The sequence below is a fragment of the Paenibacillus athensensis genome (assembly GCF_004514475.2).
GTDB lineage: Bacteria > Bacillota > Bacilli > Paenibacillales > NBRC-103111 > Paenibacillus_AL > Paenibacillus_AL athensensis.
Genome location: NZ_MYFO02000001.1, coordinates 576,051 through 633,721 on the forward strand (window position 1 = coordinate 576,051; position 57,671 = coordinate 633,721).

52 protein-coding genes (1 of these 52 only partly in view) are annotated in these 57,671 nt (G+C 54.6%); all 52 read right to left on the reverse strand.

The genetic code is table 11. From position 1 onward, the window contains the following. Nucleotides 1-771: the 5' portion of a 2-oxoacid:ferredoxin oxidoreductase subunit beta gene (locus B5M42_RS02630; RefSeq protein ID WP_134748574.1), read on the reverse strand. It extends 96 nt beyond the left edge of the window; the window shows 771 of its 867 coding nt (coding positions 1-771); the start codon lies at nt 769-771; its stop codon lies off the left edge, out of view. After that, nucleotides 759-2,513 (reverse strand): 2-oxoacid:acceptor oxidoreductase subunit alpha, encoded by a 1,755-nt coding sequence (locus tag B5M42_RS02635; RefSeq protein ID WP_134748572.1) that lies wholly within the window; start codon nt 2,511-2,513, stop codon nt 759-761. Before B5M42_RS02635 ends, B5M42_RS02630 begins: the two co-directional genes overlap by 13 nt. 198 nt (nt 2,514-2,711) lie before the next feature. Further along, nucleotides 2,712-3,659, reverse strand: a complete 948-nt coding sequence (locus B5M42_RS02640; protein WP_134748570.1) for a dipeptidase — start codon at nt 3,657-3,659, stop codon at nt 2,712-2,714. A 90-nt stretch (nt 3,660-3,749) separates the two neighbouring features. Next, a complete protein-coding gene (locus B5M42_RS02645) occupies nt 3,750-4,010 on the reverse strand; it encodes a stage V sporulation protein S (RefSeq protein WP_005550495.1) in 261 nt (86 codons plus the stop codon). Nucleotides 4,011-4,123: 113 nt separating this feature from the next. Beyond that, nucleotides 4,124-4,915, reverse strand: coding sequence for a TIGR00282 family metallophosphoesterase (locus tag B5M42_RS02650; RefSeq protein ID WP_134748568.1), 792 nt, complete (start codon nt 4,913-4,915; stop codon nt 4,124-4,126). Between the two features lie 74 nt (nt 4,916-4,989). Beyond that, complete coding sequence (rny, locus tag B5M42_RS02655; protein ID WP_134748566.1) at nt 4,990-6,531, reverse strand: ribonuclease Y; 1,542 nt, start codon at nt 6,529-6,531, stop codon at nt 4,990-4,992. 387 nt (nt 6,532-6,918) lie between these two features. After that, nucleotides 6,919-7,620, reverse strand: coding sequence for a regulatory protein RecX (locus tag B5M42_RS02660; RefSeq protein ID WP_134748565.1), 702 nt, complete (start codon nt 7,618-7,620; stop codon nt 6,919-6,921). 71 nt (nt 7,621-7,691) lie between these two features. Next, complete coding sequence (gene recA / locus B5M42_RS02665) at nt 7,692-8,738, reverse strand: recombinase RecA (protein ID WP_134748563.1); 1,047 nt, start codon at nt 8,736-8,738, stop codon at nt 7,692-7,694. Nucleotides 8,739-8,900: 162 nt separating this feature from the next. Further along, nucleotides 8,901-10,157, reverse strand: a complete 1,257-nt coding sequence (locus B5M42_RS02670; RefSeq protein WP_134748561.1) for a competence/damage-inducible protein A — start codon at nt 10,155-10,157, stop codon at nt 8,901-8,903. Nucleotides 10,158-10,213: 56 nt separating this feature from the next. Then, a complete protein-coding gene (gene pgsA, locus B5M42_RS02675) occupies nt 10,214-10,801 on the reverse strand; it encodes a CDP-diacylglycerol--glycerol-3-phosphate 3-phosphatidyltransferase (RefSeq protein WP_134748559.1) in 588 nt (195 codons plus the stop codon). After that, a complete protein-coding gene (gene rimO / locus B5M42_RS02680; RefSeq protein WP_134748557.1) occupies nt 10,798-12,126 on the reverse strand; it encodes a 30S ribosomal protein S12 methylthiotransferase RimO in 1,329 nt (442 codons plus the stop codon). Before rimO ends, pgsA begins: the two co-directional genes overlap by 4 nt. Nucleotides 12,127-12,252: 126 nt before the next feature. Next, entirely contained in the window at nt 12,253-12,744 is a 492-nt protein-coding gene (locus B5M42_RS02685; protein ID WP_134748555.1) for a YajQ family cyclic di-GMP-binding protein, read from the reverse strand. A 136-nt stretch (nt 12,745-12,880) separates the two neighbouring features. Beyond that, nucleotides 12,881-13,771: a helix-turn-helix domain-containing protein gene (locus B5M42_RS02690; protein ID WP_134748553.1), complete on the reverse strand. Its 891-nt coding sequence runs from the start codon at nt 13,769-13,771 to the stop codon at nt 12,881-12,883. Between the two features lie 44 nt (nt 13,772-13,815). Further along, nucleotides 13,816-14,559, reverse strand: a complete 744-nt coding sequence (locus B5M42_RS02695) for a DUF3388 domain-containing protein (protein WP_268999060.1) — start codon at nt 14,557-14,559, stop codon at nt 13,816-13,818. 145 nt (nt 14,560-14,704) lie between these two features. Beyond that, a complete protein-coding gene (locus B5M42_RS02700) occupies nt 14,705-15,562 on the reverse strand; it encodes a hypothetical protein (RefSeq protein ID WP_134748549.1) in 858 nt (285 codons plus the stop codon). 84 nt (nt 15,563-15,646) lie between these two features. After that, nucleotides 15,647-15,898, reverse strand: a complete 252-nt coding sequence (locus B5M42_RS02705) for a DUF3243 domain-containing protein (RefSeq protein WP_134748547.1) — start codon at nt 15,896-15,898, stop codon at nt 15,647-15,649. A 135-nt stretch (nt 15,899-16,033) separates the two neighbouring features. After that, the gene (ymfI, locus tag B5M42_RS02710) at nt 16,034-16,789 is read right to left on the reverse strand and encodes an elongation factor P 5-aminopentanone reductase (RefSeq protein ID WP_134748544.1); all 756 of its coding nucleotides are present in this window, start codon (nt 16,787-16,789) and stop codon (nt 16,034-16,036) included. Continuing rightward, entirely contained in the window at nt 16,786-18,075 is a 1,290-nt protein-coding gene (gene yfmH, locus B5M42_RS02715; protein WP_134748542.1) for an EF-P 5-aminopentanol modification-associated protein YfmH, read from the reverse strand. Before yfmH ends, ymfI begins: the two co-directional genes overlap by 4 nt. A 3-nt stretch (nt 18,076-18,078) precedes the next feature. Further along, nucleotides 18,079-19,362, reverse strand: coding sequence for an EF-P 5-aminopentanol modification-associated protein YfmF (gene yfmF, locus B5M42_RS02720; RefSeq protein ID WP_134748540.1), 1,284 nt, complete (start codon nt 19,360-19,362; stop codon nt 18,079-18,081). 100 nt (nt 19,363-19,462) lie between these two features. Beyond that, nucleotides 19,463-20,248, reverse strand: coding sequence for a spore cortex-lytic enzyme (sleB, locus tag B5M42_RS02725; RefSeq protein WP_134748538.1), 786 nt, complete (start codon nt 20,246-20,248; stop codon nt 19,463-19,465). 307 nt (nt 20,249-20,555) lie between these two features. Then, complete coding sequence (locus B5M42_RS02730; RefSeq protein WP_134748536.1) at nt 20,556-23,168, reverse strand: FtsK/SpoIIIE family DNA translocase; 2,613 nt, start codon at nt 23,166-23,168, stop codon at nt 20,556-20,558. Nucleotides 23,169-23,251: 83 nt separating this feature from the next. Further along, complete coding sequence (locus tag B5M42_RS02735; RefSeq protein ID WP_134748534.1) at nt 23,252-23,473, reverse strand: YlzJ-like family protein; 222 nt, start codon at nt 23,471-23,473, stop codon at nt 23,252-23,254. Then, on the reverse strand, nt 23,470-24,156 hold the full coding sequence (locus B5M42_RS02740; RefSeq protein WP_230632644.1) for a ClpP family protease: 687 nt from the start codon (nt 24,154-24,156) through the stop codon (nt 23,470-23,472). Before B5M42_RS02740 ends, B5M42_RS02735 begins: the two co-directional genes overlap by 4 nt. 227 nt (nt 24,157-24,383) lie before the next feature. Next, nucleotides 24,384-26,060, reverse strand: coding sequence for a ribonuclease J (locus B5M42_RS02745; protein WP_134748530.1), 1,677 nt, complete (start codon nt 26,058-26,060; stop codon nt 24,384-24,386). Nucleotides 26,061-26,232: 172 nt separating this feature from the next. Further along, complete coding sequence (dapA, locus tag B5M42_RS02750; RefSeq protein WP_134748528.1) at nt 26,233-27,096, reverse strand: 4-hydroxy-tetrahydrodipicolinate synthase; 864 nt, start codon at nt 27,094-27,096, stop codon at nt 26,233-26,235. A 29-nt stretch (nt 27,097-27,125) separates the two neighbouring features. Then, nucleotides 27,126-28,340, reverse strand: a complete 1,215-nt coding sequence (gene dapG, locus B5M42_RS02755) for an aspartate kinase (protein WP_134748526.1) — start codon at nt 28,338-28,340, stop codon at nt 27,126-27,128. A 51-nt stretch (nt 28,341-28,391) separates the two neighbouring features. Then, nucleotides 28,392-29,429, reverse strand: a complete 1,038-nt coding sequence (locus tag B5M42_RS02760) for an aspartate-semialdehyde dehydrogenase (protein ID WP_134748524.1) — start codon at nt 29,427-29,429, stop codon at nt 28,392-28,394. A 39-nt stretch (nt 29,430-29,468) separates the two neighbouring features. Continuing rightward, nucleotides 29,469-30,062 carry a dipicolinate synthase subunit B gene (locus B5M42_RS02765; RefSeq protein WP_134748522.1) on the reverse strand — a complete coding sequence of 198 codons (594 nt, stop codon included), beginning with the start codon at nt 30,060-30,062 and terminating at the stop codon, nt 29,469-29,471. Next, nucleotides 30,059-30,958, reverse strand: a complete 900-nt coding sequence (gene dpsA / locus B5M42_RS02770; protein ID WP_134748520.1) for a dipicolinate synthase subunit DpsA — start codon at nt 30,956-30,958, stop codon at nt 30,059-30,061. The genes B5M42_RS02765 and dpsA overlap by 4 nt, the downstream gene beginning before the upstream one ends. Before the next feature lie 208 nt (nt 30,959-31,166). After that, on the reverse strand, nt 31,167-31,622 hold the full coding sequence (gene dut, locus B5M42_RS02775) for a dUTP diphosphatase (protein WP_167689498.1): 456 nt from the start codon (nt 31,620-31,622) through the stop codon (nt 31,167-31,169). Next, nucleotides 31,609-32,865: a M16 family metallopeptidase gene (locus B5M42_RS02780; RefSeq protein WP_134748518.1), complete on the reverse strand. Its 1,257-nt coding sequence runs from the start codon at nt 32,863-32,865 to the stop codon at nt 31,609-31,611. The genes dut and B5M42_RS02780 overlap by 14 nt, the downstream gene beginning before the upstream one ends. A gap of 81 nt (nt 32,866-32,946) precedes the next feature. Further along, on the reverse strand, nt 32,947-33,990 hold the full coding sequence (locus B5M42_RS02785; protein ID WP_134748516.1) for a polysaccharide deacetylase family protein: 1,044 nt from the start codon (nt 33,988-33,990) through the stop codon (nt 32,947-32,949). Between the two features lie 151 nt (nt 33,991-34,141). After that, a complete protein-coding gene (pnp, locus tag B5M42_RS02790) occupies nt 34,142-36,244 on the reverse strand; it encodes a polyribonucleotide nucleotidyltransferase (protein ID WP_134748514.1) in 2,103 nt (700 codons plus the stop codon). A 208-nt stretch (nt 36,245-36,452) separates the two neighbouring features. Next, entirely contained in the window at nt 36,453-36,722 is a 270-nt protein-coding gene (rpsO, locus tag B5M42_RS02795; RefSeq protein ID WP_134748512.1) for a 30S ribosomal protein S15, read from the reverse strand. Between the two features lie 179 nt (nt 36,723-36,901). Beyond that, nucleotides 36,902-37,837, reverse strand: a complete 936-nt coding sequence (locus B5M42_RS02800) for a bifunctional riboflavin kinase/FAD synthetase (protein ID WP_134748510.1) — start codon at nt 37,835-37,837, stop codon at nt 36,902-36,904. A 41-nt stretch (nt 37,838-37,878) separates the two neighbouring features. Next, nucleotides 37,879-38,799 carry a tRNA pseudouridine(55) synthase TruB gene (gene truB / locus B5M42_RS02805; protein WP_134748508.1) on the reverse strand — a complete coding sequence of 307 codons (921 nt, stop codon included), beginning with the start codon at nt 38,797-38,799 and terminating at the stop codon, nt 37,879-37,881. Next, nucleotides 38,796-39,785 carry a DHH family phosphoesterase gene (locus B5M42_RS02810; protein WP_134748506.1) on the reverse strand — a complete coding sequence of 330 codons (990 nt, stop codon included), beginning with the start codon at nt 39,783-39,785 and terminating at the stop codon, nt 38,796-38,798. Before B5M42_RS02810 ends, truB begins: the two co-directional genes overlap by 4 nt. Further along, on the reverse strand, nt 39,782-40,141 hold the full coding sequence (rbfA, locus tag B5M42_RS02815) for a 30S ribosome-binding factor RbfA (protein ID WP_134748504.1): 360 nt from the start codon (nt 40,139-40,141) through the stop codon (nt 39,782-39,784). Before rbfA ends, B5M42_RS02810 begins: the two co-directional genes overlap by 4 nt. 6 nt (nt 40,142-40,147) lie before the next feature. Beyond that, nucleotides 40,148-42,970 (reverse strand): translation initiation factor IF-2, encoded by a 2,823-nt coding sequence (infB, locus tag B5M42_RS02820; RefSeq protein ID WP_134748502.1) that lies wholly within the window; start codon nt 42,968-42,970, stop codon nt 40,148-40,150. Next, nucleotides 42,960-43,283, reverse strand: a complete 324-nt coding sequence (locus tag B5M42_RS02825) for a L7Ae/L30e/S12e/Gadd45 family ribosomal protein (protein ID WP_134748499.1) — start codon at nt 43,281-43,283, stop codon at nt 42,960-42,962. Before B5M42_RS02825 ends, infB begins: the two co-directional genes overlap by 11 nt. Then, a complete protein-coding gene (gene rnpM / locus B5M42_RS02830) occupies nt 43,273-43,587 on the reverse strand; it encodes an RNase P modulator RnpM (RefSeq protein WP_134748497.1) in 315 nt (104 codons plus the stop codon). Before rnpM ends, B5M42_RS02825 begins: the two co-directional genes overlap by 11 nt. 33 nt (nt 43,588-43,620) lie before the next feature. Next, nucleotides 43,621-44,718, reverse strand: coding sequence for a transcription termination factor NusA (gene nusA, locus B5M42_RS02835; protein ID WP_134748495.1), 1,098 nt, complete (start codon nt 44,716-44,718; stop codon nt 43,621-43,623). Nucleotides 44,719-44,753: 35 nt separating this feature from the next. Continuing rightward, nucleotides 44,754-45,218: a ribosome maturation factor RimP gene (gene rimP, locus B5M42_RS02840; RefSeq protein WP_329959237.1), complete on the reverse strand. Its 465-nt coding sequence runs from the start codon at nt 45,216-45,218 to the stop codon at nt 44,754-44,756. A gap of 190 nt (nt 45,219-45,408) precedes the next feature. Then, the gene (locus B5M42_RS02845) at nt 45,409-49,719 is read right to left on the reverse strand and encodes a PolC-type DNA polymerase III (protein WP_134748491.1); all 4,311 of its coding nucleotides are present in this window, start codon (nt 49,717-49,719) and stop codon (nt 45,409-45,411) included. A 72-nt stretch (nt 49,720-49,791) separates the two neighbouring features. Next, nucleotides 49,792-51,240, reverse strand: a complete 1,449-nt coding sequence (proS, locus tag B5M42_RS02850) for a proline--tRNA ligase (RefSeq protein WP_134748489.1) — start codon at nt 51,238-51,240, stop codon at nt 49,792-49,794. 19 nt (nt 51,241-51,259) lie between these two features. Then, nucleotides 51,260-52,519, reverse strand: a complete 1,260-nt coding sequence (gene rseP, locus B5M42_RS02855; RefSeq protein WP_134748487.1) for an RIP metalloprotease RseP — start codon at nt 52,517-52,519, stop codon at nt 51,260-51,262. A gap of 174 nt (nt 52,520-52,693) precedes the next feature. Then, a complete protein-coding gene (locus B5M42_RS02860) occupies nt 52,694-53,851 on the reverse strand; it encodes a 1-deoxy-D-xylulose-5-phosphate reductoisomerase (protein ID WP_134748485.1) in 1,158 nt (385 codons plus the stop codon). Between the two features lie 36 nt (nt 53,852-53,887). Next, nucleotides 53,888-54,685 carry a phosphatidate cytidylyltransferase gene (locus B5M42_RS02865; RefSeq protein ID WP_134748483.1) on the reverse strand — a complete coding sequence of 266 codons (798 nt, stop codon included), beginning with the start codon at nt 54,683-54,685 and terminating at the stop codon, nt 53,888-53,890. 16 nt (nt 54,686-54,701) lie between these two features. Continuing rightward, the gene (locus tag B5M42_RS02870) at nt 54,702-55,478 is read right to left on the reverse strand and encodes an isoprenyl transferase (protein WP_134748481.1); all 777 of its coding nucleotides are present in this window, start codon (nt 55,476-55,478) and stop codon (nt 54,702-54,704) included. 66 nt (nt 55,479-55,544) lie between these two features. Next, nucleotides 55,545-56,099: a ribosome recycling factor gene (frr, locus tag B5M42_RS02875; RefSeq protein WP_134748479.1), complete on the reverse strand. Its 555-nt coding sequence runs from the start codon at nt 56,097-56,099 to the stop codon at nt 55,545-55,547. A 3-nt stretch (nt 56,100-56,102) separates the two neighbouring features. Further along, nucleotides 56,103-56,831, reverse strand: coding sequence for a UMP kinase (gene pyrH / locus B5M42_RS02880; protein ID WP_134748477.1), 729 nt, complete (start codon nt 56,829-56,831; stop codon nt 56,103-56,105). 96 nt (nt 56,832-56,927) lie between these two features. Further along, nucleotides 56,928-57,578, reverse strand: a complete 651-nt coding sequence (tsf, locus tag B5M42_RS02885; RefSeq protein WP_134748475.1) for a translation elongation factor Ts — start codon at nt 57,576-57,578, stop codon at nt 56,928-56,930. Between the last annotated feature and the right edge of the window lie 93 nt (nt 57,579-57,671).

Below are 57,671 nucleotides of genomic sequence, written 5' to 3' on the forward strand. Positions count from 1 at the left end.
TTCGTAGCTTTTTTTGTTCTGATCCTGATAAATAATGCCAGTCAGCATGCTGTGCGTTTCCATGATTTTCGTCATCGCCATCACGCGGTTGGTCGAATCGTAATCGGCGATCTCATCCAGATCGACGATATTTTCTTTAAACCAGTCATACGTATTGACTTTGTTGAAGGTCACGCACGGGCTGAACACGTTAATCAGCGAGAAGCCTTCATGCTTGATGCCTTCTTCGATCACATGCGTCAGCTGCTTCAGGTTGCTGGAGAACGATTGCGCCACGAATGTAGCGCCGGCAGCCATTGCGACCTCAAGCGGCGACAGCGCCGATTCAATCGAGCCTTGCGGCGTACTCTTCGTTTTGAAGCCCTCAGCACTGCGCGGGGACGTCTGCCCTTTCGTCAAGCCGTAAATCTGGTTATCCATGACGATGTACGTGATGTTGATGTTGCGGCGGATCGCATGCACCGTGTGGCCCATGCCGATCGCGAAGCCGTCGCCGTCGCCGCCCGCTGCGATGACGGTCAGATCGCGGTTGGCCATTTTGAGCCCTTGGGCAATCGGCAGCGAACGTCCGTGAACGCCGTGGAAGCCGTAGGCGTTAATGTAGCCCGAAATCCGGCCGGAGCAACCGATCCCGGAGACGACAGCCAGACCTTCCGGCTCCAGACCGACGTTGGCAGCCGCTCTTTGAATCGCCGCTTGGACGGAGAAGTCACCGCATCCCGGACACCAGTTAGGTTTTACGTTGTTGCGGAAATCTTTTAATGTTGCCATGCCAGGGTCAGCTCCTTACATTTTTGTTCGATCTCGGCCGGCAAGAACGGATTGCCGTTGTATTTGAGCACGTTTTTAATTTTGTCGGCGAATCCGACATGCAGCTTGATTTGATCGGCCAATTGGCCTGTGGCGTTGTTTTCCACAACGACAACGACTTTGGCTTTCTCAACGTAAGGCTTGAGCTGCTCAGCCGGGAACGGATGGATCAAGCGAACCGTAGCGTGATTTGTTTTGATGCCTTCCTTGGCAATACGGCTTCTGGCTTCGTCAATCGTGCCGCCCGTGGAGCCCATGCCGATGATCAGCAGATCCGGCGCTTCGTGTGGCGCGTCAACTTTGATTGCGTCAGTCACAGTCGCAGCGACGCTGTTCATTTTTTGCATCCGCTTATCCATCATCTTCTGACGGTTATCGGTGCTTTCCGAAGGACGGCCCGTTTGATCGTGCTCAACACCCGTAACGTGGTGAATGCCGTGTTTCACGCCCGGAACGACGCGCGGCGAAATGCCGTCCGCCGTAAATTCGTAGCGCTTGAACAGCTGGTTCTCGCCCGGAGCCGCAGGCTCATTCACCAGCGCGCCGCGATCGATCACGATGCGGTTGTAATCCAGCTGCTCGGCGGATTGCTTGCCGAGGGAAAGCTGCAGGTCGGTCATCAGAATAACCGGACATTGATATTTTTCAGCGAGGTTAAACGACTCAATCGTGTCGTAGAAGCACTCTTCGATCGTGCTTGGCGACAGGACGATTTTCGGGATTTCACCGTGCGTGCCGTAAATCATCGCGTTCAGGTCGGATTGCTCTTGCTTGGTAGGCAAGCCTGTGCTTGGACCGCCGCGCTGCGTATCGACGATCACGACCGGCGTTTCCGTCATACCGGCCAAACCGATCGCTTCCATCATCAGCGACAGGCCGGGACCTGCCGAAGCCGTCAGCGCGCGCACGCCGCCGTAGTTGGCGCCGATGGCCATCGTACAAGCTGCGATTTCGTCTTCGGTCTGGATGACCGTGCCGCCGAATTTCGGCAGCGCTTTGATCAGGTATTCCATAATTTCCGAAGCAGGCGTAATCGGATATGCCGGCATAAAGCGGCAGCCCGCAGCGACTGCACCCAGCGCGATGGCATCGTTACCGATCATGAACAGCTTTTGCTTGCCGTCGGCAGGCTCCAGCTGGAATTCCGGCAGCGGACCGCCGGCCAGATTCAGCACCGACTCGGCGCCTTTGCGCACAGCTTCGATATTTTTCTCTACAACAGCCGCGCCCTTGCGGCCGAACTCTTCTTCAACTGCTTTATTAAACACGTCGAGCGGCAGGCCAAGCAGTGCCCAGGAAGCGCCCGAAGCGGCCATATTCTTGAACAGGGAAGTGCCTAATTCTTCGGCAATTGCCGTGATCGGTACCGGGAACAAACGCGCTTGAATGCCTTCAGGCAAAACCGGGTTGAACTTGGCGTCAGCAACGATGACTCCGTTCTCGCGAAGCTCGTGCGCGTTGAAATCGATGCTCTCCTGGTCGAAAGCGACCAGAATGTCCAAATCGTCGGAAATCGCACGGATCGGCTTGGTGCTGATGCGAATCTTGTTATTTGTATGTCCCCCCTTAATCCGCGAGGAGAAATGACGATAACCATACAAATAATAACCGAGACGGTTCAGCGCTGTGGAGAAAATACGGTCCGTACTTTCGACCCCTTCCCCCTGCTGACCTCCGATTTTCCAAGATAACTGACTAATCACCCTACGTCCACTCCTTTTGATGGTAGCTGCTGAAAGACAACAATTGGCAAGCTGCACGTTCTTATAGAAAGTAATAAAATAATTCTTTCAGTTGTCACACAAATTTTATGCCTTTACCAATTAAAATGCAAGGGTTTTGATCGATTCTAAAACATAGTTTTTTTAGATGAAACTCATATCACAATTCGATTGTTTCTTTCAGCGCTGCGGTAAATTTTCGATCAAAAAGCGTCGCCAGTTTCCATGCAAAAATCGCTGCACCTGCTCCTCGCTGTAGTTTTTGCATAAAGCTTCAATAATATTTTCATAACAGCCGGCATGCTCCAGCCCTGTCACCCATTGTTCAATTCCGTCAAAATCCGAGCCAAATCCGACGTTGCCTTCGCCGCCAAGCGAACAAACGTGATCCAGATGCCGCAGCAGGTCGCTGATGGCGGCTTGTTCACCGGTACGCACAAAATAAGGAACGAACGTCAAGCCGATTTGCCCGCCGCGGTCAATTATCGCTGCAAGCTGCTCATTCGATAAATTTCTTGGATGGGCGCAGTGCTCGCACGTATTGGAGTGCGAAGCGATAAACGGCTTTTCATAAAGCTCGGTCAGCTCCCAAAAGCCTTGCACCGACAAATGCGACACATCGATTAGTATGCCCAAGCGATCCAATTGTTTTACCAGCTGTCTGCCTTTCACCGTAAAACCGCCCTTGCGCGGCTCCATCACGCCGTCTGCTGCCCAATTGGCATGATTCCACGTAATACCGACGCTGCGCACACCCAAATGATACAACAAGCGCACATAGGCCAAATCGCCGCCAAGCGCGTCCACCCCTTCCAGCGTCAGCAGCGCGCCCAGTCTGCCGCTTTGCTCGGCTTCCAACAGGTCGTCCGCATCGCGGATGAACACGACATGCTCCTTGCGGTTCACTTTGCGATGAAACGTATCGATCATGTGCAGCACATGCTCAAACCGCGGCGTTCCCAGCGACTCCGACACATAGATGGCAAAAAATTGCACGCTGACGCCTGCACGCCGCAGCCGTGGCCAGCTGACATCGAGCTCCTGCTCCTCCTTGTAAAAATCAAGCTCCGGCTGGGCGTATAGCTTCGCAAGCGCATCGCAATGCCCGTCAATAATCGTCCTGTACAAAAAAAATCTCCTCCTTTGGCGGAATAAGGCCGTAAAAAAACCTGTCTACAAGGTAAACAGGTGTGGGTTATGCCTTTATGTAAAGCTCTATTACCGCGGTTCTACAATCAGCTTGATGGCCGTCCGATCTTCCCCGTCGATCACGATATCGGTAAACGCTGGAACACAGATAAGGTCAACCCCACTAGGCGCAACAAATCCTCGTGCGATCGCTACCGCTTTGATGGCCTGATTCAAGGCGCCTGCGCCAATAGCCTGAAGCTCCGCTGCTCCACGCTCGCGCAACACGCCTGCCAGTGCGCCTGCTACGGAGTTTGGATTGGATTTTGCTGAAACTTTTAATACTTCCATGAAAGTACCTCCTCGGGAATGATGGATAGATTCCAGTAACCATCATATTCGCGGAATTAAACATTAATTCCTCCCAAGGAAAATAGAAGATTCTAAATATTTTGAATTTTGCGTTAATCAAACCAAACTTGATCTTCGTCAAAGCGCACCAGTTGAATATTCTTCGCTAATCCGGTGTCGTGCAGCTCAATCACGACGGCGTTCAGATGCCATTTTCCTTCATCCGTGACAAAACGAACCGGGAGCTGCGTCTTGAACTTCTGCAGCACAGCAAGGCGCTCCATTCCGAGAATACCGTCGCGCGGCCCCGTCATGCCGACATCGGTCACATAGGCCGTGCCCCCGGGCAGCACGCGATTGTCGTTCGTTTGCACATGGGTATGCGTACCTACGACCGCCGAGACGCGCCCGTCCAGATGCCAGCCCATTGCAATTTTCTCGGAAGTCGCTTCGGCATGGAAATCGACCAGCACATATTTGTATTTTTTCTTGAGCGCTTCGACAATTTCATCGGCCTTGCGGAACGGACAGTCAATCGGCGGCAGGAACGTTCGGCCCTGCAGGTTCACAATGACCAGCTCCTTGTCCTTGACCTTGATCACGGTATGGCCGCGCCCTGGCGTGCCTGGGGGAAAATTGGCCGGACGAACCATCCGCTCATCATCGTCGATGAAATCAAAAATTTCTTTCTGGTCCCACGTATGGTTGCCCATCGTCAAGCCATGAATGCCCCAATCGTAAAACTCTCTGGCGATGGCCGCTGTAATGCCTCTTCCGGCCGCGGCGTTTTCCCCGTTGGCGATAAATACCGCATTCGGGTGCGCATGCTTCAGCTTCGGCAGCATCGCCTTCAGCGCCTTACGGCCAACGGAGCCGACAATATCTCCGATAAACACAATTTTCATTTCGTTTAAACCCTCAATTCTGCACATGAAATAGGAAAAGTGGCTGCAAGAGCCACTTTTCAACAATAACGCTATTATTTTGCGTATTCGACTGCTCTCGTTTCGCGAATGACCGTAACCTTGATATGACCGGGATAATCGAGTTCGCCTTCGATTTTCTTGGTAATATCGCGGGCCAAGCGGAACGCTTCCGTGTCGTCGACCTTTTCGGGCTGTACCATGACCCGAACCTCGCGTCCTGCTTGAATCGCATAGGACTTTTCGACACCGTCGAACGATTCGGAAATCTCTTCGAGCTTCTCCAGACGCTTGATGTACGTTTCCAGCGTCTCTCTGCGCGCTCCCGGACGTGCTGCGGATAAAGCATCCGCTGCGCCGACGAGCATCGCAATGACCGAGGTCGCTTCGACATCGCCGTGGTGTGAGGCGATACTGTTGATGACCACCGGGTGCTCCTTGTATTTCTTGCCGATCTCCACGCCGATTTCGACGTGAGATCCCTCCACTTCATGATCCAGCGCTTTGCCGATATCATGCAGCAGCCCGGCACGTTTCGCCAAAGTTACGTCTTCGCCGAGCTCTCCTGCCATCAGACCGGCCAAGTAAGCTACTTCCATCGAATGCTTGAGTACGTTTTGTCCGTAGCTTGTTCTGAATTTGAGTCGTCCCAGAATTTTAATCAAATCCGGATGCAGACCGTGTACGCCTACTTCAAACGTAGCCTGCTCCCCGTATTCGCGAATTCGTTCGTCGACTTCCTTGCGCGATTTCTCGACCATTTCCTCAATGCGCGCAGGGTGAATGCGTCCGTCCGCAACCAGTTTCTCCAAAGAGGTACGGGCGATTTCGCGGCGAATCGGATCAAAGCCCGACAGAATAACCGCTTCCGGCGTATCGTCAATGATGAGGTCGATCCCCGTCAATGTCTCCAGAGCGCGGATGTTCCGTCCTTCGCGTCCGATAATCCGGCCTTTCATTTCTTCGTTAGGCAGCGTAACGACCGAAACTGTCGTTTCCGCTACGTGATCGGCCGCGCAGCGCTGAATGGCAAGCGTGATGATTTCTCTCGCCTTTTTGTCGCCTTCTTCTTTGGCCTGCTGCTCAATTTCCTTGATCAACTGAGCGGTTTCATGACGAACTTCCTGTTCGACATTGGTCAAAATGATCGTTTTCGCTTCGTCCATGGTCATGCCGGAAATACGCTCCAGCTCCGACACCTGGCTTTTATAAAGCTGATCGATTTGATTTTGTGTATCTTCGATGCGCTTCTCCTTGTTGGCCACTTGCTCTTCTTTGCGCTCAAGAGATTCTAATTTTTTATCCAGCGATTCCTCTTTTTGCAACAATCGTCGTTCTTGTCGTTGAGTTTCATTGCGACGTTCACGAATGTCTTTTTCAGCTTCGGACCTCAGCTTATGCACTTCGTCCTTTGCTTCCAGAACCGTTTCTTTCTTCAGGGCTTCTGCTTCTTTCCTGGCAGCCTCGACAATTTGCTCAGCCGCCTGCTCCGCACTGGAAATTTTCGCTTCTGCAAGAGATTTGCGGATAAAATAACCAATCCCTAAGCCTAGAACGCCAACAACGAGAATGATCGCGATCCAGATGATAGGATTCATCCTTTCACCTCCTCGTCATTTCCTCCAAGGTGTTAGCTTGGGATTTGTTCGGTTTTTTAATCCGATTTTCATTGTTTGGGCAGGTGTTGCATCCCGCAGACCGCCGCCTGCGGCTCAAAATAAATGAAAGCGCACAACGCAATAAATTGTGCGGCACAGTTCATAAATCGACAGCGTACAAATTGGCGTTTTCTACAACTGTCTCCATAACCGCCGAATGCGGCAATCATGGTATTTATGAAAATATACATTATTTATTTTAGCTTTTGTCAAAGAAGCTTGTCAAGGGAGTGGGTATTTGTTGCATGGGTTTGCATGGCAAATAATTGGAAAACAAAGGATGCATCGCGCATTATTAACCCCATTAATCAATTATTATTAATGTCGTTAATAATCTTCGAACATGACTTCGTCTTCCTCGCCTCCGGCCTCATCCGTGTCCGTTTTCACGGCGATCTGAGCCAACGCCTTGCTGACGATATTGCCCGTATAGCCGCGGCGCATCAGGAACGCTGCTGTTTTGCGCTTGCGGTCCATAAAGCTTCCGCCTGTTTGCCGCCATTTCGTTTCAGCTATTTTGAGCGCTCCGGCAAGCTCCTCTTCGGGATCGACGGCGCCCAGCGCTTCTTGCACCAGCTCTTTGGCGACGCCCTTCTGCCGCAGCTCCTCCTTCACGAGATTCCGCCCTTTGCGCTGGCTGTAAATACGCTGTTCGGTCACCTGGCGGGCAAACGCTTCATCATCGAGATAATGCTCCGCCTGCAGCCTGCTACATGCCCAGTCAATCAGCTCCGCTTCGTACCCGCGTTCCTTGAGCTTGCGCTCCAGCTCCTTGCGCGCATGCGGACGACGTCCGATCAGCCTCAGCGCCCGCATATACACCTCATGACGCTCTTCATCGCCCAACACCTCTGCCGTGCGTTTGGGATCGATATATTCGCCCTTGAGCAAGCGATGCTTGACCATGATGTCCTCGTGGACCGAAAAAGCAAACGCCTCATCGATAAAAATATTAAAACGCCGCTTGCTGCGCTTCTGCGTCTCGACGCTTGTAATCAGCCCGACAGCGGAGGTCTCCGGTTCGTTCAATCTTCACAGCTCCTTCTGTACAAACGAAAGCACCTTCCACAAAGGAAAAGGTGCTGGCGCTTTTTGTTCAATTATTCAAAAGCCACTGCGGCTTCGTCTTCTTCCTCGTCGTCGGTGTTTGGTCCGACCACCTTGAGCAAGTTGCTCGACTCGCGAACCTTACGCTCGATCGTCTCGGCAATTTCCTTGTTTTCTTTGAGGAACTGCTTGGCATTCTCACGACCTTGACCGAGGCGCTCGTTGTTGAAGGAATACCAGGCGCCGCTTTTATTGATAATGTCCATCTCGGTGGCAATATCGACAATGCTGCCTTCGCGGGAAATGCCTTCGCCGTACATGATGTCGATGTCCGCTTGCTTGAACGGTGGAGCGACCTTGTTCTTGACGACTTTGATCTTGGTCCGGTTGCCGACCATATCATTGCCTTGCTTGATCGTTTCCACACGACGTACCTCCAAACGAACGGAGGAGTAAAATTTCAGCGCGCGTCCGCCCGGCGTTGTCTCAGGGTTACCGAACATTACGCCGACCTTCTCGCGCAGCTGGTTGATGAAAATCGCGATCACCTTCGACTTGTTGATCGCGCCGGACAGCTTGCGCAGCGCTTGCGACATCAAGCGGGCCTGCAAGCCGACGTGGGAATCGCCCATCTCGCCTTCGATCTCTGCTTTAGGCACAAGCGCCGCAACAGAGTCAATGACGATAATGTCTACTGCGCCGCTGCGCACGAGTGCTTCGGCGATTTCGAGCGCCTGCTCGCCGGTATCCGGCTGCGACAGCAGCAGCTCGTCGATGTTGATGCCCAGCTTGCTCGCGTACAGCGGATCGAGCGCATGCTCGGCGTCGATAAACGCTGCTTGTCCGCCAACCCGCTGCACTTCAGCGATCGCATGCAGCGCCACGGTCGTTTTACCGGACGATTCCGGACCGTATACTTCAACAATTCTTCCGCGGGGGAACCCGCCGACGCCGAGGGCAATATCCAAAGCCAAGGAGCCGCTCGAAATCGTTTCAACCTGCATATGTGTAGATTCTCCAAGCTTCATGATGGAGCCTTTTCCGAATTGTTTTTCAATCTGGCGTAACGCCATTTCCAATGCCGCGCGACGATCTGTCAAAAAACTCACTTCCTTTTATCATTTATAGTACTATGATAACTTGTTTTCACAGCTTTGCCAAGCCTTTTTTCGAACATACATTCGTTTTTTCTCCGGCAAACAAAAAACCGTAACAAAGTTATCGCTTTGCTACGGTTCTTCCGTTAACCTCTCTATTATAGTTTATTTCTCCGTCTCTTTCAACATCTCCCACAGCCGATAGAACGCCTGCCTGGCTGCGCGCAGCTTGATCGTTTCCCGATTGCCGGACAGCTGCAGCCGGAATGTTTGCGTCGATCCGCCCTTGCGTGCCAGGCCGACGTAAACGAGCCCCACGGGCTTGCCCTCCGACGATGCCGGACCGGCCACGCCGGTGATCGAAACAGCCGCATCGCTGCCCGTCAGCCGCAATACGCCTTGCGCCAGCAGTTCGGCGCATTCCGCGCTGACTGCGCCCGGGGCGTCCGCTCCCTCAAGCGTCTCCAGCGGCACGCCGAGCACCTGATGCTTGACCGCGTTCGTATAACAGACCACTCCGCCGGCATACGCCGCCGAGCTGCCGGGAATCGCCGTAAGCATGTCGCTCAGCAGCCCGCCCGTACAGCTTTCAGCAGCCGCCAGCTTCCACCCGCGCTCGGTCAACAGACGGACGATGATCGCTTCCAGCGGCACATCTTCCACCGCATACAAAAAAGCGCCCACCCGCCTGCGAATCTCCGCTTCCGTAGCCGCAAGCTTGCGCTCGCCCTCATCGGCCGTATGCGCCCGCGTCGTCAAGCGAATCGTCACTTCGCCTTCCTTGGCGTACGGCGCAATCGTCGGATCGCTTTGCCCGTCGATCAGATCGATCAGCTCGTGCTCCAGCGACGATTCGCCGATGCCGGCAAACTTGAGCATTTTCGAATACAGCGGCACCTCACCGGACATCAGCGAACGCAGCCAAGGCACGGCCCCGTCAATGAACATCGGCTTCATCTCGCGCGGCGGTCCCGGCAGCAAAATGAAATGCGTGCCTTCGTAGGTCACGGCGACGCCGACGGCCAGCCCGGTCGTGTTGGCCAGCGGCTCGCTGCCCTCGGGCATCAGCGCCTGCCGGACGTTGCTTTCGACCATCGGGATGCCCCGCGAGCTGAACAGCTCGCTAATCTTCGTCATGGACGGCTCATGAAGCACGAGCGGGCGACCGATATAGCCGGCCAGCACATCCTTGGTCAAATCGTCCTGCGTCGGTCCCAGACCGCCCGTACAGATGACCAGATCGGCACGGGACGCCGCCAGCTTGAGCGCGCCGAGCAGCCGCTCCCCGTTGTCGCCGACAACGGTCTGATAATACATGTCGATGCCCAGCGCAGCGCATTCGCGCGACAGAAACTGCGCGTTCGTATTTACAATTTGTCCGAGCAGCAGCTCGGTGCCTACGGCAATAATTTCCGCTTTCATGGTTTCAGTGGCCCCCCGAATGCTTATTGGCGAAAAAGAAAAAACACGAGGTCGCCCTACTGTGTTTTTTCCGAGAAATCTATAACATGCTTGTTCTTTACAAAATATTCAATCCCCGAATACACGGTAATGATCGCGGCCAGCCAGCTGGCAATCAGATCAAACGGAATATCGACAAACGTAAACGGAAAATTATTGATCAGCAAAGCGATAATAGCGGTAATCTGAGCGGCTGTTTTGGCTTTGCCCCATTTGCTGGCGGCCATAACCGCGCCTTCCAGCAACGCGATTTGGCGCAATCCCGTCACGGCCCACTCGCGGCTGATAATCACGATCACAATCCAGGCATCCAGCTTATCCATTTCCACCAGTGACACCAGCACCGCCGTTACAAGCAGCTTGTCGGCCAGCGGGTCAAGCAGCTTGCCCAGATTCGTCACCAGCTTGCGTTTGCGGGCGATATATCCGTCCAGACTGTCCGTGCTGGCCGCGATAATGAAAATCAGCGCAGCAATGATCTGATTGTAGGTAATGCTGAATTCCTCGATCCGGATATGCGGAAAAGGAACCTTGATCAACAGGAAAAACATAATGATCGGGACCAGGAAGATCCTCGCCAGCGTAATCCGATTGGCCAGGTTCATGCAATGACCTCCCCGGAAAAGTCGAACTCAAACGAGTGCGTAATCCGCACGCGCGCCAGTTCCCCGATATTCAGGCGGGCGTTAGCGACAAATACTTCGCCGTCGATCTCGGGAGCGTCGTATTGCGAGCGCCCGACGTAGACGTCGCTGCGGCCGTCATAACGTTCGATCAGCACGTCAATTTCCTGCCCGATGCGATTGCCGCCGCGCAGATTCGATATGCCGCGTTGAATTTCCATCAGCGTATTGGCCCGGAATTCCTTCACGTCGTCCGGAACCTGATCCGGCAAACGGGACGCCGGCGTGTCTTCCTCCTGCGAATAGGCGAAGACGCCGAGACGGTCAAATTGCATGTCCTGCACGAATTGCTTCAAATTCTCGAAATCCTCGTCGGTTTCTCCCGGAAAGCCAACAATCAGCGACGTGCGCAAAGCGACCTGCGGAATGCGCTCGCGGATTTTGCGGACGAGCTCACGCGTATCCTTTTGCCGACCCGGACGGCGCATAAGCTTCAGGATGCGGTCCTCGCTGTGCTGCAAGGGCATATCGATATATTTGCAAACCTTGGGATTGCTAGCTATCGCTTCGATCAGTTCATCGGTAAAAAAGCCCGGATACGCATAATGCAGGCGCACCCACTCGATGCCCGGCACTTCGCTCACCTTGTGCAGCAGCGTCGGCAGCATAAAGCCGTCGTACAGATCGGTGCCGTAATTCGTGGAATCCTGCGCGATCAGGCTGATCTCCTTCACGCCTTGATTCGCCAGCTGGGTCACCTCGGAAATGACCGATTCCATGCTTCGGCTGCGGAACTTGCCGCGCATGATCGGAATGCTGCAGAACGTACAGGCGTTGTCGCAGCCCTCGGCGATTTTCACGTAAGCCGTATAGCGCGGGGTCGTTACCTGGCGCGGCAGGTCTGCATCGTAGTTAAACACCGGATTGCCGACAAGCACCGGCTTTTTGCCGCGCAGCGCCTCGTCGACGATCTGATTGATTTTGTCAAAATCGCCCGTGCCGACGATGCCGTCAATCTCCGGCATTTCCTCCATCAGCTCTTTCTTGTAGCGCTGCGTCAGACAGCCCGAAACAATCAGCGCTTTCAAATTTGCCGTTTGCTTCAATTCAGCCATATCGAGAATCGTATTGACCGATTCTTCCTTGGCCGCGTCGATAAAGCCGCACGTATTTACAATGATCACAGTTGCGTCTTCTTTATGGTCAACCAGCTGAAATCCGCGACCGTGGATCAGACCCGCCATAATTTCCGAATCGACCAGGTTCTTTTCACAGCCGAGCGTGACGACCTTCACTTTTTCCGTCATTTACACAAACCCCCAATAATCCTCTAAACCATTCCATACAAGTATAATACAAGGCCTATAGGGTGTCAAAACAACAAAATCCCCCGATTTCGGGGGACCTGACAGCCAAAAACAGGCATTTTCAGCTTAGCGCATATTGACAAATTGCAGATCGAGCGGGATATCGCTTTTGCGAAGCAAGGCAATAATCGCTTGCAGGTCGTCGCGGCTTTTGCCGGTCACGCGAATCTGGTCGCCCTGAATCTGGCTTTTGACCTTGAGCTTGGAATCACGGATCAGAATGTTGATTTTTTTCGCGTTGTCCTGATCAATGCCCACCTTCAGTCCGATCTTTTGCCGCACCGTTGACGAAGCTGCCGGCTCCACCTTGCTGTGGTCGAGATTTTTGATCGAAATGCCGCGCTTGGTCATCTTGCTGTACAAAATGTCGAGCACGTTCTGCAGCTTGAACTCATCGTCGGACACAACGACAAGCTGCTCCTTTTCCAGACTGATGCTGCTCTTGCTGCCTTTAAAATCAAAGCGGGTTTCGATCTCTTTGACCGCCTGCTGGATGGCATTGTTCATTTCCTGCATATCCACCTTGGATACGATATCAAACGAGCTTTCCGAACTCATGGGACGATTCCCCTTTCCATAAATTACACTAGCATTATAGCAGGTAGATGGGCAAAAAGAAACATCCCGGCCCTTCAGGAGCGCAGGATGCTTCATCGAATTCATTGCCCGGGAAAGCGCAGGATGCGCCAAAAAGCTAGCTTTTTTGCAGGTTCAGCCGCACCTTCTTCGGATTTGGCGTGTCGCCGACGGTGACCACAACGCCGTTGACGTTCAGCTCCACGGTGCTTGCTGCACCGATGTTCAGATAAGCCGAGCTGTCGAGCTCGAACGAATCGCTGTCGCCGTTTTTGTACAGCTTTTGCTTTTGCATAACCCGCTTGTTATCGGCCGTCAGCGCATCCACTTGAATCCAGCACTGGGCGCCGGTGATTTTCAGCTGGATATTCAGCTTGTCGCTGCCGGTTACGGCGTAGGTATCGACGTTTTTCTCGCTGCTGACGAATTGCACGGAAACCGCTGGCGTCGGCGTCGGAGACGGGGTTGGCGTAGCTGTCGGCGCGGTGCTGGGCAGCGTCTCACCCTGATTCGTCCCGCTCGCGGTCGAACTGCCGGTGACGCCCGGCGACGAATCCGTACGGTCGGTAATGCGCGGAGATTGCGTCTGGGCCGGATTATCCTCAGCCGGCGTCCCCTTGTAATTCTGATAGGCAAAATAATAAACAACGCCAAGGATCAGCACGACAAACGCAATCATCATCGAGCCCGACGCCCAGCGGCTCATCTTGTCCGTATGGCGGGAGCTCGCCCGCTTCTTGCGGATCGTTTCGACTGCCGGCTGCTCCGTCGTCGGGGAGGGATTCGTCGTCTCGTACATCTTCAGCACTTCCGTAGGGTCCAGTCCCACGGCTTCTGCGTAGCTTTTTATAAATGCGCGAACGTAAAAGCTGCCCGGCAGCACCTTGTAGTTGCCTTCTTCAATCGCTTCCAGATAGCGCTTGCGAATTTTCGTAGATTCCTGCAGGTCATCCAGCGATATTTTGGCGTCCATTCGCGCCTTGCGCAGGATTTGGCCTAGATCGGACACGGTTGTCACCTCCCAAAGGTTTTATTATGTTGACGTCTTGCAGGCTAAAATGGTTCCATGTTATTCGTGAACGCATCGTAATTGATTTCTTCGTCCGGACTGTTCCGCAGCTCGATAATATAGTCAAAGTCGTTGTAGGTATAGTCGGATTCACGGATAAAAATGTCCGGATGCTCGATCACCTTCGTTGACGGCATGGCCATAATCTCCTGCAGCAAGCTGTAGTGCTTTTCGTTCGAGCGAATCGTGGATACGATGCCGTCGATAATAAAGACGTTATTCGGCGTAAATTCGTCCTCGGACAGCTGGCTGCGCACCGTTTGCCGCAGCAGCGTTGACGATACGAACGTCCAGCGCTTGTTGGAGCATACGCTGCCGGCGATGATCGATTCCGTTTTGCCGACGCGCGGCATGCCTCTGAGCCCTACGACCTGATTGCCCTCGCGCTTGAAGATTTCGCCGAGAAAATCAACCAGCAATCCCAGCTCGTCGCGCGTGAAGCGGAACGTTTTGCGATCGTCGGAATCGCGTTCGATGTAACGGCCGTGCCGCACGGCTAATATATCGACCAGCTTGGGCGGACGCAGCGCTGTAATAGTAATATTATCTACTTTTCGCAGCATTTTACCCATCAGATCGATTTTTTCTTCGTCGTTGGTCTGCAGCAGCATGCCGCGGGTCCTGTCCTCGACGCCGTTGATCGTCACAATATTAATATCGAGCATCCCCATCAAGGAAGCAATGTCACCCAAAAGTCCGGGACGGTTTTTATGAATTTTGTATTCCATGTACCATTCTTTGACGTCCACTCGTTCCACCTCATTGATTTGGTCGGTAAATCCAAACATTTACTACACAACATTTCTACAATATTCGGCAAATTCCTCCTGCGATGACGATAAAGAGCAATATTTTTCCCGCTTTGGCTCCAAATCAAGGAGACTGGAAGGTCAATTGCTTCAATTCCTTCGCCGAATAGGCCGCTTCTCCGCCGTGCCACGTATGCTGCAGCATCGCATCGAGCCTTTCGGCCAGTACTTCCTTCCAGTTCAGCTCAGCTGAAAGCGCCCCGGACAGATCCATGACTGAAGCGCCGAGCGTACGCGCTTTGCTTACGGTTGCTGCATCGACCGGCGCGTAGAAAACGATCCAGGCCGAGCCATGCTGATTTTTTTGAAAAGCAATCTGATTCAGCCATTCGGGATTATTGTCGAGCAGCACGACATGATCGGCTTCCTCGGACGGCGCCCATTGCGAAGGAATCGGGTACGCGGCTGTAGTTACCCATTCCACGGATAGGTGCTGCGCGAGCAGATTGAGCACCCAATCGCTTTTGAGGCGGTCAATCTGCTGGGGATCAATGCGCAAGACTTCCGTTTTATCCGTCGCGGCTGGCAACGATCCGCTTCCCGTCAGCTTGTCTTGCAGCAGCGTCCACTTCCGCTTCGCCGTGTCGCTCTCGGCGCTTTGCGCCGCAGCAGGCAAAAGATCATTGCCGATAACGTATATGTAATCATAAGTTCGGGTATGCAGTTTATTTTCCAGCGTCTGATCCCACGCAGTCACATTCGGCAGCCATTCAAACGCAATTTGATGCTCCTTGCGCCAATCTTGCAAAGCGGCTGCGATTTCCTGTCCGGCCGTGTCGCTGAGCCCTACTGGGGTCACCACCAGCACCGACAGCTTGGCGTCAAGCTGGGCCTGGGTAATGGCCGGAACGCCGCGCGTCCCGCAGCCGGCTGCACAGAGAACTACGCTGATAAGAGCAAAAGCAATTCGCACGATACGCATGATCGGTCCTTTCTCGGTAAGCAGGCAAAAGCCCCCCGTGAAGGAGGCTTCGCCCAATTTGCTATACAAATTGTAGTTCGGTTATCAGGCTTTGTCCACTAATTTTACCATCAGACGCGCCAATGTCTTTTTCTCTTCATCGTTGCCTGCGTCCCAGAGCTCTTTCAGCACGCGTTCCTGCACGTTCTCCGGGTCGACCTTGTCGGACAGAAATTCACCGATCTGGAAAGCAAGCTTGCTGATCGTCTCTTCGCTCATGCCTGCCCGCTCCGCTTGGCTGACGCGCTCGGCGAGAAACTCTTTCCATTTGTCGAATACCTTGAGTACTGTAGCCATTGCAGTAAGCCTCCTTTGAATTTCGAGAAGTGTTTATTACGGTTGTAATATTAGCTTCTTGATCAAGAAATATGCTGCAGCGCCACCGACAAACAGTTGGTAAATGCGGAAGAGACCGGCTTACCTTTTAATTAACTACGTTAACCATCCGCCGTTCGGACTGATGATCTGTCCGGTAATGTATCCGGATTCGGGCAAAGCGAGAAAGTAAACGAGCGAAGCGATCTCATCGGGCAGCGCAAAGCGGCCGACGGGAATTTCATTTTTCAGCTCGGCTTTTTCCGATTCCGCGAAACCGGCCATCATCTCCGTATCGACCGCTCCAGGCGCTACAGCGTTCACCGTCACGCCGGAAGGAGCCAGCTCCTTGGCCAGCGCCTTCGTAAAAGCGTTGATGCCGCCCTTCGCCGTCGAATAGATCACCTCGCAGGAAGCGCCGGATATGCCCCATATGGACGAAACATTAATAATGCGCCCGTATTTCTGACGAACCATCTCTTCCATGAACACCTGCGTACATAAAAAGGAACCTTTCAGGTTGACCGCCATCACCTGATCCCACTCGGTTTCGGTCACGTCGGCGAGCAGGCCGTAGTGCGCAATGCCAGCATTATTGACGACGATATCGGGAACCATTCCGCGCTGCTCCAGCTTTTCTTTCATTCGCACGATCTGCTCTCGCGAACGGATGTCGGCCGAAATGGTCAACACCTTGGCGCCGTGCCGCATACAGGCCCGGGCTACCTGATTCGCAGCTTCATGCGACTGGCGATAATGAATGACCACGTTCATGCCTACCGAAGCAAAGCGCTCGGCAATCGCCGCGCCGATCCCGCGGCTCGCTCCGGTGATCAGCACCGTCTGTTCCGTAAACGGCTTTCCGGGACTCATGCCTGCTCAGGACTCCTTACGACCGAAACCGCCAAGCGGCTCCAGTCAAAATGCTCGCGGAAGCGCGCGTTGACATCGTCCAGCGTGATGCTTTCATAAACGGCCAATATATCAAATAAATCAATTCCCTTGAACCGATATTTCGTGAACTCGTTGGCGATCGATTCCGGAGAATTGAGCATGCGCAGAAAACCGCCGATTTTCTTCTTGCGGCTCCGCTCGAACGTTGCGGCTTCCAGTCCGCCCGGCTTGAGCGCTTCCACTTTCTCCCGCACGCTGGCCACCAGCCGTTCCGGGTCCGGCGTGTCGCCGCCCAGCATCGAATACGCATAGTCAACGCTGCAATTGTATTCATGACCGAAATTATCGGAGATCAGCTGCTCGTCATACAGCTCCTGATAGAGCGCCGAGCTTGCGCTGAACAAAATATCCAGCACCAGCTTCGTCGTCAGCTCGCGCTTGAGCAGCAGTCGGCCTTCTGCTTCCGGAGGCTGCTCCTTGAAGCCGAACAGGCATTTGGGCAGTGAAACCGGCAAATGGGTCAGCCGTAACTCCTCGTTGACGGTTTCCGGCTCGGCCGGAAAGAAACGCTCGATGCGGCCCTGCGCGCTGAACGTTTTCGCCGCCTGATTGTCGCGCACCGCCTGCATCACCTGCTCGGGCTCGACGCCGCCCACCACGAACAAGCTCATATTGCTGGGATGATAAAACGTCCGGTAACATGCATATAACGTTTCCTTTGTAATCAAAGCAATCGAATCCACCGTGCCGGCAATATCAATATGCACCGGATGCGCTGCATACAGCGCCTCGATCAGACCAAAATAACACCGCCAGTCGGCATTGTCCTGATACATCTGGATTTCTTCGCCGATGATGCCTTTTTCTTTTTCCACGTTCTCGTCGGTAAAATGCGGATTTTGCACAAAATTAATTAATGTCATTAAATTTTCAACGATATGCTCGGTCGAGGAAAACAAATAAGCCGTGCGGTCAAAGCTGGTAAAAGCATTCGCCGATGCGCCGTGCGAAGCAAAACGCGAGAACACGTCCCCGTCCGGCTCTTCAAACATCTTGTGCTCCAGAAAATGCGCGATGCCGTCCGGAACCTTGAGTTCTTCCCCGCCCTCTACCCGGAAATGATTATCGATCGAGCCGTATTGGGTCGAAAACGTGGCATAGGTCTTCTGGAAGCCTTCCTTGGGCAATATGTAAACGTCCAGTCCGTTAGGCAGCCGTTCGTGATATAACGTTTCGTTCAACTGTGAGTAAGGAATGGCATTCATGGCTTACTCTCCCTTCTTGTCACGCAAAAAATAAATCGTATCGAGCTTCACGCTGCCCGCTGCATCGGCAATCGCCGCTGCATCCACCGCCGCTACCGCTTCGATCAGCTCGGGCACCGTGCGCGTCTTGCCGGATAAAATCGCGTTAAAGTCAAAGGCAATCAGCTCAAAGGCCGAATCCTGCATTTCGCGCAGTTGATTGGAGATCATAGCTTTGGTCTGGCTCAGCTCCGTTTGGCTGATCTCGCCTTGCGCCAGCGCCGCCAGCTGCTCGCGGATGATGGCTACGGCCTTTTCGTAATGCTCGATCTGAATGCCCGATTGAATGCTGACGATCCCTTTATGTCCGTCGTAACGCGAGGAAGCATAGTAGGCAAGGCTGGCTTTCTCCCGCACATTGGTAAACAGCTTGGAATGCGGATAGCCGCCGAGCACGCCGTTGTACATCAACGCCGCCGGATAGCGGTCATCACCGTAAGTAATCGATGTGCGCAGCCCCATATTCAGCTTCCCTTGCTTGACGTCAAGCCGATCAATGACCGTTTGCGTCTCGGGACGCGCCGGCTTCGCCGCTGTGACGGCATAGCCGATCTCCTGCGAGCGTGACTCCAGCGAAAACGACTGCTCGACAATCGCCTGCACCTCGGCCAGCGTCGTACGCCCTACGACGTAGACATCGATCGGAGCTGTTCGCAGCCACTCCTCGTAGCGGGCGTACAGCGTTTCCGGCGTCATGTCGGCCAAATCCTTGATTTCGCCCAGCGCGTGCAAGCGATACGGCTCGTCGCGGCACATTTCCTCCATACAGCGCTCGGCCGCATAGCGGATCTTGTCGTTGATCACCGCTTCGATCCGCTTTTGCAGCGTCAATTTCTCGGCATCGACATATTTGCTTCGGAACACGCCCTCTTCCTTGGCCGGGCGGGTCAACGTCTCGCCGACGAACTCCAGCCCTTGCTTCAACAGCGATTCACCCGCAGCGACGAAGCGGTCATTAATGATGTCCATGCGCAGCTGCACAATCTGGTAATCGCCGCGCTTGTAAATGTCAAAGCCGAAGCCCGCGCCGTACAAATCGTCGAGCTTCTCGCGGAACATTCGCGTCTCGGGGTACAGCTGCGTCCCCCTGCGCAGCACAAACGGCGTCAGTGCCGTCGATGTCACGGTCTCTTCGGACAAAGGCCGGCCGATATAAACGGAAATGGCAAACGTTTTGAATTGATCGGTCGGCAGCACGTGCAGCCGGATGCGGTTCCATGTGCTCCGCTCGAATTGTATGTGCTTCAAAGGATCTGTTCTCCCTTCCTGCTTTCAAGATATGTTTCCATTATATTCTTATACAAACAGGAGAAGCAACCGAACCGGCTCCTTCTCCTGACAGGCTTATTTATTTGCAAAAAATGTGCTTGCCGATCGTTTTCACCTGCGGGCGGCTCCAAATCCATTTCGACGTGGCCGTTGCCGGATTAAAATAATAAATACAGCCTCCCGTCGGGTCCCAGCCGTTCACGGCATCGTTGACCGCCTTCGCCGCGGATTCATTCGGCGTCAGCCAAATTTGTCCGTCGGCCACGGCCGTAAACGCCCCCGGCTGAAAAATCACGCCCGACACCGTGTTCGGGAAGCTTGCCGATTTGACCCGGTTCAAGATGACTGCCGCTACAGCCACTTGTCCGATATAAGGCTCACCGCGCGATTCGCCGTATACTGCGTTGGCCATCAGCTTGAGATCCTGCGCGGACAAGCCCAGATTGTTCGCCGGCGCGAGCTCGGACGACGATTGCTGCGAGCCGCCGCTGCTGGCTCCGCCACCGGAGCTGCCACCGCTTGTGCCCGATGTGCCGGAAGGCGCCCAGTTTTTCGTGGCCTCCCACAGCTTCAGCTTTGTTTTCGGACCGACTACGCCGTCAACAGTCATCCCGAATTCACCTTGAAACCGTTTGACCGCCGTCAACGTCCGGTAGCCAAAATCGCCGTCGATATTGCCCCCGTAGAAGCCGATAAACTTCAACCGGCCCTGCAGCTCATACACATCGCCGCCTTCAGCGCCGTAATGAATGGCCGTCGATCCAAAGGTTTGCTCGGTTTTGCCGTCATAGCGATTTTTCAACTGAAAAGCTGCAAAGAGCACAAAAACGATGCAAAACGTAATCACAATAAGTCGTTTATTCATTCCCCTTCTCAACCTTTCTTTGCGAGTAACTACATTTATTGTTTAGTATGAGAAAGGGCGACGGCGATTATGCAAAAGAAAAACACTCCCGGTATCGGGAGTGCGGGATGTTCGATCAGCGTAAGCGCTGCGGCTTAGAAGTCCGGTGAAAAAGTGGCCGGAAAGCCGATAGGGAGTTGGAACAGCGTCAGCGGTCGCCTTCGTAGACGGATTTTCACCCCAAACGGGGTCCTTCCATCGAGAAATCCGGCTACAACAGCGAGTGGAAATCGCTATCGACCGAGGACACTGGTTTTTCACCGGCCTTTTAGGAGCTGATGCGGTTGTGATGATACTGTTCGATCGACATGAGCACCTCACGCGGCTTGCTGCCCTCGTAAGGGCCTACAACGCCCTTGGCTTCCATCGAATCAATTAGTCGCGCTGCGCGGGTATAGCCGACGCGCATACGGCGCTGGAGCAGCGATACCGAAGCCTGCTTGGCCTCAAGCACGATTTGCACGGCCTGATCGTACAGCTCGTCCTCGAATTCCGGAGCCTGGTCTGACGCCTCTTCGATCTGCGGCACCATTTCCTCCTGATAATTGGCCTGCTCCTGCGTGCGGACAAACGTTACGACTGCTTCGACCTCCTGATCCGACAAAAAGGCGCCTTGCACGCGCACCGGCTTGGAAGCGCCTACCGGCAAATACAGCATATCGCCGCGTCCGAGCAGCTTTTCGGCCCCGACCATATCGAGAATCGTTCGCGAATCGACCTGAGAAGAAACGCCGAAGGCAATCCGCGACGGGATATTCGCCTTGATGACGCCGGTTATCACGTCCACGGACGGCCGCTGCGTGGCGATGATCAAATGAATGCCCGCCGCGCGCGCCATTTGCGCCAACCGGCAAATCGAGTCCTCCACGTCGTTGGCCGCGACCATCATCAAGTCGGCAAGCTCGTCGACAATCACGACATAATAAGGCAAAGGCGCGGCAGTGCCGGTTTCCGAGAGCATGGCGTTATAGCCTTCGATATTGCGCGTGCCGCTTTTGGAGAACAGCTCGTACCGTTTTTCCATCTCCACTACGATCTTCTTCAACGCCAGCGAAGCGCGGCGCGGATCGGTCACGACCGGCGCGAGCAAATGCGGAATGCCGTTATAAACGTTCAGCTCGACCATCTTAGGGTCAATCATCAAAAACTTCACTTCGTTCGGTTTGGCTTTGTACAAAATGCTCGTAATGATGCCGTTAATACAAACGGATTTGCCTGAGCCGGTAGCTCCAGCTACGAGCAAGTGCGGCATGCGCGCCAGATTGCCGACGATCGGCTGGCCGGAAATATCGCGGCCCAGCGTAATCGACAGGCGCGAAGCTGAATCTTGAAACGCCGGCGTTTCCATCACTTCGCGCATCGTAACGACCGATACCTCCAGATTCGGCACCTCAATGCCGATGGCCGATTTGCCCGGAATCGGCGCTTCCATCCGAATATCCTTGGCAGCCAGCGCCAGCGCGATATCGTCAGTCAGGCTGACGATCCGGCTGACCTTGACGCCGACGTCAGGCTGAATTTCGTAGCGCGTGACTGCAGGACCACGCACCACTTCCAGCACCTTGGCGCGCACTCCGAAGCTTTCCATGGTCGCTTCCAGCTTGCGGGCATTCGCTTTGTAATCCGACATTTCTCCGCCCTTACCCGCTGCCGGTCGGGCCAGCAATTCCAGCGACGGAATTTCGTAAGGCTGGGCGGCAACGGATTCGGTCGAAGCCTCATGAGCGAATTCCATCGCGCCAACCTCGTCAGACGCTGCTTCCGCAGGTTTGGCGGCCGGCATTGCAGCAGCAGGCTTCACCGCTTGTACAGCCGCAGGTGCGGGAGGCGCCATTTGCAGCTCCTGCTGCACCTGCTCCTGAAAGTCGCGGATGATCGGAATGACCGGCTGCTGGTCATCGCCAGTCTCGTCCGGCTGTTGCGCCGGCGCGGGTGCCGCAGCCGCTTGCGGCTGCCGCTTCGTTCGCACGGGAGCAGGCGCCTTATACACCACCTGCTCTTCGGCTTCCTCTTCATCCGGCTCGGGGCTCGGCGCTTCCGCCTGCCTTTCCGCCGCTTTGCCCTTGCGCGCCTCCTTGAGCGGCTGGAGCAGCTGCATGAACAGCGGCGACTTTTTGGCTTTCGGCACTGGCTCGAACGACTCTTCATCAAATTCGTCATCGTCCATCGGTACGAACGCTGGCTTCACCGGCTTGCCGGACGCCCGGTCCGGTTTGGCCGAAGTTGCTGCGCCCGCTCTGGCGTTGCGGTCCTGCAGCCAATCCTTCAAACGCGTCTTGAACCCTGCCCCGACGTTCTTGAAGCGGCCGCGCACCATATTGCCCGCATCTACATACGAAATCCCGGTGGCCAAAATAAATCCGATCGCAAACAACGCATATTGAATAAGCCGCGCGCCCAGATTATCAAAAAGAAAATACAGGCAGCTGTACAGCAGCGCGCCGATCATCCCCCCGCCAACGCCATGACGCAGCGTATCGGCGCCGGCTTCTGTCGGCTGCAGCCCGTCCATCATAGCCCTCCAGCTTGCCGAGAAAACCGTTCCTGCGCTGTAATCGCCGTCCGGATACAACTGGGCGAACAGATCGATGTGATTTTTGATCAGAAGCCCGAGCACAAACAACAGCAGCCCGGTTTTCTTGGCTGTTCTCAGTGGCGGCCACTCCCGCTTGATCATCGCGAACAAGGCCACATATATGAAAAACAATGGCACCACTATATCCCAGGTGCCGACAAAAAAGCGAAACAAATACATCAGCGACATCCCTACGCGGCCTTGCTGTGCCAACGCAATGATGCAAAAGATAAGGATCACAATACCGTATAGCTCGAAGAGCAGGCTCGTTTTGAGCGCCTTGCTTTTTTTCTTGCGTTTCGCCACGCTGTCACCCCCAAGTATGTATTATACCATAGTTTGGCAGGGGGAGGTACAAGCACTTCCGCAGCGCAGCCGGCAAGGCGCAACTACAACGCAGGTGAAAAGTCGATGATCGAGCCGGGCGCATACCGCCCGTCCAGATAATGCTGCGGATTGCCGCTCGTCAGGCGTACAATTCGCGCTTGGTAGCCGTTAAGCGGCTCCACCTGCATCGTGACGCCTCCATGCTCAATATCGATGTAGGACGGAGAAAAGCGCTCCATTCCGTCAAACACTGCCTCCAGCGGCACGACCGAATAATGGATCATTGCACATACCCTCCGTTCATCTGCTGCTTGCGCTCCTCGATTCTCCGGTTCAGCTCCTTGATTGCTTCGCCGACGCCCCCGACCTGATTGATCAAGCCGTGCTTGACGGCGTCGCTGCCGATGACCGTTGTCCCGATATCGCGGGTCAACTCGCCGGTCGTGAACATCAGCTCCTTGAACTTCTCCTCGCTCACCTGCGAATGGCGGGTCACAAAGCGCACAACCCGTTCCTGCATTTTATCCAGATATTCAAATGTTTGCGGTACGCCGATGACCAGACCGTTCAAACGAATCGGATGAATCGTCATGGTCGCCGTTTCGGCAATAATCGAGTGATTGGCCGATACAGCAATAGGAACCCCGATGCTGTGCCCTCCACCGAGCACCAGCGTGACGGTAGGCTTGGACAAGGTCGAAATCATTTCGGCAATAGCCAATCCCGCTTCCACATCGCCCCCAACTGTATTGAGGATAATCAGCACGCCTTCGATTTTCGGATTTTGCTCAGCCGCCACCAGCTGCGGAATAATATGCTCGTATTTGGTCGTTTTGTTTTGCGGCGGCAGCACCATGTGCCCCTCCACCTGTCCGATAATCGTTAAGCAAAATAAGTTCGATTCACCTGACGGTGTGTTCACTTGGCCCAACTGCTGGATATTATCCAACGTCGGATTCCGCTTCATTTCCTCTGTCCCCGGTTCCTGCTGCTTAGGTTGCTCTGGCGCTCCCATTGGCTTTCCTCCCTATTCATAATCTCCCATAGTATGAATAGTCGGCTTCCGTTTCATGCACCGAAGCGTTCACGGAAATCATCTGTGACGCCGCGGGCCTCCCCCCGCCCATTGAAAAAGGCCCTCCCCGTCGTCGGAGAGAGCCTTCTATTGCAAAGGTTCAAGTGACTAGTGCACGATTACACTTCCATGATGATCGGAAGAATCATCGGTCTTCTTCTGGTTTGCTCATATAAAAATCGTCCAAGCGCATCCTTGACATGTGTTTTCAAGGAGGCCCATTCGTTGACATTTTCATTCATTAATCTCGTTAACGTATTCGTTACAATGCGATTGGCTTCCTCCAGCAATCCTTCGGATTCTCTGACATATACGAAACCGCGCGAAATGATATCCGGACCGGACAGAATCGCTCCGTCCTGCTTGCTGAGCGTCACCACGACAACAAGAATGCCGTCTTGCGACAACAGCTTGCGGTCACGCAACACGATGTTGCCGACATCGCCGACGCCAAGACCGTCGATCAGGATGTTGCCGCCCTGAACCTTCGAGCCTTTGCGGGCTACGCCGCTTTGAACCTCAACCGTATCGCCGATATCGAGGATAAAAATATCCTCTTTTGCAATACCGACCGATTCAGCCAGCAACCCGTGCTGACGAAGCATCCGGTACTCCCCGTGAATCGGGATAAAATACTTCGGCTTCATGATGTTCAACATCAGCTTCAGCTCTTCCTGACTGCCGTGACCGGAGACGTGTACCCCAGTAATCGAACCCGGACCGTAAATCACATTGGCGCCGATGCGGAACAGCTCGTCGACTGTACGGCCGACATAACGCTCGTTGCCCGGAATCGGAGTCGCTGCGATAATCACGGTATCTCCCGGAAGGATGTCCACTTTGCGGTGCGTCGAACGCGCCATGCGTGTCAGCGCGGACATCGGCTCGCCTTGACTGCCGGTCGACAAAATGACGACGCGGTCGGCAGCCAGCTTGTTCACTTCCTCCGGTTCAATCAGCATGCCGTCAGGAATGTGCAAATAGCCAAGCTCGCTGGCGATGCTGACGACGTTGACCATACTGCGGCCAATGACCGTTACCTTACGGCGGGTAACTTCTGCGGCATCGAACACCTGCTGAATACGGTGAATGTTCGAAGCGAACGTGGCGATAACGACGCGCTGCTTCGCTTTACGAAACACTTCCTCGATCTGGACGCCTACGCTGCGCTCCGAGCCGGTGTAGCCCGGACGTTCGGCATTCGTGCTGTCCGACAAAAGCGCCAGAACGCCCTTTTTGCCGATTTCAGCCATCCGATGCAGATCGGCGTATTGGTCGTTGACCGGCGTCTGATCAAACTTGAAGTCGCCCGTATGCACAACAGTGCCTTCCGGCGTCTCCAGCGCCACCCCGACCGAATCCGGAATACTGTGGTTCGTCTTGAAGAACGAAGCCGTAATCGTACCCAGATTCAGCACGGAATCCGCATTGATCAGAATCCGTTTCGTTTCGCCCAGCAGGTTGGCTTCCTTCAGCTTCGTTTCCACAAGGCCAAGCGTCAGCTTCGTGCCGTACACCGGAACATTCAGATGCTTGAGCACATACGGCAAGCCGCCGATGTGGTCCTCATGACCGTGAGTCAGCAGGATTCCGCGGACTTTGTCGCGATTCTCCGTCAGGTAGCCGATATCGGGAATCACGATATCAATGCCCAGCATGTCCTCTTCAGGAAATTTTAAACCGCTATCAATTACGACGATATCGTTGGCGTATTGCACCACATACATATTTTTACCGATTTCGCCCACGCCGCCAAGGGCAAAAATCAACAGTTTGTCTTGATTTTTCTTAGACAAGCTTATTCCTCCTTCGATAGTTTGACGACGAATTTTTAAATGATGAAACCGAACCAGTCACTTGCCACCATTATACATGATGAAAAACAGCAAACACAAGTCGACTACCATGAGCGCTAGTGTCCCCAAAAAAAGAAAACCGATGCCGGAGGCACCGATCCTTTAGGCGTTATCATTCAAAAAGAGATTGGATGAATTGTCCTTCTTGCTCGGATACCGGAACTAGCGGCAGTCTTACGCCTCCCGTATGAACGCCTTTCAGAGCCAAGGCATGCTTGATCGGCGCAGGGCTTGGTACACGGAAAATGCCGGTAAATACCGGGTGCAGCTTACGATGCAGTTCTCCCGCTTGCTGTATGTTACCTTCTAGGTAATACTTTATCATAGATTGCATCTCTTTTCCAATCACATGGCTCGCCACGCTGACAATGCCGTGACAGCCGATCGCCAGCGCTGCCAGTGTATGGCTGTCTTCGCCGCTGTACACGACAAAACCCTCGGGAGCGCCATTGAGAATGCGCGTCAGCTGATCAATGCCGGCGCAGTCCTTTGTCGCCACGATATTGGGCAGTGCCGCCAAGCGAAGCGTCGTATCGGCATCGAGATTGACGCCGGTGCGGCCAGGTACGTTATACAGCATAATCGGCAGGCTGACCGCTTCAGCAACCGCTTTATAGTGCTGATACAGCCCTTCCTGTGACGGACGGTTATAATAAGGGGTTACGACCAGCAAAGCGTCGACGCCCAGTTTCTCCACCTTTTGCGAAAAATGAATCGTATGCGCTGTGTCGTTGCTGCCTGTGCCTGCAATAATTTTGCAGCGACCGCGGGCGTAACGTACGGCGGCTTCGATGAGCTGCAGCTTCTCCTCTTCGGTCAACGTCGGCGATTCTCCCGTCGTGCCGCAAATCACGAGGCTATCCGTTTGCTGCTCCTCGATCAAATATTGGATCAGTGGCTCCACTTGGCTCCAATTGACTTGCAGCCGCTCGTCAAACGGGGTCACCATCGCTGTGACTACTCTTCCGAAATCCACCGTAACACGCCTCCTACATGTACTAAATTTTACTTGTGCAAGTGAAATCGCTGATGCAGCGCTCTGACCGCACCGATCATGTCCTTGCCGTGGACAAGCACCCAAATGGTCGTATTGGAATCGGCCGATTGCAAAATCGCGATGTCTTCTTCCGTGAGCGCTTCGACAATGTGCGCCATGATGCCGGGCACCCCGTTCATCCCACCGCCGATGATTGATACTTTGGCGCAGCCGCTTAACGTCCGGGGCTCATAGCCCTGTTCCTTGAGCAGCTTCACCGCTTTATCGGCTTCGTGGTCAAATACGGTATACGTAACGCCGGACGGATTCACATTAATAAAATCAACGCTGATTTGATGCAGCGCCATCGTTTTGAACACCTTGAGCTGCAGGTCAAAATGCCCTTCGGTGGCGGCGACATAAATTTGCGTAATATTCGTAAATTGGGCAATGCCTGTAACGTGCCGATCCTTTACCGTGCTGGCATCGGCGCCAGCTCCTTCCGCAGCGACGAGCGTCCCCTTGCTTTTGGAAAAGGTGGAGCGCACGCGAATCGGAATGTTCGCTTGCATCGCGACCTCGACGGCGCGTGGATGAATCACTTTGGCGCCGTTGTGCGCCATATTGCAAATTTCGCCGAAGCTGACACACGCTAAAGGACGAGCGTCTTCGACAATCCGCGGATCGGCGGTCAGAATGCCGTCAACATCGGTAAAAATATCGACCGCTTCTGCCTGCAGCGCTGCGCCTAGCGCCGTCGCGGACGTATCGCTGCCCCCACGTCCGAGCGTGGTCAGCTCCTGCTTGCTTGTAACTCCCTGGAAGCCTGTGACGATAACCACTTGACCGCGTTCCAGCAGCTCCAGAATACGACTTGGCTGGATCGACAAAATTTGCGCGTTGCCAAACGTTTCGTTCGTCTGGACGCCCGCCTGTCCGCCGGTCAATACGGTCGATGAAATGCCCTCCGACGCGAGCAGGCTGCATAGCTGAACTGCGGAAATCATCTCTCCGCAGCCCAGCAGCAAATCCCGCTCCCGCGCCGGAAGCCGGTCTTCACTGTCCTTGACGAGCTCCAGCAGCGTATCCGTTGCGTAAGGCTCGCCTTTTCTTCCCATCGCTGAAACGACAACTACCAATTGATATGCTTCCGCTAGCGCGTCTTTGATATGATCGATGACGTGACCTCTGGCTTGAACGGTGGAAAGCGAAGTACCCCCAAATTTCTGCACGAGAATTCGCATGAGTGCTTCCCCCATATTCACGCCCCGCCGCTTGCCTAAGCGGCAGCGCCATTATTGTTCTATAGCAATATATTCGGCAATTTGCACGGCATTCCACGCTGCGCCCTTGAGCAGATTATCCGAAACGATCCACATGTTCAATGCGCGAGGGTTGCCCAAATCGCGGCGAACGCGGCCGACGAACGTCTCCAGCTTGCCGGCGGCGTCGGTAGCCAGCGGATATTGCTGCTCCTGCGGATTGTCGCATAGCACAATACCGGGCGCGTCGGCGAGCAGCTGTTTGACTTCTTCCAGATCGAAGTCGCTTTTCAGCTCGACGTAAACGGATTCGGAGTGGCCGTAGACGACCGGGATACGCACGCAAGTAGCCGTAACGTCGATCGAATCGTCGCCCATAATTTTTTTCGTTTCGAGAATCATTTTCATTTCTTCGTTGGTAAAGCCGTTCTCATGAAACTTGTCGATTTGCGGAATCGCGTTGAAGGCGATCTGATGCTTCACCGGCAGCGAGCCGACCGGCAAAATATCAGGATTCGCTTCGCGGCCTTCCAGCACTTCCTTCGACTGTCTGAGCATTTCCTGAATCGCTTTCGCTCCCGCGCCGGATACGGCCTGGTAGGTGGATACGATGATGCGCGAAATGCCAAAGCGATCATACAGCGGCTTCAACGCAGCGACCATTTGAATCGTCGAGCAGTTCGGATTGGCGATAATGCCCTTGTGTTCGTTGATTTTGTCGACGTTGACTTCCGGCACGACCAGCGGCGTTTCCGGATCCATGCGGTAAGCGCTCGTGTTGTCGATGCAAATGGTGCCTGCTTGGACCGCATGCGGAGCCAGCGCCTTGGATACGTCTCCTCCGGCGCTGAACAACGCGATATCGATGCCCTCAAAGCTGGACGGCGTCGCTTCCTCCACCGTCAGCTCGCGGCCCTTAAACAAAATCTTGCTTCCGGCCGAACGGGCCGAGGAAAGCAGCTTCAATTCCTTCAGGGGGAAATTCCGCTCATCCAGTAAACGAATAATTTGTTCTCCTACGGCGCCGGTAGCGCCGACAACTGCGACGTTAAATAGTTTTTGGTTCGACATAGCTCTGTCCTCTCCCCTGTTATGATGTGCGTAAAGCTATTAATATTGAAATCTCTCAATAATCATCGGCTGCAGCTGCCGGCCTTCCAGAGCAGCTTCGCAGGTTTCCTTGATCAAGTCCATGCGGGCGACCAGGGAATTGGGCTTCGCTCCCGGCGCGTCTTGACCAAAGGGCACGAAATAAATATTTTTGGTGATCAGCAGCTTGGCGATGTTCGTTGCGTTCAGTCCCAAGCCGTCATTGGTGGAAATGGCCAGCACAAGGGGGCGCTGGTTGCGCATTTGCGCTTTAGCCGCCATCAGCACCGGGCTTTCCGTCAATGCGTTGGCCAGCTTGCTCGTCGTATTGCCCGTGCATGGCGCAATGACCATCACATCCAGCAGCTTCGACGGGCCGAGCGGTTCCGCATCTACAATAGTAGAAATAATATCATTGCCGGTTATATCGCGTAACTGCTTCTGCCAATCCGCCGATTTGCCGAAGCGAGTATCGGTTGTGAGGATCGAATTCGAAACGATCGGGACGACGTTTGCTCCCCCGTCTACGAATCTCTGAATTTGCGGCATAACTTCTTCCAACGTACAATGAGAGCCGGTTAACGCGTAACCGACTGTTTTCCCCTGCCAATTCATTCCACATCGCTCCTGTCTTTGAAGTCTTCCTCAATAAGCTGGCTCAGGACGTTCGCCATGATACGGCCAGCTGTTTTCGGTGCGACAATGCCAGGCAAACCGGGCGCGAGCATCGCTTTGACGCCCCGCTTCTCCGCAAAACGGAAGTCCGTTCCGCCGGGTTTGGAGGCCAAATCGATGATCACCGCGCGATGTGGGATATTGGTAATAACTTGCGCTGTGACTATCATAGTCGGAATTGTGTTAAAAAGCAAGTCAATATTGCCCACTTCCGGGTACAAATCTCTCGTATAAAACGGTTGAAAACCCATTTCCCAAGCGCGGGCAAAATGCTCCGGTTTGCGCACGCCGACCTTGACGGTCGAGCCCAATCCCTGCAAGGTTTTAGCCATCGTGAAGCCAGTGCGGCCAAAGCCAAGCACCATGCTCACCGACCCGTGAATCGTAATGTCCGTGTTTTGAATCGCCATCATCAAAGCGCCTTCGGCAGTCGGAATCGAGTTGTAGATAGCCACGTCGTCGCGGTCAAACAGTTCGACCAGCTCAATCTGATGAGCTGCGCACAGGCGTTTCAGGTAGCTTTTGGCCATTCCTGTGTACACCTTGGCATGTTTGGGAAGCGCGGCCACATGCTCGTCGCCGAGCACCATTTCCTCTGTGGAAAAAATCGAATCGATCTGTCCGCTATCGTCGGTACCTACGGCCGGCAGCACCAGCGCATCCATCCCACTGAGCAGCTCGGGCTTCAGCTTCGCTTGCGTCACCCCGCTGAACGGTCTTCCCAAATTATCGAAGCCGATCAAGGTAACGGTCGCATCCAACTCGGTAAATTTCTGAATCACTTCGAGCTGCCGGGCGTCGCCGCCTATAAAAGCAACCGAAATTCCAGTAAGCATTCCTTCTTGCACCCCTTTCTCGGTTCGTATCGATACGTTATAGTATGCTTGCGCCTAAAAATGGGTGACGACCGCACAGCGGCAACCCGCAAACCGACCGCAGGTGCAATTTCGGAACAGCTGATGTGAAAAAGGGAACGGAATATAAAAAAACCTTCCACGACCTGGGTCATGGAAGGTTCTTGCTTGAGTCTGCGTGAGGACCGGATCAACGGCCCGTATGTCCGAAGCCGCCGGAGCCGCGCACGGTATCGGACAGCTCCGCCACTTCGCGCAGCTCGGTTTGCGGCACAAGCTGGAAGACCATCTGGGCGATTCGCTCGCCGCGCTGAATCGTAAACGGCTCTTGCCCGTGATTGATCAGCAGCACTTTCACTTCGCCGCGGTAATCGGCGTCGATCGTGCCGGGTGAATTGAGCGTGGTGATGCCATGCTTGTAGGCCAGACCGCTGCGCGGGCGGATCTGCGCCTCCAGCTCGACCGGCATCGCCAGCGCGAAGCCCGTCGGAATGAGCTGGCGTTCGCCCGGCTGCAGGACGACCGGCTCGCCGACGGCGGCGTGCAGATCGTAGCCGCTGGCGGCAGCGGACATTTTTTGCGGCACAGGCACGTCTTCATGGCCCGACAGCTTGATGAATTCGACGATATAACTAACGGATGACAAGCTGATCCCTCCTGAACGATTTCAAGGCGTCGTCGGCGTTTCCGACCATCGCCAGCGCGAACGGCGAAGCAAACAGCTTGGCGGTCAATTCGCGAATATGCTCCATTTGCACGCTTTCAATGCGGGCAATCATTTCATCCAGCGTATAGTGCTTGCCGGTCATCAGCTCGTTTTTGCCAAGCCGGTTCATCCGGCTGCTGGTGCTTTCGAGGCTGAGAATCAGGCTGCCCTTGAGCTGCTCTTTACCTTTGGTCAGCTCGGCGTCGGTCATGCCCTTGTGGGCGATTTCGTGCAGCAGCTCCAGCGTCACCTTTAACACTTCATCGGTTTGCTTGGGCGCGGTACCCGTATAAATCGTAAACATGCCGCTATCAATATGCGAGGAATGATACGAATAAACGGAATAAGCCAGTCCTCTTTTTTCGCGAATTTCCTGAAAAAGCCGCGAGCTCATACCGCCGCCGATGGCATTGTTCAGCAACACCATCGAATACAGATTGTCGGCGTGCATCGATAGTCCCGGAAGCGACAAGCAAATGTGGTTTTGCTCGGTTTTCTTTTGATGGAAAATCAGTTCACCGAGAAAATCCGGCTCAACGTAGTCCGACTCCGCCCCGGCATTGGTGAACCCGCCGAAGTGAGACTCGATCAGCTCGCGAACGCCGTCCCCGATATTGCCGGCCAGCGAAATCACGATGTTGCCGGTGTTGTAAAATTGTTTCATATAATTGCGCAAATCGTCCGGCTGCATGCGCGTCAGATTATCCTCGGTGCCAAGGATCGTATAGCCGAGCGGGTGAGTGCCGTAGGCCGCTTTGGCTACCAGATCGTGGACCAGATCGTCCGGCGTATCTTCATACATCGAAATCTCTTCGAAAATGACGTTTTTCTCTTTCTCCAGCTCCTCTTCGTCGAACGTGGAGTTGAAAAACATATCGGCCAGTACGTCCATCGCCAAGGGCAGATGTTCGTCCAGGACTTTGGCGTAATAGCACGTGTACTCCTTCGAGGTAAAGGCGTTGACATTGCCGCCGATGCCGTCGAAAATTTCCGCAATATCCTTCGCCGAATGGCGTTCCGTGCCCTTGAACAGCATATGCTCGATGAAGTGGGAAATGCCGTTGTCTTGCGGCTGTTCATTCCGAGAACCCGTCTTGACCCAGATTCCGAAGGAAACGGAGCGGAAAGTCGGAATTTGCTCCAGGATTACGCGCAATCCGTTTGGTAAGCGATATATATTCATCAGGGTTCCTCCTCGAATGCTGCGCCCATTCACGCGGATGTCGTTGCATCTTTACCAGTCTAACAAAAATGCTCGGCTGACTCAACTTCCCGCCTTGGTCGGCTCTGTCACGCGGTTGGACGACAGCAGCTCGCTGACTGTTCCTAACTGCAGCCCTTTACTTTTGATCGCCTGAATCATGCTGGGCAGTGCCCGGCTTGACGATTCGGTCGGATGCATCAGGATGAGCGAGCCGGGTTCGACGTTTTTTGCAATGCGATCGATGATCCACGACGGCTGCGGTTTTTTCCAATCCACTGTGTCGAGCGTCCACAGCACGGTTTGCAGCTTCATGTCTGAAGCCACCTGCACCGTCATCTCATTGAAGTAGCCCGATGGCGGCGCAAACAGCGTGTTGGCGACTCCCAGCTTTTTCAGCAGCGTTTCGGTCTTGGTAATTTCTTCAATTGTCTTGCTGCGGCTGATCGTCCGCATATCCTTATGCGAATAAGCATGGTTGGAAAGCTCATGGCCTGCGCTGAGAATTTGCTTCGCGGCTTCCGCGTTTTTATTCAGCCACATTCCGTCGAGGAAAAAAGTGGCGTGCACGCCTTCCTTGCGCAGCGTCTCCAGAATCGATGGCAAATATTCGTTGCCCCAAGCGACGTTGATCATCAAGCTGGCCATCGGCTTGTGCGGATTGCCGCGATAAACGGGCACAGCGCCCAAATCCTTCAGCTGCACCTTGGGCTCGGTTTCTTTCATTACATAAGAAATGGCGCCAGGCAGCAAACGCTGCTGGGCCAGCCGAAACGTCTCATCGACGTCGACCTCCAGGCCGTTGTAGCCCGGAATCGCTTTCCACACCGGATCCAGCTTGGCGTCAATCGGCGCGATCCGACGTTTGGCGGCTTCCTCCCTGATGGTCTCCAGCAGCACGCTGTCTGCTTTTGTCAGCGCCACGGCTTCACCGGACGCGAATACGGGCATCGCCGCTTCGTCGTCATCCGGCCACACAGCCGCTGTGTAGGACGCACGTCCCGTCTGGACCGCTTCGATATACGTGCGAATGCCCGGCGTCGTCTGCAGCACAATCAACATCGCGGCCAGACTCCCGCCCAGCAGCGCCAATTTGCGTATTCTCATGCCCGTCCCCCCTCTTCACTGTTGTAAGCTTATGCGTGAGCGGACAAGACTAGAACAACCGGCAGCCAGGCGGCAAACAAAAAAGAGACAGACGAAATCTGACTCTTTCCTTGGTCTTGCTTATGAAGGAAGCGGGCGCTCCCGTATGGTTCTACGTTTGCGCCGGTACTTGTGAAACAAGCGTTGCTTTGCGCGACAGGTTGACGCGGCCTTGCTGGTCGATCTCCGTAACTTTGACCGTAATCTGGTCGCCGAGTGCCACGACATCTTCAACTTTGGCTACACGCTCAGTCGACAGCTGCGAGATGTGCACCAGACCCTCTTTACCTGGCAAAATTTCTACGAATGCGCCAAACTTCTCGATCCGCTTGACCGTGCCCAGGTACGTTTCGCCGACGATCACTTCGCGAACGATGCCTTCGATAATCGAGCGGGCTTTTTCGTTCATCTCTTGATTGGAGGAAGCGATGAAGACGCGGCCGTCCTGCTCGATATCGATTTTTACGCCGGTTTCTTCAATAATTTTGTTGATGATTTTGCCACCTGCGCCAATCACATCGCGGATTTTGTCCGGATTGATCTGCATCGTAATGATTTTAGGCGCATACGGCGACAGCGATGTTTTCGGCTCGGCAATGCGCGACAGCATTTTGTTCAAAATGAACATCCGGCCTTCCTTCGCTTGCGCGAGCGATTGCTCCAGAATACTGCGGCTGATACCGTCGATTTTGATATCCATTTGCAGCGCGGTTACGCCTTTGGCCGTGCCGGCTACCTTGAAGTCCATATCGCCGAGATGGTCTTCCATCCCTTGAATGTCGGACAAAATCGAGAAATGATCGCCGTCCTTGATCAAGCCCATCGCGATGCCCGCAACCGGCGCTTTGATCGGAACGCCTGCGTCCATCAGCGCCAACGTGCTTGCGCAAATGCTCGCCTGCGACGTCGAGCCGTTCGATTCCAGCACCTCGGATACGAGACGAATCGTGTACGGGAAATCGACCTCCGACGGAATGATCGCTTCCAGCGCACGTTCGCCCAACGCGCCATGACCAATTTCGCGGCGTCCCGGCGGACGGAGCGGTCTGGCTTCGCCGACGCTGAACGGCGGGAAGTTGTAATGATGCATGAAACGCTTGCTTTCCGTCAGATCAAGTCCGTCCAGAATTTGCACGTCGCCGAGCGCACCCAGCGTACAAATGCTCAGCGCCTGCGTTTGACCGCGCGTGAACAAGCCGGAGCCGTGCGTCCGCGGCAGCAGGTTGATGTCGCATTCGATCGGACGAATTTCTTCAAGCTTACGGCCGTCCGGTCTGACTTTGTCGTGCGTGATCAAGCGGCGCACTTCTTCCTTGACGATATCGTAAAGCGTTTCCTTGACATCGTCCATCAAATCCGGCGTTTCCGCGTATACGTTCGTGAAATGTTCGACCGCTTCGGCGTTGACGGCGTCAATCGCTTCCTGGCGAGCATGCTTTTCAGGAATTTTAATCGCTTCAACCAGCTTGTCCTGGGCCAAAGCGCGCACAGCCGCGCTAACTTCCGCGTCAACGGCATGCAGCTTGACTTCCATCTTCGGTTTGCCGGCTTCCGCAGTCAGCGCTTCGATTTGCGCGACGATTTTGCGGATTTCGTCATGTCCGAACATGATCGCTTCCAGCATGACTTCCTCCGGCACTTCATCCGCACCGGCTTCCACCATCATAATCGCGTCTTTCGTACCGGCTACGACGAGATGCAGATCGCTTTTCTCCGCCTGCTCGGTCGTCGGGTTAATGACGAGCTGCCCATCGACACGGCCCACAATCACGCCGCCGATCGGTCCGTTAAACGGCACGTCGGAAATGCTCAGCGCAGCGGACGTCCCGATCATGGCTGTAATCTCCGGCGAGCATTCCTGATCAACACTCATGACAATCGATACGATTTGTACGTCGTTACGGAATCCTTCCGGGAATAACGGACGAATCGGACGGTCGGTCAACCGGCTCGCCAGAATCGCTTTCTCGCTGGGACGGCCCTCGCGTTTAATAAAGCCGCCGGGAATTTTCCCTACGGAATACAATCTTTCTTCATAGTTCACAGTCAGCGGAAAGAAATCGAGATCCTTCGGCTCGCTGGAAGCCGTCACTGTACAGAGCACAACCGTATCGCCATAACGGGCGGTAACGGCTGCATTGGCTTGCTTGGCCAGACGTCCCGTTTCGAGCACGAACGGTCGGCCGCCAAGGTCGAATTGCACCTGTTTTTCCATGTTTCCCTCCTTAAAATGTTCGCTTGTTCATTGTATGTATCCAAATCTTGCCGGAAGCCCAATCGTTCTATAGTTCTGCGCCTTACCTAGTATTTCCTTCTTTTCGGGTTTTAAAAATACAAGAAAAGCAACCACGTTGCCGCTCTTCGCCGCCTTCTCTTGAAAGAGATCCGGCCAAGGAGCAACAGGTTGCTTCCCGGTGTCGCTGTTATCGGCGCAGGCCGAGCTTTTCGATCAGCGCGCTGTAACGTTTCACGTCTTTGTTCTTCAGGTACGTCAGCAGCTTACGGCGTTGTCCGACCATTTTGAGCAAACCGCGGCGCGAATGATGATCTTTCTTGTGCGTCCGCAAGTGGTTTGTCAGGTTGACAATGTTTTCCGTAAGGATAGCGACTTGCACCTCAGGGGACCCTGTATCGGTGTCGTGTACCTTGTGCGTTTGAATCAGTTGCGTTTTACGCTCTTGAGTCAATGCCATCCTCGTTCACCTCCTGTTCCATAAGAAAATATCCCCTATAGCCTCGAAAACGCCGGTGAATGCGTGAATCCAAGCCAAGGTTTGCGTCCGGCCACCGACAAGCGGCTCCCAGACACGCCTTTTAGTATAGCACATCCTGATGCAAAAAGAAAAGGAGCGATGAAAAATTTTCCGATCGCTTACAAAGCGGCCTTCGATGCCTCGGCGTCGCGGCGAATTTGCGCCACCAGCTCGTCGATGGAACCGAACTTACGCTCCTCGCGCAAATACGCGATCAGCTCCACCTTGACGGTTTCCCCGTAAATATCGCCGGCAAAATCAAACAGATGCGCCTCCAGCGTCCGCTTGAGCTCGCCGGTCTCAAACGTCGGCTTGACGCCGATGTTCATGACACCCTTGTACATCCGTCCTTGGACGTGCGCTTTAATCGCATAGACGCCGTTGGCCGGGACGACGGAGCAGGCAATCGGATCGAGATTGGCAGTCGGAAACCCGATCGTCCGGCCGCGCTGAAAGCCGCCGACGACTTTGCCCGATAAGCTGTACGGTCGGCCGAGGAGCCGACTGGCCGCCGGAACGTCGCCTTGCTGCAGGGCCTCTCGCACGGAGGTGCTGCTGACCTTCGCCCCGTCCATATAATAGGGACGTACAACCTCTACAGCAAACTTGCCGTGAGCCAGCTCGCACAGCGAGTCGGGATTACCTTTGCCCTGGTAGCCGAATGTAAAATCAAAGCCGACTACGACGCTTTCGACGCCAAGCGGCACCAGCACCTCATCCACGAACTGCTGCGGGCTTACATGCATCAGCGAATCGTCAAAGGTAACCACATACGTGCGGCTGATGCCAAGACTGCGGAACAGCTCCATTTTGCTTTCCAGCGGCGTCAGCAAATTGTCGTATTTGTCCTGCCCCATCACCGAACGCGGATGCGGATGGAACGTCATGATTGCAGCCGGAAGCCCCTGATGCCCTGCTGTCCGTAACGCACGGCCGATCACTTCCCGATGTCCGAGGTGAACCCCGTCAAAATCGCCGATTGCCAGCACCTGTTTATCCCCGCCAGCCGAAACTGCGCTCCAATCGACGGGATATGATAGCGGAATGATGTCCATAAAATGCAAGTGTCACCTACCCATTCAAAAAGCACCTGATCTTACAAAAAAACCTTGGCCGGAACGAGACGTTGCCCGTCGCTGTCCCATGTAAACAACCCGAGAAAACGCTCGTCCGCGTCGGCGTAAACGCGAACCAGCGTCGGTTCCGACGTGTCAGCATTCGCTGCCGGGGGCGTCTGGACGCCGATCGTTTTGCCCTGCAGAGCATGCTCGGCCTGGCGCGGCGCCAGACGAACAGCTGGCAGATGAGCAATCGCTTGATCCATCGGAATCAGGCTCGCTTGCAAGCTGCCGGCAGCGTGGCGCTCGGCGATTTGCTCCAGCGTCAGGCACTGCGGCTCGCGGATGCGTCCAGTCGCCGTGCGCACAAGCTGCTTCATCACCGCCGGATAACCAAGCGCCGAGCCGATATCCACGCAAAGGGTACGAATGTAGGTGCCCTTCGAGCACGTTACGCGAAATCGCACCTCGGGCTGCGGCAGCAAGACATCAATATCCAGCACCTCGATCTCGTGAATCGTCGCCTTTCGCGCTTTGCGCTCGATCTCGACGCCTTCGCGGGCCAGCTCATACAGCCGTTTGCCGTCAACCTTGACCGCCGAATACATCGGCGGCACCTGCTCGATTTCGCCGACAAACGCCGCCAGCGCCTCGCGTACCTGCGCCTCGGTCAGCCGCACGTCGCTGCAAGTCTGCACAACCTCGCCCGTCCAATCCTGCGTATCGGTTGCAACGCCAAACACCAGCAGCGCCTCATATTGCTTGGGCAGCTCCTGAATGTACTCGACCATCCGCGTTGCCCGGCCAATGCAAAGCGGCAGCACGCCGGTCACCTGCGGGTCGAGCGTGCCGGTGTGTCCGATCCGCTTGATGCCCAGAATGCGACGCGCCTTGGCGACGACATCGTGAGAGGTAAAGCCTGCCGGCTTCCATACCGGCAATACGCCTTCTAACGTCATGGCAGCAGCTTCCCTACTTCCTCGACCATTTTCGCTGCAGCTTCCTCCAGCGTACCGCTTAACGTACAGCCCGCAGCGCGAACGTGGCCGCCGCCGCCGAGCGAAAGCGCCAGCTGCGCGACGTCGACAAGTCCGGCCGAGCGCAAGCTGATCTTGATCACGCCGGGCGCTTTTTCCTTAAACAGCATGCCGACTTCGACGCCCTCAACATTCCTTGCATAATTGACAAGTCCGTCCAGGTCTTCGCCGGAAGCGCCAGTAGCCGTCAAATCGGCGAGACTGACCGACAACCAGGCTACGCGGCGATCGTGAGCATAGGCAAGCGTCGGCAGTGCCGATTGCAGCAGCGCCATTTGCGGATAGCTCAACCGCTCCAGCACCCGCTCGGCGATTTCGGCTCCGTTAACGCCAAGCGCCAGCAGCGAAGCCGCCAGCTGCATCACTTGCGGCGTCGTGTTGGAATAACGAAAACCGCCCGTATCGGTTAACAGGCCGTTGTAAATGCAAGTGCCGAATTCGAGCGTGGGCTCGATACCCAATTCCATAGCCAAATCGTATATAATTTGCACGGCCGCCGCAGCATCCGGCTTGACCAGCTGCAGCGTGCCGAAGCCGTCATTGGTAGCATGATGATCCAGATTAAGCACTTGGGCATCTGCCGTCAGCAGCGACTGCACCTGACCGATCCGCGAAAAATCGGAGCAATCGACGACAATCGCCTGTCCAAACAGCCGCGAAGGCGCAGCTGCACTGAAATCGACCACATCGGCACTGCCTGTCAAAAAGTCGAATTTGGCCGGCATAGGCCCTTCATTAATCATTGTGAAACTTTTCCCAAGCTGCTTCAGCAAAAGACCCATCCCATATGTAGAACCGGCCGCATCCCCATCCGGCTGGATGTGGGCTACGACCAGAAATTCATTGTGCTCTCTGATAAAGGCAGCAGCTGTTTCCAGCTGCTGCTTGTAGTCTGCTGCTTGTATCATTGACTTTGATTCCCTTCCGCATTGAGCTGATGCAGCAAGCTGTCGATGCGGCTGCCATAATCAATCGAAGCGTCAAACTTGAACTGCAGCTCGGGAATTTTGCGCAAGCGGATGCGCTTGCCAAGCTCCGAGCGGATGTAGCCGGTGCCGGAAGCGAGCGCCTTGAGCGTCGCTTCTTTCTGCTCGTCAGTGCCCATCACGCTGAGAAACACGCGGGCCAGCGACAAGTCATTCGTCACATCGACACCAGTCACGGTCAGAAATCCGATCCGCGGGTCCTTGAGCTCGGATTGAATGATCTGGCTCAATTCCTTTTTAATCTGCTCGCCTACACGTCCTACGCGAACTCTTGCCATGTGTGATCACCTCTCAACGGTTTCCATGATGAAGGCTTCGATAACGTCCCCTTCTTTAATATCATTATAACGCTCCAGAGATATACCACATTCGTAGCCTTGAGCCACTTCCTTGACGTCGTCCTTGAATCGTTTCAGGGAATCGACCTTGCCTTCGTGCACGACAATGCCGCCGCGAATCAGACGCGCTTCGGCGTTGCGGGAAATTTTACCGTTCACAATCATACAACCGGCGATGACGCCAGCGCCTGTAATCTTGAACACGTTACGCACTTCGGCGCGGCCAATGATGGTTTCCTTGAAAATCGGATCCAGCATGCCCTTCATCGCCTGCTCGATTTCCTCGATGACGTTGTAAATGATGCGGTGCAAGCGAATATCGACTTTCTCTTGATCGGCCGTCGCCATCGCAGCCGGCTCCGGACGAACGTTAAAGCCAATGATGATCGCGTTGGAAGCCGAGGCCAAAATAATATCGGATTCGGTAATAGCGCCGACACCGTTATGAATGATTTTGACGCGTGCGCCTTCGACTTCGATTTTTTCCAGCGAGCCTTTCAGCGCTTCAACGGAGCCCTGTACGTCGCCTTTGATGATGACGTTCAGATCTTTAATCTCGCCGTCTTTGATATGTTTATACAGATCGTCCAGCGTAACGCGCGCGTTAGCGCCCATTTCCGATTGACGGAGCGAGATTGCCCGCTTCTCGGCGATGTCTCTGGCTTTGCGCTCGTCTTCGTAAGCGAGGAACGGATCGCCTGCTTGCGGAACTTCGGTCAAGCCGGTAATTTCGACCGGTGTCGACGGTCCCGCTTCCTTGAGGCGTTTGCCTTTGTCGTTAACCATCGCTCTGACGCGACCAAAGCATACGCCGGCTACGAAGCTGTCGCCGACCTTCAACGTACCGTGCTGGATGAGAATGCGTGCTACCGGACCGCGGCCTTTATCAAGCTCGGCTTCGATAACCGTACCTCTCGCCCGTTTATTCGGATTCGCTTTGTACTCCTGAACCTCGGCTACGAGCAAAATCATTTCCAGCAGGTTTTCCAGACCGATGCGCTGCTTCGCGGAAATTTCGCAGAAAATCGTGTCGCCGCCCCACTCTTCTGGCACCAGCTCGTAAGTGGTCAACGCCTGCTTGATTTTGTCCGGTTCTGCGCCCGGCTTGTCGATTTTGTTCACAGCGACGATGATCGGACAGCCGGCCGCTTTGGCATGGCTGATCGCTTCCACCGTTTGCGGCATCACGCCGTCATCGGCTGCAACGACGATGATCGTAATGTCGGTGACCTGTGCGCCGCGGGCACGCATTGTTGTGAACGCTTCGTGGCCCGGCGTATCGAGGAACGTAATTTTCTTATGGTTGACTTCCACCTGATAAGCGCCGATATGCTGCGTGATACCGCCGGCTTCGCCTTCCGTAACGTTCGTATGGCGAATGGCGTCGAGCAGCGTTGTTTTACCGTGGTCGACGTGACCCATGATCGTTACAACCGGAGGACGCTCGAGCAGATCCGCTTCGTCATCGATTTCTTCCATCGTTTCAAAACGGTCTTCTTCGACTTTGATTTTGATTTCCACTTCGACGCCGAATTCGCTGGAGATCAGTTGGATCGAGTCGAGATCAAGCTCTTGGTTGATTGTAGCCATCACACCGAGGAACAACAGCTTTTTGATGACCTCGGAAGCGTCTTTATGCAAAAGCTTGGCAACTTCGCCTACCGTCATCGTGCCGCGCACGATAATTTTCTTTGGCGTGTTGTCGATTTTTTCTTTTTTGACCATCGGTTGCTGCTGATAGCGTCCACGGTTGTTGCCGCGATTGTTGCCGCCGCGATTGTTGCCGCCTGGCCCTCTGCCTGCGCCCGGTTTGTTATCGTCGAACCGCTTAGGCGTCGGTTTCGTTTTCTTGGTCGTTTTGACGCCAGCTTTCGCTGCCGCTTCGTCAATCTCCTGCGCCGAGGCGCCGACGTGGAATTGCGGCTTCACTTCCTGCACGACCGGACGTCCGCTTTGATGCGAGCTGCGGTGCTGCGAGGAACGGTTGTTGAAGTCGGAGCTGCGGTTCTGACCGCCGCCTGTACGACCGCCGCCGCCGCTTGGTGCCGATGCCGCCGGAGCTTGCCCCGAGCGCTGGCCGCCGCTACTGAAGTTGCCGCCGCTGCGATTTTGACCGCCGCCCTGGCCTTGACCCTGACCGGCCGGACGATTGCCGCCGCCCTGGCCTGGAGGGCGATTGCCGCCTTGGCCTTGGCCTTGACCTTGGCCGCCTTGCCGATACGGCGGACGCGAATCGCCGGAGCGCGGAGCGCCGCTGCGTTGATCATTCGAGCGCGGACCTTGACCGCCGCCCTGTCCCTGACCGGAGCGCTGGTCGCGCTGTTGAGCCGGCCGGCTTGCTACATATTGATCGTCGGAACGTCGAGTTCCGCCTTGTTGAGACCCTTGCCGCGGATTGCCGCCGCCTTGCTGCGAAGAGCGCGACGCCTGTCCCCCGCCTTGCTGGGATGCTGGTCGCGTTGCGGAACCGCCGGAAGCTTTCGCTTCGGATTGCTGCTGACCGCCTGTTGGTTTCTGATTCGTCGTAGATGAACTCACTTGTCCTCCGTCCGTAGCCGCGCGCTTGGCGGCTGCATTCGCTTTAATATCGCGAAAAAATTTTTCCACACTGCTTACCGCTTCATTCTCCATAACGCTCATGTGGTTGTTAACCGGGATGTTCAAACGCTTCAAAATGGTGATAATTTCCTTGCTGCTCATGTTCAACGACTTGGCATATTCGTAAACGCGAAGTTTATCTTTATCTTTATTGTCCTGATTATTCGTCAAACTTCTTCACCTCCGGAGGGTTTGCCTGGCGCAGCATCTGCGCGAAGCCTTTGTCCAGTACGCCAACGATGACTCGCAATTCTTTGCCGATACTGCTGCCCAATTCAGCCTTCGTGCCCGCTTCCATTAGCTCGACGCCGTAAAACGAGCACTTGTCCCGATACTTCTTGCGGGCGTTTTCGGAGGCGTCCGCAGCTAGAATGACCAGCTGGGCTTCGCCGGAGCGAATCGCCTTCAGCACGCCTTCGTCGCCGGTGACAAGCTTGCCCGCCCGCATCGCCAGTCCCAGATGGGACTTGAATTTATTGTCCATCCTCCGCCATCTCCTCTTTCGCAGAGATGAACTCGTCTTCGACCCGAATGAAATCCTGCTCAAGCTGATCGTAAATATCCGAGCTGACGGGACGGCCGAGGGCTCTGTCCAGCGCCTTGCTTTTCTTGGCCAGCTTAAAGCAGATGAGCTTGCCACACAGGTAAGCGCCGCGCCCGGATTTTTTCCCTTTCAGGTCGATCAGGATTTCATCCTCAGGCGTTCTGACAACGCGGATTAGCTCCCTCTTGGGCATCATCTCCTGACAAGCAACGCATTTGCGCAGAGGGATCTTCTTTTGCTTCATGTCCGCTCACCCCTTGTTCCCAGCTTGGATATCCTAGTCGATACTGACGGAGTCCTGATGCATCTCTTCGGAGTACGTTCTAGGTCTTCCGAATTCCTGCTCCGCTTGCGTTTCGCTTTTGATATCGATTTTCCAGCCGGTCAGCTTGGCGGCCAGACGAGCGTTCTGGCCCTTGATGCCAATCGCCAGCGACAGCTGGTAATCCGGTACGATAACGCGTGCCATCTTCTCATTTTCGTGTACCTGCACCTCCAGCACCTTCGAAGGGCTGAGCGCATTGGCAACATAGTCCTCGACGCTTTCCATCCAGCGGACGATATCGATCTTCTCGCCCCGCAGCTCGCTCACGATGGTCTGAACGCGCATGCCCTTAGGACCTACGCAAGAGCCTACCGGATCGACCTCGGCGTTACGGGAATGCACGGCGATCTTCGAGCGGAAGCCCGCTTCGCGCGCCACAGAACGAATTTCGACCACGCCGTCAAAAATTTCCGGCACTTCAAGCTCAAAAAGGCGCTTCAGGAGGCCGGGATGCGTACGCGACAAAATGATCTGTGGCCCCTTCGTCGTGTTCTCGACCTTCGTGATGTACGCCTTGACGCGGTCTCCCTGCTTGAACTTGTCGGTTGGCATCAGCTCGGTCAACGGCAGCACCGCTTCCACCTTGCCCAAGTCGACAAAAATATTGCGCTGATCCTGACGCTGCAAGATGCCGGTAACGATATCTTCTTCCTTATCGATAAAAGCATTGTAGATGAGTCCGCGCTCGGCTTCGCGAATCCGCTGTGTCACGACCTGCTTGGCCGTCTGTGCGGCGATCCGGCCGAAATCGCGCGGCGTCACTTCAATTTCGACGATATCGTCAAGCTGATAATTCTGATTCATTTCCCGCGCTGCGTGGAGCGAAATCTCCATCCGCGGATCAAGCACTTCCTCCACAACCGTCTTGCGCGCATATACCTTAATCAAACCCGTCTGGCGGTTAATATCGACGCGGACGTTTTGGGCCGTGTTGAAGTTGCGTTTGTAGCTGGAAATCATCGCCGCTTCGATCGCATCGATCAGCAATTCCTTGGAAATGCCCTTTTCACGCTCGATCTCCGACAGCGCTTCGATAAAATCCATGTTCATTTGAACCGAGTTCCCCCTTTCGATTGGTACGGCAATTAAAAAATGATGGCCAGTCTGGCGCTGGCAACTTTGGCAAGCGCAATCGTGCTCGATTTTTTACCTGCTTGCACGACAAGCTCCTGTCCGTCGAAAGAAACGAGCTGCCCCTCGAATTCCTTCGCGCCGTCAATCGACTCGTACGTCGTGATGAATACGTTGCTGCCCGTCGCTTTTTCGAAATCCTGCGGCTTTTTGAGCGGACGCTCCGCGCCCGGCGAGGATACCTCAAGGAAATAAGCTTCGGAAATCGGATCCTTCTCATCGAGCTGCACGCTCAAAAATTCGCTGATCCGGCCGCAATCGTCTATATCAATCCCGCCTTCTTTATCTGCATAAACGCGCAGGAACCAGTTGCTGCCTTCTTTCACATATTCGATATCCACGAGCTCAAACCCATTTTGCTCCATGAATTCATTCAGCATTTGCTCGACAATGGATTTGATGTGCGCTTGCGTAACCACGGTTTGTTCCGCCCTCCTAGTGAATGCTTCCGCCGATCGTATGGCCAAAAACCCCATATCAAAATGTAAAGAGTGGGTTTCCCCACTCTTAGTTCACAAGATGATATCCTCATTATTGCCAAAAAAATTATACCATATATCATGTCAGCTTTTCAACTGATAATTTCCTTGATTTCCATGCAAAATCGCGCTAAAACAGCGATAGCTGGTTGGATTCGGGCAAACCGCGGAAGCAGCCCATCGAAGCCAAAAGCTCGACAATCGTCTTCGACGCCTTGGAACGATTCTGGAAATCTTCAATAGAAAGGAAGTCTCCGGCTTCCTTGGCCGCAGCAATATTTTTCGCTGCACTTTCGCCGATGCCCTGCATCGCAGCAAACGGCGGAATGAGCGAGTCGCCTTCAATGAGAAAGCGCGTCGCATCGGAGCGGTACAAGTCGATCGGCTTGAAGCTGAAGCCGCGCGCCGTCATTTCCAGCGCCATTTCGAGAATCGAAATCATCGCTTTTTCCTTGGGCAGCGCCTGGAAGCCCTTCTCCTCAATCTCGATTAGCCGCTTGAGGATCGCGTCGTAGCCCTGACAAAGCAGCTCCAGATCGAAATCGGTCGCGCGCACGCTGAAATAAGTCGCATAATACGCAATCGGATGATAGACCTTGAAATAGGCGGTTCGTACGGCGGAAATAACGTAAGCGGCTGCATGCGCCTTCGGAAACATGTACTCGATCTTTTCGCAGGAATCGATGTACCAGGCCGGCACGTTGCAGCGCTTCATTTCTTCCTTCCACTCGTCCGTCAAGCCTTTGCCCTTCCGCACGCTTTCCGTGATCTTGAAGGCCAGGCCGGCATCCATGCCCGCTTTGTAGATCAGGTACAGCATGATGTCGTCGCGACAGCCGATCACGGTCTTGATGTTGCAGATGCCTTTTTTGATCAGTTCCTGCGCATTGCCCAGCCAGACGCCGGTTCCGTGCGAAAGACCGGAAATTTGCAGCAAGTCGGCAAAGGAGCTCGGCTGTGTTTCCTGCAGCATTTGACGGACGAATTTGGTGCCCATCTCCGGCACGCCGTAGGTAGCGACAGGCGAGCGAATTTTGTCGGGAGCGACGCCCAGCGCCGAAGTCGAGTGGAAAATGCTCATCACCTTGGGATCGTTCATCGGAATCGTCGTCGGATCAATCCCCGTCAAATCCTGCAGCATCCGCATCATCGTCGGATCGTCGTGTCCGAGAATATCAAGCTTGAGCAGGTTGGCGTCGAAAGCGTGATAATCGAAATGCGTCGTCTTCCAGTCTGCGCTCGTATCGTCGGCCGGATACTGCACCGGCGTAATGTCGTCTACTTCGATATAGTCGGGCACAACGACAATCCCGCCGGGATGCTGGCCGGTGCTTCGCTTGACGCCCGTGCAGCCTGCTGCCAAACGATTCACCTCGGCGCCGCGCCACTTGTGACCGTTTTCTTCCTCAAATTTCTTTACGAAGCCGAAGGCGGTTTTCTCAGCGACCGTACCGATCGTGCCGGCGCGAAATACGTTTTTCTCACCGAACAGCACCTTCGTGTAGTTATGCGCTACCGGCTGATATTCGCCGGAGAAATTCAAGTCGATATCGGGAACCTTATCGCCCTTGAAGCCAAGGAACGTCTCGAACGGAATGTCGTGACCGTCGCCCTTGAGCGGTCCGCCGCAGCGCGGGCATTCCTTGTTCGGCAAGTCGAAGCCGCTCGGTACGCTGCCGTCGGTAAACCACTCACTGAATTTGCAGGAATAGCAAATATAGTGCGGCGGAAGCGGATTGACCTCGGAAATACCAAGCATCATCGCCACGACCGATGAGCCGACCGAACCCCGCGAGCCGACGAGATAGCCGTCTTCATTCGATTTCTTGACCAGCCGTTCGGAGATCAAATAGTTGGCCGAGAAACCGTATTTGATAATCGGCACCAGCTCTTTTTCCAGCCGCGCCGTCACAACCTCCGGCAGCTCATCGCCATAGATCGATTTGGCCGTCTCGTAGCAGGTATTGCGAATTTCGTCGTCGGCCCCTTCAATGATCGGCGTAAACAGCTTGTCCGGGAACAACTGGATCGCCGCAAAGCGATCGGCCAGCTCGTTGGGATTGCGCACGACGACCTCGTGAGCCCGCTCGTCGCCAAGGAACTGAAATTCGGCCAGCATCTCCTTGGTCGTGCGGAAATGCGCGTCCGGCTTTTTCATATCCTTGAGCGGGCTAAAGCCGGTAATGCCGTGAATCGTAATGTCCCGGCACAGCTTGTCGCGCGGATGCAAGTAATGAGCGTTGCCCGTTGCGATGACCGGCTTGCCCAGCTTGTCGCCGATCTCGATAATCCGGCGTACGGCATTTTCCAGATCGGCACGGCTTGCGACCAAACCGCGGTCCACCAGGTGCAAGTTGTAGCTGACCGGCTGAATTTCCAGCACGTCATAGAAATGGGCGACCTGCTCGGCCTCCTCCAGCGATTTGTTGAGCACAGCTTCGTAAAACTCGCCGCGTTCGCAGCCGGAAGCAATTAGCAGCCCTGCGCGAAGCTCGACCAGCTTGCTTTTCGGAATGCAGGCGACGCGGTGGAAGTATTCGGTGTGCGAAAGCGAAATCAGCTTGAACAGATTCTTTTTGCCCACGTCGTCGAGCGCATAGATACAGCAGTGGAATGGCCGCTGATTGCTTAAATCCTTGCCCACATAATCGTTCAGTCGGGCCAGCGAGTGCATGTGACGGTCATACGCTTCATTAATCAGATGGAACAGCACATGTCCGAGCGCAATCGAGTCGTCAATCGCCCGGTGATGATTGTCGAGACTGACCTTGAACTTGTCGGACAACGTGTTCAGACGGTGATTTTTCATCGACGGGAACAACAGGCGCGCCAGCTCCAGCGTGTCGAGCACGGCATTGCCCAGCTCCGGCATGCCCAATTGCTTGAGATTCGCTTGGATAAAGCCCATATCGAAGCGGGCATTATGAGCGACGAGTACGGCGTCGCCGACGAATTCGATGAACTTGGGCAGCTGCTCGGCTAGCTCGGGAGCGTCTTTGACCATATCGTCATTAATATTGGTCAGCTGTTGGATATTATAAGGAATGCGTTCATGCGGATTAATAAAGGTGGAGAATCGGCCGATCTCCTTGCCCAGCTGCATTTTGACGCCCGCCAGCTCGATGATTTTGTTATTTGTCACCGACAACCCCGTTGTCTCGATATCAAAAACGACATATTCCGCAGCCTTCAAATCCAGATCGAGCGGATTCATCACAATCGGTACCGAATCGTTGACCACGTTGGCTTCCAGGCCATAGATGACCTTGATGCCGTGTTTTTTGGCGGCTTTGCCCGCTTCCGGGTAGCATTGAATATTGCTGTGGTCGGTAATCGCAATCGCTTTGTGTCCCCACTTCGCGGCCAGCTTGATGTATTGATCGACCGGCGGCAGTCCGTCCATCGTGCTCATCGCCGTATGCAAATGGAATTCGACCCGCTTCTCTTCGGCGTCGTCCATCCGCTCGCGCGGAGCAGCCACCTCGTTGATATCGTTAGGAATCATGACCAGTTCGGGAACCTGCATGAACCTGTCGTATTCCACCTTGCCGCGCGCCTTGATCCACGTGCCGTTATTGAGCAGGCCAAGCACCTTGACGTCTTCCTTCGACTTGCCAAACACCTTCACGGCAATCGAATCGGTGAAATCGGTCAGATTAAACGTAAACAGCGTGCTGCCGTTGCGCAATTCCTTCACATCGAGGCCGAAAACAGTGCCTTGCACCGTCACCTTTTTCTCTTCCTCCTGGATGTTTTGCAACGGTACGGCAGGCTCCTTGATTTCATAGCCCACCATCAGCCTCAGCTCCGCTTCCGGCAGCGCAGATGCTTCTTCCTCCTGCTCGATCGACATCATGATTTCCTGTGTAACGGTTTTCTCTTCCTGCTCGATCTTCTTGGCGAAGCTTTCGTAGGCCGCTTCCACCTCGCTGGATTCGCCTACGGCAAATTTGACCGACAACTCGGTTTTAAAATAAGTATGAAAAAAAGTGCGTACGAACTGGTCGATATTTTTCCGCTTCGCCAGCTCCAGCCCGATCTGATCGAGCATCACCAGCGTCAGCGTGTGGTCCTTCACTTCCGCTCGCGCCTTGGTCATCCAGCCGTTAACCGTAGCCGCTTCCCGCTGCAGCCATTCAATGAACAAGCTCCAATACTCGGTGACAAGCGCCTCCGGCGCCGCTTGCTCGTAATGCCACATAAAGCGGATTTTGGCGATATGCGCGAACTTTTCCTGAATCGTCCGGCACAGGTCGCGGTACACCGCAAGCGGCACCAGCGCGGGATTCACCAGATGGAACGTCCACTCGCGATTTTTCCGGCTGCACTCCACCCGTTCGATGTGCCCTTGCGCGAAATAGGTCTGCACGACATGGTCCGCAATGTCCGCTTGCTTCATCAGCAGCTCGAAGCGCTGTCGTTTGTCTGACAAACTGCTCATGCCCAACCTCCTTGCAAAAATACGAAGGGCAAAGGAGATGAAGCGTTCCGTTTGCCCTGAGTTTAGTATCTATTAATAGCTTCGGCCGTAAACAACCGTATGTTTGGCGGTTTCTCCGCACACGAAGCACGTCGGCTTCGTTTCGGACGGCGAGAACGGAATGTTCCGGCTGGTCGCCCCCGTCTCTTCCTTCACCTGCGCTTCGCAAGCGTCCGAGCCGCACCAGCCGGCCAGCGCAAAACCGCGCTTGCCTTCGAGGAACGTCTTGAACTCGTCCAGCGTATCGACAGCAGCCAGCCGCTCGTCGCGGAACTGCTTCGCTTTATCATACATCTGCTGATGAATCTCGGCAAGCATCTTTTGCACTTCTTGCACGAAATCGGCTTGCGCTACGCTTTTCTTTTCACCGCTGACCCGTGATACGAGCACGACCTGACCGTTCTCCATGTCGCGTGGTCCGAGCTCAACGCGAATCGGCACACCGCGCATTTCGTATTCGTTAAACTTCCAGCCCGGGCTTTGGTCCGTCCGGTCGTCCACTTTGGCGCGGACCCCTGCGGCCTTGAGCTGTGCAAACAGCTCGTCCACCCGTCCGACAACTTGCTCTCTCGTCTTGGGCGGTCCGATCGGGATCAATACGACCTGGGTAGGAGCCACCTTAGGCGGCAGCACCAGGCCGCGGTCGTCGCCGTGCACCATGATCAACGCGCCGATCAACCGCGTGCTCACTCCCCACGATGTCGTATGCGCAAACTGATGCTGGTTCTCCCGGTCGAGGAACTTGATATCGAAGGCCACGGCGAAGTTGGTGCCCAAATAATGCGACGTGCCGGCTTGCACGGCTTTGCCGTCCTTCATCATCGCTTCAATGGAATAGGTGTCGACTGCGCCAGCGAATTTCTCGGACGGCGTCTTCTGACCGACGATCACCGGAATCGCCAGGAAATTTTCGGCAAAATCGCGGTACACCTCCAGCATTTGCATCGTCTCGCGGCGCGCATCCGCTTCATCCTCATGCGCCGTATGGCCTTCCTGCCACAAGAATTCGCTCGTGCGCAGGAACGGCTGTGTTTTTTTCTCCCAGCGGACCACATTGGCCCATTGGTTGATCAGCAGCGGCAGATCGCGGTAGGAATTGATCCACTCGGCATACATATGCCCAATCATCGTTTCCGAGGTCGGACGAATCGCCAGACGCTCCTCCAGCTTCTCGCCGCCCGCCTCCGTGACCCAAGGCAGCTCCGGATTAAAGCCTTCGACGTGCTCTTTCTCCTTTTGGAAAAAGCTCTCCGGAATAAACAGCGGAAAATACGCGTTGCGATGGCCCGTCGCCTTGAAGCGGGCGTCCAGCTCGCGCTGGATGTTCTCCCAGATCTCATAGCCGTCCGGCTTGAACACGATGCAGCCCCGCACCGGCGAATAGCTCATCAGGTCCGCTTTCTTAATCGTATCAATATACCAACGGGAGAAATCCTCCCCTTGTGGGGTAATTTCTTTGACAAACTGCTTATCGTTCGACATGTGCGACCTCCTACATAAACTACCCTTTAATCAAGCGTAAAATATCGTTATACGTTACCGCGACCATCAGCACCATCAGCAAAGCAAAGCCGACAAAATGCACCATGCTTTCGCGATTCGGATCAATCGGCTTGCCGCGCAGCGCCTCAACGCCCATAAATAACAGACGGCTGCCGTCCAGCGCCGGAATCGGCAGCAGGTTGAAGATGCCGAGGTACAAGCTTAGCGTAGCCGCCCACGAGATCAGCGCATCCATGCCCATCTTCGCGAACTCGACCGAAACCTGTGCCGTACGCAACGGTCCGCCCAGATCGTCCAGCTTGAAATTGAGCGTAACCAGCTTCTGCAAGCCGCTGATAATGCCAATCGTCGTGCCGACGACTTGCTCGTAAGTGCCCTTGAACACCTCGGACAACGTAGCATTGCGCCGGTCTCCGGTAATGACAATGCCCAGCTTGCCGGCTCCCGACTCGTCCTCCGGCGTTACTTGAAGCGTCAGCGGACTGCCGCTCCGGTTAACCACCCAGGTCATCTCTTTGCCTGCGGACTGCTGAATCAGCGTGACCAGCTTGCTGCGGTCGTCGCCGATCAATTCATTATTAATGGAAATCACAATATCGCCCGGCTTCAGACCGGCTTTGTCTCCGGCCTTGTCGGCATTCACCTGATCCAGCTTGACGTTGGTCAAAACACCGGAAATAATCACCAGAATAAAAAACAGCGCAATCGCCAGCAGAAAATTCATCACCGGCCCCATCACAATCGCCAGGGAGCGCTGTCCGACCGATTTGCTGCCGAATTGCCGGTTATACGGCGCAATCTGCGTTTCATTGCCCTTGGCAACCATATGCGCCTGCGGATGCACGGCAAACGTCGCCCGCTCCCCGTCTACCTCCAGGCTCACCTGCAGTTTTTTTTCCAAATCGATCTGCTCGACCACGCCGACAATCGCCTGCGCCCGGCTGTCCAGCTGATCCAAATACAGATGGGTCACCTGCTCTTGCCGATTCAACTGTACCGCAATCGTCTGTCCGGGGTTGACCTGCACGATTTCCGGGTCCTCTCCGGCCATGCGCACGAAGCCGCCAATAGGCAACAGCCGCAGCGTATAGCGGGTCTCCCCTTTTTTATATGAAAACAGCTTGGGGCCGAAGCCAATGGCGAACTCCCTGACCAGAATGCCCGCCCGTTTGGCGAAATAAAAATGCCCCCACTCATGGATCGTCACCAGCACAAAAAACAACAATACCACTTTCAGTCCGATCTCAATTGCTGACAATGCGTACCTTCCTCCTTTGAGCTTTCGCAAGGAAATCTGCTTTTAGATTACCATTATTGAATGGCGGAATACAAGCTATCCCTCCATGCACAAGTATACGGCAAAGGAGACAGGTTTAGACGCTTACCGATAGGAAAAAGGAGCGGAAGCCGCATCGACCGGCCACGGCTCCCTTTACAGCTTCGAAACGGACAGTCCGGCGGCAACGCCGCGCGCCCAGGCGTCTGCGGCATGGATGTCCTCCAGCGCAGGCCGGGACACCATTTGATGGGCCGCCAGCGCCTCTTCGATGATGCGTTCAATTTGCAAAAATGCGATCTCGCCGCGTAAAAACCGTGCCACCGCCACCTCGTTCGCTGCATTGAATACGGTGGGCGCTGTGCCTCCCTGCCGACCGCAAGCATATGCCAGCCGCAGACAGGGAAACCGTTCGAAATCCATCGCGCGAAAATGCAGCCTGCCGATCGCCGCTAGATCAAGCGGCGCCGTCGGCGTCGACAAGCGCTGCGGATACGTCAGCGCATATTGAATCGGAATCCGCATATCGGGATTGCCGAGCTGCGCAATCACACTGTTGTCGGCGAACTCCACATACGAATGGATGACGCTTTCCGGGTGTATCAGCACCTCGATGCGGTCATACGGCAGTCCGAACAGCCAATGAGCTTCAATCACCTCAAGCCCTTTGTTGACCATCGTCGCCGAATCGATCGTAATTTTGGCCCCCATCGACCAATTCGGATGGGCCAGCGCCTGCTCGACGGTCACACCTTCCAGCTCGGCCCGGCTTTTGTCCCGAAACGAGCCGCCCGACGCTGTCAGCGTAATCCGGCTAATCTCGGCGCGATTTTCCCCATTCAGGCATTGAAAAATCGCCGAATGCTCGCTGTCGATCGGCAGCAAAGCAACGCCTTTGCGACGAGCCGCTTCCGTGACAATCGCGCCCGCGCTTACCAGCGTTTCCTTATTCGCCAAGCCAATGTGCTTGCCGGCTTCAATGGCAGCCAGCGTAGGGCGCAGCCCCTGACTGCCGACCAGCGCCGTGACGACGATCTGGGCTTCGGTGCCAGCGGCCGCTTCCAGCAGTCCTTCTTCGCCACACAGCACCTTGGTATCTGCGGACACCAGCGCAGCCAGCTCACGGGCCGCTTCCGCCGTCGCTACAACCGCCAGCTTGGGACGAAACTCGGCAATCTGCCGGGCCAGCAGCTCGACGTTATAACCTCCGGCCAACGCTTCAATCGTAAACTGCTCCGGATGATGACGCACGACATCGAGCGTTTGCGTGCCAATCGAGCCGGTCGAGCCAAGGATCGCGATGCGTTTGCTCATAACCTGTACCGTCCTTCAGCCAATATGTATATCTGATTACGAAAGCAAGCCAAATACATGTAAAAAAGGAAACACGATCAGCCAGCTGTCCACGCGATCCAGCACGCCGCCATGTCCCGGCAAAATTGCTCCGGTATCCTTGATCCCCTTCACCCGTTTGTAGGCCGACTGGATCAAATCGCCGATTTGCCCGACAATGCCAATCAACACGCCAAAACCAACCGCGCGACCAAACGTCAGCAGCTCCGGCTGGCTCCAAGCGAACACGCAGGCAGCGACTACGGAAATCACAATGCCGCCCAACGCGCCTTCGATGGATTTCTTGGGACTGATTTGCGGCCACAACGGATGTTTGCCAATCAGCGAGCCAACGAAATAAGCGCCGGAATCGGTCGCCCAAATGCAGACGAATACCAGCATTGTCCAAAACAAGCCGTGCTCCGGAAGCCTCGTCTCGATCATATAATGAAAACCAAAGCCCATATATACGATGCCCAGCAGCAGCACAGCCGCTTTATCGATCGTTACTGCATTTTTGGAAGCGACCGTGATGAACAGAAGCGCAAGCATGGCGATCCAAATCAGCGCCGCCGTATCCAGCTTCTCCAGCAGCGGAATTCCGAAGCTCGACCAGGGCACTGCCAGCAGCAGCGTGGCGACGAGCCCAATCGCAGCTGTAATCTTATGCGCGGAATACCCGTTCATACGCACGTATTCGCCGTAGCCGACGATGGCCAGCAGCACGATCAGCGCCGCATAGCTGTAGCCGCCCAATATCAATAAAGTTAAGAAAACAATTCCGGCAATCACTCCGGTGACGATCCGCTGCTTCACCCTGATTCCTCCTCGACTAGACGCCTCCGTACCTTCTGGCTCTGCGCTGGTATTCGGCAATCGCCTGATAAAACAATTCCTCGGTAAATTCCGGCCAATACGCCTCCGTAAACCACAGCTCGGAATACGCCAGCTGCCACAGCAAAAAATTGCTAATCCGCAGCTCGCCGCTCGTGCGAATCAATAAATCCGGGTCCGGTAAATCAGAGGTTAGCAGATACTGGGAAAACCTCTCTTCCGTAAGCTCCTGCGCCTGCAGCTTCCCGCTCTGCACATCCCGGATGATGTCTTGCACGCCGGAAAGCATTTCTTTGCGGCTGCCGTAATTCAACGCAAAATTGAGAATCAGACCGTCGTTCTCCTTCGTCCGCTCAATGGCATCTTCGATCGCATTCAGCGTGTAGTCCGGCAGCCCTTCGGACCAGCCAGTCATGCGTATGCGCACGTTGTTCGCGATCAGCTCATTAATCTCCAGCGGAAAAAATTCCTGCGGAAGCTTCATCAGGAATTCAACCTCTTCCTTGGGTCGCTTCCAGTTCTCCGTTGAGAATGCGTACATGGTCAGCGCCTTGATGCCCAGACCGTTGGCCGCCATTGTAATTTTCTTGACGTTTTTCATACCGGAATGGTGGCCGGCTACGCGCGGCAAGCCGCGTTGTCTGGCCCAGCGACCATTGCCGTCCATAATGATTGCCACATGCTCCGGCACGTTGTTCAAATCGATGCCGGACAGTCCGGAGCGAGTCGCTTCCTCTGAAGTGCCCCCGAGCCATTTCTTGAATGGTTTGAGCATGCTCGTTCCTCCATCTCCGTAAAAGATGAAAAGCCCCCAGCGAATGCCCGGGGGGCTAGCTCTAACTTATACTTCCATAATTTCTTTTTCTTTTGCGGCAAGTACCTTTTCCACTTCGGCAATAAATTTATCGGTAAACTTCTGGATATCGTCTTGATGACGACGGGACTCGTCCTCCGAGATGCCCGACTTTTCCAGCTTTTTGATTTCATCATTAGCGTCGCGACGAATGTTGCGGATCGCTACTTTGGCCTCTTCGCCAAATTTTTTGGTCGTCTTGACCAACTCGACGCGGCGTTCCTCGGTCAAAGCCGGGATGACGATGCGGATGACCGTACCGTCGTTGGTCGGCGTCAAGCCGAGATCGGATTTCATGATCGCTTTTTCAATCGCGCCCATTGAGCTTTTGTCCCACGGCTGGATCAGCAGTGTTCGCGAATCCGGCGTGTTCAGATTGGCTAATTGGTTCACCGGCGTCATTGCGCCGTAATATTCCACTTGTATGCGGTCCAGCAGCGCAGGCGTCGCCCGGCCGGCGCGCAGCGTGGACAAGTCGCGCTTCAATGCGCCAATCGCTTTCTCCATGCGGTCTTCGGCGTTCTTTTTAACGGATTGCGGCATGAATTACACACTCCCTCTTACAGTCGTCCCGATTTTCTCGCCAAGAACTACGCGCTTGATATTCCCCTTCTCCGTAATCGAAAACACCACCAACGGAATGTTGTTATCCATGCAAAGGGAAGAAGCGGTGGAGTCCATGACGCCCAGATTGTTGCTGATGACATCCAGATACGTTAAGCTTTCGTATTTGACGGCATTCGGGTCCTTGAACGGGTCCGCCGAATACACGCCGTCAACTTTATTTTTGGCCATCAAAATGACTTCGGCTTCGATTTCCGCTGCGCGCAGCGCGGCTGTTGTATCCGTGGAGAAATACGGATTCCCGGTGCCTGCGGCGAAAATGACCACGCGGCCTTTTTCTAAATGGCGAATCGCTCTGCGGCGTATGTACGGCTCGGCCACCTGCTGCATCGTAATCGACGACTGCACGCGCGTCGGCACGCCAATCGTTTCCAATGCGTCCTGTAGTGCCAGTGAATTCATCACCGTTGCCAGCATGCCCATATAGTCGGCTGTCGCCCGATCGATGCCTTTGGCGCTGCCGGCGATGCCTCTCCAAATGTTGCCGCCGCCAACGACGACTGCCACCTCGACCTTCAAGTCGACGACATCCTTCACCTGATTGGCAATCGACGTAATGACCTCCGAATCGATGCCGTAGCCCAATTGCCCAGACAACGCTTCGCCGCTCAATTTCAAAATGACTCTTTTATAATATGGCTGCTGCTCCAACTTGTACAAACCTCCGTTTCCCTGACCGCTCCCTTGCCGTCTTGCGGCTAAAAAAGAAGGAACACGATGTGTTCCATTCTTCTGTCTAGCCTATGATTAAAGTTTTACTTGAGACATCACTTCTTCAGCGAAGTTTTCTTGTTTCTTCTCAAGTCCTTCGCCGAGCGCGAAACGCACGAAACGACGGATCGAAATGTTTTCGCCAATTGTGGCGATTTTTTCGTTGAGCAGCTGCTCAATCGTTTTGTCAGGGTCTTTCACGAAAGGCTGCTCCATCAAGCAGTACTCTTCGTAGTATTTGCCGATCCGGCCTTCGACCATCTTGTCGACGATTTTTTCCGGTTTGCCTTCGTTCAGCGCTTGGTTGCGCAAAATTTCTTTTTCTTTCTCCAACGCTTCTGCAGGAACTTCGTCGCGGCGAACGTAGGATGGGCTTGCTGCAGCGATATGCATCGCGATGTCGCGGCAGAACGATTTGAATTGATCGGTTTTGCCTACGAAGTCGGTTTCACAGTTGATCTCAACCAGAACGCCAACTTTACCGCCGGCATGGATGTACGATTCTACAGCGCCTTCTGTAGCGATGCGGCCTGCTTTGTTAGCGGCAGCAGCCAAACCTTTCTCGCGGAGCAGCTCGCCTGCTTTCGCGATATCACCGTTTGCTTCCTCCAGCGCTTTTTTGCAATCCAACATACCAGCGCCTGTTTTTTCGCGCAATTCTTTGACTTGTGCTGCTGTAACTGCCATTTTGAAAAAACCTCCCGTATTGGAATTTAATTGTCCCTACTCTTTAAAAAAAGGGTGGTGACAGGCTGTTACACCTTCCAACCACCCTTCTCC

What these genes read in the sequence shown, in the direction of transcription:
- B5M42_RS02645 (WP_005550495.1), bottom strand. Translation starts at nt 4,010, where the DNA reads ATGGAAGTATTAAAAGTTTCAGCAAAATCCAATCCAAACTCCGTAGCA.
- B5M42_RS02650 (WP_134748568.1), bottom strand. Translation starts at nt 4,915, where the DNA reads ATGAAAATTGTGTTTATCGGAGATATTGTCGGCTCCGTTGGCCGTAAG.
- rny (WP_134748566.1), bottom strand. Translation starts at nt 6,531, where the DNA reads ATGAATCCTATCATCTGGATCGCGATCATTCTCGTTGTTGGCGTTCTA.
- B5M42_RS02670 (WP_134748561.1), bottom strand. Translation starts at nt 10,157, where the DNA reads ATGAAAGCGGAAATTATTGCCGTAGGCACCGAGCTGCTGCTCGGACAA.
- pgsA (WP_134748559.1), bottom strand. Translation starts at nt 10,801, where the DNA reads ATGAACCTGGCCAATCGGATTACGCTGGCGAGGATCTTCCTGGTCCCG.
- rimO (WP_134748557.1), bottom strand. Translation starts at nt 12,126, where the DNA reads ATGACGGAAAAAGTGAAGGTCGTCACGCTCGGCTGTGAAAAGAACCTG.
- B5M42_RS02685 (WP_134748555.1), bottom strand. Translation starts at nt 12,744, where the DNA reads ATGAGTTCGGAAAGCTCGTTTGATATCGTATCCAAGGTGGATATGCAG.
- B5M42_RS02695 (WP_268999060.1), bottom strand. Translation starts at nt 14,559, where the DNA reads ATGGAATACAAAATTCATAAAAACCGTCCCGGACTTTTGGGTGACATT.
- B5M42_RS02700 (WP_134748549.1), bottom strand. Translation starts at nt 15,562, where the DNA reads ATGCGTATCGTGCGAATTGCTTTTGCTCTTATCAGCGTAGTTCTCTGT.
- B5M42_RS02705 (WP_134748547.1), bottom strand. Translation starts at nt 15,898, where the DNA reads ATGGCTACAGTACTCAAGGTATTCGACAAATGGAAAGAGTTTCTCGCC.
- ymfI (WP_134748544.1), bottom strand. Translation starts at nt 16,789, where the DNA reads ATGAGTCCCGGAAAGCCGTTTACGGAACAGACGGTGCTGATCACCGGA.
- yfmH (WP_134748542.1), bottom strand. Translation starts at nt 18,075, where the DNA reads ATGAATGCCATTCCTTACTCACAGTTGAACGAAACGTTATATCACGAA.
- sleB (WP_134748538.1), bottom strand. Translation starts at nt 20,248, where the DNA reads ATGAATAAACGACTTATTGTGATTACGTTTTGCATCGTTTTTGTGCTC.
- B5M42_RS02735 (WP_134748534.1), bottom strand. Translation starts at nt 23,473, where the DNA reads ATGATCCATTATTCGGTCGTGCCGCTGGAGGCAGTGTTTGACGGAATG.
- B5M42_RS02740 (WP_230632644.1), bottom strand. Translation starts at nt 24,156, where the DNA reads ATGAAGCGGAATCCGACGTTGGATAATATCCAGCAGTTGGGCCAAGTG.
- dapG (WP_134748526.1), bottom strand. Translation starts at nt 28,340, where the DNA reads ATGCGAATTCTCGTGCAGAAATTTGGGGGTACTTCGCTTTCCACCGTT.
- B5M42_RS02760 (WP_134748524.1), bottom strand. Translation starts at nt 29,429, where the DNA reads ATGTCGAACCAAAAACTATTTAACGTCGCAGTTGTCGGCGCTACCGGC.
- B5M42_RS02765 (WP_134748522.1), bottom strand. Translation starts at nt 30,062, where the DNA reads ATGAATTGGCAGGGGAAAACAGTCGGTTACGCGTTAACCGGCTCTCAT.
- dpsA (WP_134748520.1), bottom strand. Translation starts at nt 30,958, where the DNA reads ATGCTTACTGGAATTTCGGTTGCTTTTATAGGCGGCGACGCCCGGCAG.
- B5M42_RS02780 (WP_134748518.1), bottom strand. Translation starts at nt 32,865, where the DNA reads ATGAATATATATCGCTTACCAAACGGATTGCGCGTAATCCTGGAGCAA.
- B5M42_RS02785 (WP_134748516.1), bottom strand. Translation starts at nt 33,990, where the DNA reads ATGAGAATACGCAAATTGGCGCTGCTGGGCGGGAGTCTGGCCGCGATG.
- pnp (WP_134748514.1), bottom strand. Translation starts at nt 36,244, where the DNA reads ATGGAAAAACAGGTGCAATTCGACCTTGGCGGCCGACCGTTCGTGCTC.
- rpsO (WP_134748512.1), bottom strand. Translation starts at nt 36,722, where the DNA reads ATGGCATTGACTCAAGAGCGTAAAACGCAACTGATTCAAACGCACAAG.
- B5M42_RS02800 (WP_134748510.1), bottom strand. Translation starts at nt 37,837, where the DNA reads ATGGACATCATTCCGCTATCATATCCCGTCGATTGGAGCGCAGTTTCG.
- truB (WP_134748508.1), bottom strand. Translation starts at nt 38,799, where the DNA reads ATGACGTTAGAAGGCGTATTGCCGGTATGGAAGCCGGCAGGCTTTACC.
- B5M42_RS02810 (WP_134748506.1), bottom strand. Translation starts at nt 39,785, where the DNA reads ATGATACAAGCAGCAGACTACAAGCAGCAGCTGGAAACAGCTGCTGCC.
- rbfA (WP_134748504.1), bottom strand. Translation starts at nt 40,141, where the DNA reads ATGGCAAGAGTTCGCGTAGGACGTGTAGGCGAGCAGATTAAAAAGGAA.
- B5M42_RS02825 (WP_134748499.1), bottom strand. Translation starts at nt 43,283, where the DNA reads ATGGACAATAAATTCAAGTCCCATCTGGGACTGGCGATGCGGGCGGGC.
- rnpM (WP_134748497.1), bottom strand. Translation starts at nt 43,587, where the DNA reads ATGAAGCAAAAGAAGATCCCTCTGCGCAAATGCGTTGCTTGTCAGGAG.
- nusA (WP_134748495.1), bottom strand. Translation starts at nt 44,718, where the DNA reads ATGAACATGGATTTTATCGAAGCGCTGTCGGAGATCGAGCGTGAAAAG.
- B5M42_RS02845 (WP_134748491.1), bottom strand. Translation starts at nt 49,719, where the DNA reads ATGAGCAGTTTGTCAGACAAACGACAGCGCTTCGAGCTGCTGATGAAG.
- proS (WP_134748489.1), bottom strand. Translation starts at nt 51,240, where the DNA reads ATGTCGAACGATAAGCAGTTTGTCAAAGAAATTACCCCACAAGGGGAG.
- B5M42_RS02860 (WP_134748485.1), bottom strand. Translation starts at nt 53,851, where the DNA reads ATGAGCAAACGCATCGCGATCCTTGGCTCGACCGGCTCGATTGGCACG.
- B5M42_RS02870 (WP_134748481.1), bottom strand. Translation starts at nt 55,478, where the DNA reads ATGCTCAAACCATTCAAGAAATGGCTCGGGGGCACTTCAGAGGAAGCG.
- frr (WP_134748479.1), bottom strand. Translation starts at nt 56,099, where the DNA reads ATGCCGCAATCCGTTAAAAAGAACGCCGAAGACCGCATGGAGAAAGCG.
- tsf (WP_134748475.1), bottom strand. Translation starts at nt 57,578, where the DNA reads ATGGCAGTTACAGCAGCACAAGTCAAAGAATTGCGCGAAAAAACAGGC.